Origin of the sequence: Paenibacillus sp. GbtcB18 (assembly GCF_019091125.1) — a bacterium.
In the GTDB taxonomy this organism is placed as follows: domain Bacteria; phylum Bacillota; class Bacilli; order Paenibacillales; family NBRC-103111; genus Paenibacillus_F; species Paenibacillus_F chitinolyticus.
Genome location: NZ_JAGXJX010000006.1, coordinates 115,344 through 173,014, shown reverse-complemented (window position 1 = coordinate 173,014; position 57,671 = coordinate 115,344). Strand labels below are relative to the sequence as shown.

The 57,671-nt window shown below is 54.6% G+C and carries 43 protein-coding genes, 1 pseudogene and 1 other annotated feature (2 of these 45 cut by a window edge); of the genes and pseudogenes, 14 read left to right on the top strand and 30 right to left on the bottom strand.

Annotation, left to right across the window (positions count from 1 at the left end; all coding sequences use genetic code 11):
- Positions 1-1,522: the 5' portion of a transcriptional regulator gene (locus KVT34_RS18555; protein ID WP_217560305.1), read on the bottom strand. 647 nt of this gene lie to the left of the window's left edge; only the first 1,522 of its 2,169 coding nucleotides appear in the window; its start codon is at positions 1,520-1,522; its stop codon lies beyond the left edge, outside the window.
- A 429-nt stretch (positions 1,523-1,951) separates the two neighbouring features.
- Here KVT34_RS18555 and KVT34_RS18550 point away from each other — a divergent pair, with 429 nt between their 5' ends.
- Positions 1,952-4,003: a VWA domain-containing protein gene (locus KVT34_RS18550; protein ID WP_217560304.1), complete on the top strand. Its 2,052-nt coding sequence runs from the start codon at positions 1,952-1,954 to the stop codon at positions 4,001-4,003.
- 92 nt (positions 4,004-4,095) lie between these two features.
- Here KVT34_RS18550 and KVT34_RS18545 read toward each other — a convergent pair whose 3' ends face one another.
- The 6 genes from KVT34_RS18545 to KVT34_RS18520 all read right to left on the bottom strand — a co-directional run bounded on the left by KVT34_RS18545 (position 4,096) and on the right by KVT34_RS18520 (position 11,908).
- Positions 4,096-5,085 (bottom strand): serine/threonine protein kinase, encoded by a 990-nt coding sequence (locus KVT34_RS18545; protein WP_217560303.1) that lies wholly within the window; start codon positions 5,083-5,085, stop codon positions 4,096-4,098.
- A gap of 216 nt (positions 5,086-5,301) precedes the next feature.
- The gene (locus KVT34_RS18540; RefSeq protein ID WP_217560302.1) at positions 5,302-6,480 is read right to left on the bottom strand and encodes a response regulator transcription factor; all 1,179 of its coding nucleotides are present in this window, start codon (positions 6,478-6,480) and stop codon (positions 5,302-5,304) included.
- Positions 6,477-8,660 carry a histidine kinase gene (locus tag KVT34_RS18535; RefSeq protein WP_217560300.1) on the bottom strand — a complete coding sequence of 728 codons (2,184 nt, stop codon included), beginning with the start codon at positions 8,658-8,660 and terminating at the stop codon, positions 6,477-6,479. Before KVT34_RS18535 ends, KVT34_RS18540 begins: the two co-directional genes overlap by 4 nt.
- A 54-nt stretch (positions 8,661-8,714) precedes the next feature.
- A complete protein-coding gene (locus KVT34_RS18530) occupies positions 8,715-9,539 on the bottom strand; it encodes a carbohydrate ABC transporter permease (RefSeq protein WP_217560299.1) in 825 nt (274 codons plus the stop codon).
- 14 nt (positions 9,540-9,553) lie between these two features.
- Positions 9,554-10,444 carry a carbohydrate ABC transporter permease gene (locus KVT34_RS18525; RefSeq protein WP_217560298.1) on the bottom strand — a complete coding sequence of 297 codons (891 nt, stop codon included), beginning with the start codon at positions 10,442-10,444 and terminating at the stop codon, positions 9,554-9,556.
- Between the two features lie 120 nt (positions 10,445-10,564).
- Complete coding sequence (locus KVT34_RS18520) at positions 10,565-11,908, bottom strand: sugar ABC transporter substrate-binding protein (protein ID WP_217560297.1); 1,344 nt, start codon at positions 11,906-11,908, stop codon at positions 10,565-10,567.
- Positions 11,909-12,148: 240 nt separating this feature from the next.
- On the opposite strand from KVT34_RS18520, the gene KVT34_RS18515 reads away from it, so the two are divergent.
- The 5 genes and pseudogenes from KVT34_RS18515 to KVT34_RS18495 all read left to right on the top strand — a co-directional run bounded on the left by KVT34_RS18515 (position 12,149) and on the right by KVT34_RS18495 (position 17,531).
- Entirely contained in the window at positions 12,149-13,309 is a 1,161-nt protein-coding gene (locus tag KVT34_RS18515) for a Gfo/Idh/MocA family protein (protein WP_217560296.1), read from the top strand.
- Between the two features lie 308 nt (positions 13,310-13,617).
- Positions 13,618-14,475: an AraC family transcriptional regulator gene (locus KVT34_RS18510; RefSeq protein ID WP_217560295.1), complete on the top strand. Its 858-nt coding sequence runs from the start codon at positions 13,618-13,620 to the stop codon at positions 14,473-14,475.
- A gap of 149 nt (positions 14,476-14,624) precedes the next feature.
- Positions 14,625-15,698 (top strand): Gfo/Idh/MocA family protein, encoded by a 1,074-nt coding sequence (locus KVT34_RS18505; protein ID WP_217560294.1) that lies wholly within the window; start codon positions 14,625-14,627, stop codon positions 15,696-15,698.
- Positions 15,696-15,860, bottom strand: a sequence feature (23S ribosomal RNA rRNA prediction is too short). (Overlaps the previous gene by 3 nt.)
- Before the next feature lie 209 nt (positions 15,861-16,069).
- Positions 16,070-16,932: pseudogene (locus KVT34_RS18500) on the top strand (sugar phosphate isomerase/epimerase family protein).
- A 329-nt stretch (positions 16,933-17,261) separates the two neighbouring features.
- Complete coding sequence (locus KVT34_RS18495; RefSeq protein WP_254634977.1) at positions 17,262-17,531, top strand: hypothetical protein; 270 nt, start codon at positions 17,262-17,264, stop codon at positions 17,529-17,531.
- A 14-nt stretch (positions 17,532-17,545) separates the two neighbouring features.
- Here KVT34_RS18495 and KVT34_RS18490 read toward each other — a convergent pair whose 3' ends face one another.
- Together KVT34_RS18490 and KVT34_RS18485 are read right to left on the bottom strand one after the other, a co-directional pair.
- Positions 17,546-18,811, bottom strand: coding sequence for a glucuronate isomerase (locus KVT34_RS18490; RefSeq protein WP_217560292.1), 1,266 nt, complete (start codon positions 18,809-18,811; stop codon positions 17,546-17,548).
- Between the two features lie 62 nt (positions 18,812-18,873).
- Positions 18,874-19,641: an SDR family oxidoreductase gene (locus KVT34_RS18485; RefSeq protein WP_042232116.1), complete on the bottom strand. Its 768-nt coding sequence runs from the start codon at positions 19,639-19,641 to the stop codon at positions 18,874-18,876.
- 295 nt (positions 19,642-19,936) lie between these two features.
- Here KVT34_RS18485 and KVT34_RS18480 point away from each other — a divergent pair, with 295 nt between their 5' ends.
- Entirely contained in the window at positions 19,937-20,791 is an 855-nt protein-coding gene (locus KVT34_RS18480) for an AraC family transcriptional regulator (RefSeq protein ID WP_217560291.1), read from the top strand.
- A 143-nt stretch (positions 20,792-20,934) separates the two neighbouring features.
- Here the strand turns inward: KVT34_RS18480 and KVT34_RS18475 are convergent, their stop codons facing one another.
- The 4 genes from KVT34_RS18475 to KVT34_RS18460 all read right to left on the bottom strand — a co-directional run bounded on the left by KVT34_RS18475 (position 20,935) and on the right by KVT34_RS18460 (position 24,549).
- Positions 20,935-22,035 carry a YitT family protein gene (locus tag KVT34_RS18475; RefSeq protein WP_217560290.1) on the bottom strand — a complete coding sequence of 367 codons (1,101 nt, stop codon included), beginning with the start codon at positions 22,033-22,035 and terminating at the stop codon, positions 20,935-20,937.
- An 82-nt stretch (positions 22,036-22,117) separates the two neighbouring features.
- Positions 22,118-23,359 (bottom strand): cation:proton antiporter, encoded by a 1,242-nt coding sequence (locus KVT34_RS18470; protein ID WP_217560289.1) that lies wholly within the window; start codon positions 23,357-23,359, stop codon positions 22,118-22,120.
- Between the two features lie 4 nt (positions 23,360-23,363).
- Entirely contained in the window at positions 23,364-23,858 is a 495-nt protein-coding gene (locus KVT34_RS18465) for a cation:proton antiporter regulatory subunit (RefSeq protein ID WP_009675736.1), read from the bottom strand.
- A 331-nt stretch (positions 23,859-24,189) separates the two neighbouring features.
- Complete coding sequence (locus KVT34_RS18460) at positions 24,190-24,549, bottom strand: hypothetical protein (RefSeq protein ID WP_217560288.1); 360 nt, start codon at positions 24,547-24,549, stop codon at positions 24,190-24,192.
- 222 nt (positions 24,550-24,771) lie between these two features.
- Between KVT34_RS18460 and KVT34_RS18455 the strand changes: the two genes are divergently transcribed.
- Positions 24,772-25,464 (top strand): M24 family metallopeptidase, encoded by a 693-nt coding sequence (locus KVT34_RS18455; protein WP_217560287.1) that lies wholly within the window; start codon positions 24,772-24,774, stop codon positions 25,462-25,464.
- A 33-nt stretch (positions 25,465-25,497) separates the two neighbouring features.
- Here the strand turns inward: KVT34_RS18455 and KVT34_RS18450 are convergent, their stop codons facing one another.
- Together KVT34_RS18450 and pdxR are read right to left on the bottom strand one after the other, a co-directional pair.
- Positions 25,498-26,259 (bottom strand): HAD-IIB family hydrolase, encoded by a 762-nt coding sequence (locus KVT34_RS18450; RefSeq protein ID WP_217560286.1) that lies wholly within the window; start codon positions 26,257-26,259, stop codon positions 25,498-25,500.
- Positions 26,260-26,578: 319 nt separating this feature from the next.
- Entirely contained in the window at positions 26,579-27,958 is a 1,380-nt protein-coding gene (gene pdxR / locus KVT34_RS18445; protein ID WP_217560284.1) for a MocR-like pyridoxine biosynthesis transcription factor PdxR, read from the bottom strand.
- A gap of 282 nt (positions 27,959-28,240) precedes the next feature.
- On the opposite strand from pdxR, the gene KVT34_RS18440 reads away from it, so the two are divergent.
- The gene (locus KVT34_RS18440) at positions 28,241-28,882 is read left to right on the top strand and encodes an iron-containing redox enzyme family protein (RefSeq protein WP_217560283.1); all 642 of its coding nucleotides are present in this window, start codon (positions 28,241-28,243) and stop codon (positions 28,880-28,882) included.
- Positions 28,883-28,901: 19 nt separating this feature from the next.
- A complete protein-coding gene (locus KVT34_RS18435) occupies positions 28,902-29,351 on the top strand; it encodes a hypothetical protein (RefSeq protein ID WP_217560282.1) in 450 nt (149 codons plus the stop codon).
- A gap of 163 nt (positions 29,352-29,514) precedes the next feature.
- Here KVT34_RS18435 and KVT34_RS18430 read toward each other — a convergent pair whose 3' ends face one another.
- The 3 genes from KVT34_RS18430 to KVT34_RS18420 form a co-directional block, all read right to left on the bottom strand.
- A complete protein-coding gene (locus KVT34_RS18430) occupies positions 29,515-31,569 on the bottom strand; it encodes a glycerophosphodiester phosphodiesterase family protein (RefSeq protein WP_309244106.1) in 2,055 nt (684 codons plus the stop codon).
- 230 nt (positions 31,570-31,799) lie between these two features.
- Positions 31,800-33,557, bottom strand: a complete 1,758-nt coding sequence (locus KVT34_RS18425) for a fibronectin type III domain-containing protein (protein ID WP_217560281.1) — start codon at positions 33,555-33,557, stop codon at positions 31,800-31,802.
- A 359-nt stretch (positions 33,558-33,916) separates the two neighbouring features.
- The gene (locus tag KVT34_RS18420) at positions 33,917-34,201 is read right to left on the bottom strand and encodes a GNAT family N-acetyltransferase (RefSeq protein ID WP_217560280.1); all 285 of its coding nucleotides are present in this window, start codon (positions 34,199-34,201) and stop codon (positions 33,917-33,919) included.
- Positions 34,202-34,309: 108 nt separating this feature from the next.
- Between KVT34_RS18420 and KVT34_RS18415 the strand changes: the two genes are divergently transcribed.
- On the top strand, positions 34,310-34,759 hold the full coding sequence (locus tag KVT34_RS18415) for a GNAT family N-acetyltransferase (protein ID WP_217560279.1): 450 nt from the start codon (positions 34,310-34,312) through the stop codon (positions 34,757-34,759).
- A gap of 64 nt (positions 34,760-34,823) precedes the next feature.
- On the opposite strand, the gene KVT34_RS18410 is transcribed toward KVT34_RS18415, so the two are convergent.
- Complete coding sequence (locus KVT34_RS18410; RefSeq protein WP_217560278.1) at positions 34,824-35,786, bottom strand: DUF4097 family beta strand repeat-containing protein; 963 nt, start codon at positions 35,784-35,786, stop codon at positions 34,824-34,826.
- A gap of 210 nt (positions 35,787-35,996) precedes the next feature.
- Between KVT34_RS18410 and KVT34_RS18405 the strand changes: the two genes are divergently transcribed.
- Positions 35,997-36,413: a YuzC family spore coat inner layer protein gene (locus KVT34_RS18405; protein WP_217560277.1), complete on the top strand. Its 417-nt coding sequence runs from the start codon at positions 35,997-35,999 to the stop codon at positions 36,411-36,413.
- 386 nt (positions 36,414-36,799) lie between these two features.
- On the opposite strand, the gene KVT34_RS18400 is transcribed toward KVT34_RS18405, so the two are convergent.
- Positions 36,800-37,663: an NAD-dependent epimerase/dehydratase family protein gene (locus KVT34_RS18400; RefSeq protein WP_217560275.1), complete on the bottom strand. Its 864-nt coding sequence runs from the start codon at positions 37,661-37,663 to the stop codon at positions 36,800-36,802.
- A gap of 158 nt (positions 37,664-37,821) precedes the next feature.
- Positions 37,822-39,441 carry a glycoside hydrolase family 13 protein gene (locus tag KVT34_RS18395; RefSeq protein WP_217560274.1) on the bottom strand — a complete coding sequence of 540 codons (1,620 nt, stop codon included), beginning with the start codon at positions 39,439-39,441 and terminating at the stop codon, positions 37,822-37,824.
- Positions 39,442-40,021: 580 nt separating this feature from the next.
- On the opposite strand from KVT34_RS18395, the gene KVT34_RS18390 reads away from it, so the two are divergent.
- Positions 40,022-41,599 carry a M4 family metallopeptidase gene (locus KVT34_RS18390; protein WP_217560273.1) on the top strand — a complete coding sequence of 526 codons (1,578 nt, stop codon included), beginning with the start codon at positions 40,022-40,024 and terminating at the stop codon, positions 41,597-41,599.
- 174 nt (positions 41,600-41,773) lie between these two features.
- Here KVT34_RS18390 and KVT34_RS18385 read toward each other — a convergent pair whose 3' ends face one another.
- The 6 genes from KVT34_RS18385 to KVT34_RS18360 all read right to left on the bottom strand — a co-directional run bounded on the left by KVT34_RS18385 (position 41,774) and on the right by KVT34_RS18360 (position 50,622).
- The gene (locus KVT34_RS18385; protein WP_254634976.1) at positions 41,774-42,145 is read right to left on the bottom strand and encodes a DUF898 family protein; all 372 of its coding nucleotides are present in this window, start codon (positions 42,143-42,145) and stop codon (positions 41,774-41,776) included.
- A 44-nt stretch (positions 42,146-42,189) separates the two neighbouring features.
- Positions 42,190-42,936 (bottom strand): copper amine oxidase N-terminal domain-containing protein, encoded by a 747-nt coding sequence (locus KVT34_RS18380; protein ID WP_217560272.1) that lies wholly within the window; start codon positions 42,934-42,936, stop codon positions 42,190-42,192.
- Between the two features lie 280 nt (positions 42,937-43,216).
- Positions 43,217-48,700, bottom strand: a complete 5,484-nt coding sequence (locus KVT34_RS18375) for a glycerophosphodiester phosphodiesterase family protein (RefSeq protein ID WP_217560271.1) — start codon at positions 48,698-48,700, stop codon at positions 43,217-43,219.
- 197 nt (positions 48,701-48,897) lie between these two features.
- Positions 48,898-49,110: a hypothetical protein gene (locus KVT34_RS18370; protein WP_217560270.1), complete on the bottom strand. Its 213-nt coding sequence runs from the start codon at positions 49,108-49,110 to the stop codon at positions 48,898-48,900.
- A gap of 70 nt (positions 49,111-49,180) precedes the next feature.
- Positions 49,181-49,669, bottom strand: coding sequence for a DinB family protein (locus tag KVT34_RS18365; protein WP_217560269.1), 489 nt, complete (start codon positions 49,667-49,669; stop codon positions 49,181-49,183).
- A gap of 62 nt (positions 49,670-49,731) precedes the next feature.
- A complete protein-coding gene (locus tag KVT34_RS18360; protein ID WP_254634975.1) occupies positions 49,732-50,622 on the bottom strand; it encodes a DUF6597 domain-containing transcriptional factor in 891 nt (296 codons plus the stop codon).
- 258 nt (positions 50,623-50,880) lie between these two features.
- Here KVT34_RS18360 and KVT34_RS18355 point away from each other — a divergent pair, with 258 nt between their 5' ends.
- On the top strand, positions 50,881-54,153 hold the full coding sequence (locus tag KVT34_RS18355; protein ID WP_217560268.1) for a S8 family serine peptidase: 3,273 nt from the start codon (positions 50,881-50,883) through the stop codon (positions 54,151-54,153).
- A gap of 249 nt (positions 54,154-54,402) precedes the next feature.
- On the opposite strand, the gene KVT34_RS18350 is transcribed toward KVT34_RS18355, so the two are convergent.
- From KVT34_RS18350 to KVT34_RS18340, 3 genes are all read right to left on the bottom strand, one after another.
- A complete protein-coding gene (locus KVT34_RS18350; RefSeq protein ID WP_042232170.1) occupies positions 54,403-54,981 on the bottom strand; it encodes a TetR/AcrR family transcriptional regulator in 579 nt (192 codons plus the stop codon).
- 183 nt (positions 54,982-55,164) lie between these two features.
- Positions 55,165-56,787, bottom strand: a complete 1,623-nt coding sequence (locus KVT34_RS18345) for a copper amine oxidase N-terminal domain-containing protein (RefSeq protein ID WP_217560267.1) — start codon at positions 56,785-56,787, stop codon at positions 55,165-55,167.
- Between the two features lie 167 nt (positions 56,788-56,954).
- Positions 56,955-57,671, bottom strand: the 3' portion of a protein-coding gene (locus tag KVT34_RS18340; RefSeq protein ID WP_217560266.1) for a LacI family DNA-binding transcriptional regulator. The gene runs 249 nt beyond the window's last position; the window shows 717 of its 966 coding nt (coding positions 250-966); the start codon falls outside the window, past its right edge; it ends in the stop codon at positions 56,955-56,957.

Genomic DNA, 57,671 nt, shown 5'->3' with positions numbered 1-57,671 from the left:
TCTCCTGGGACAGACGAGCTCCGTCTTCGGTATGCAGCATACGGCTGTCGATCACCACGCCCGATTTGTCTTTCGGGATAATGGTAAAGTTCGGCACGCACGGGACAGCAAACTCGCTGTACTCTTTGCGCACAAGCACACCGCATTTATCGATATATTTATCGATTCCCGCAGTCGCCATGCTGCTGAAAGTGGTGTCTTCGCCCGATTCGAAGCTGAAGAACAGCTGCACTTTATACTCCTTAAGGACTTGGAGCAGCATGGACAGCGATTCCATCGTGTTTCCGTCAGGCTTCATGACCTTCTCGTTGCCCTTGAAACGCTCCCGGCTGACTTTCACTTTGCCGGCCGTTTCGAGTTCAACGGAAGGTACGATGCCGAACCAGATCGTATCGCTGAAATCGTTCTTGGAGTTGACGGTATTGAGGTAGGTCTCCAGACGCGGAATATTGCTGCTCTTCACCGTCATGTCCAGCTTGCTGTTCGTCACGAGAAGAGTAGGCTGCATGCCTTTGTTCTTCGTGGCGTACTGTTCGAAAAACATTTTGACGCCCAGTATTTTCTCAACGAGAGGTTTTACCGTTTTGACGAAGTCGTCCTTGGCGTTTTTGTAAAATTCCAGATAGGTGTTGTAGTTCTGTACTTCCGTCTCCACATCCACGGTGCTCTGCACAGCGGGAAGCGGACAGAACGTGCGGACAACCAGATCTTTCACATATCCCGACGGCGTTTCCGTGATGGATTCGTAATCTTCCTCGAACACGGAAACGAGTTCGTTAGAGCTGTTATCGTCGAGCAGCATAAGTTCCGTGCTTCCGCTCTTCGGCGCCTCGATAATTTTGAGCTCGCCGTTATTGCCGATCGTCAGCATGCCGATCTGGAACGCCTCCGACTTGTTCTCTTCCTGCGCGCTGCCGAGCAGAAGCCGGGTTTTGATATCCTCGATAGCAAGCGGAAGCATCGCCATGACGTTGTTGTAATTCTTGCTCGCATCTTCGAACATCCCGTTGAGCTTGTCACCCAGATCGAATTTCTTCGGATCGCCTTCATCCAGCTTTTCGTACTGCCCGTATAAATAATGGATTTCTTTCCGGACCTGGCGGATATCGTCCATCACTTTTTTTGGAGAAATCATGTCGAGCAAATTCTCGAACTTAAAGTCCACATTCGGGATACCCTGGCTGCGTTTGGTGTCGATCAGGGTGAAGAGCATTTTAAGAAAATCATTGTTCTGGTCGATCCTGATTTCTGAGATGGCGTCATCCGCCAATCCTTCCGGCTTCTTCAGCGTGTACATCACTTTCTGATTAGCCGCATTGTAGAAGGAGTAGACCGTGGGAGAAAATTTGTCGAGAAACTCGTCGAAATTACGTACAAGCAAATGCCTGTTGATTTCCTTGATTTTGTCATCGCTCAAGCTGTCAATGGCTTTGACATCTCCTACGATAGTCACTAGGTCTAATTTCTCAGGATTGATCTCCTCAAAAAGCATCGTTCGGTTCGTCTGATTGATAATGTCCATAGCGGTCGGCGGAAAGTTTACCTGATCAAGCCCTTAGGCAAGGCTTGTTTAATAGCGAAACAGTAAACCTGCCGCCCCCTCCTTTCTGTGAGTTTGGAACTATTTTCTTCTAATTAAGTAGTTATAAAGAACTATTTATGTAAAAACCTAACTTCACAATCCGAGAATGGAAAAATATCCGGTTTGTGACTTTAGAAGTTATCATAATGATCTGTGTTTGAATTTGTCAATATTTATGAAAACAGGGATAGAACACCTTTTATATTAGTAAAAACGTAGGTTAAAAATAAAAATTTACTTTTTTTATCCACGATCTAACATTTTTCATTTTTAAATCCGATAAGTTATATTGTGCAATAAAAGAAAATTTACCAATTATTTGTATGTTGATAGTCATATAGTCCGATATCTTTACAAAAAGGTGATGTCATGTCTCTCGTCCGCAAGCTTATTCGCTCTAAAAACTGGCTCCAGGCCGCGTTACTCGTGTCTCTAGTTGCAGGTCTGTTGATTCATCCCCGGCCGATTTCCGCCGCCAAAGTGGAACCCCCCCGAGGGCTTGATGCCATGTTTGTGCTGGACACAAGCTTTTCCATGAATGAAACAGACAAAGACGGCATTGCCGCCGAAGTCGTCAAAATGTTCATGGATCTGGAGGGTACCGGCCAGTCGCGGGTCGGCTACGTAGCCTACAACGATAAAATTGTTTCTTCGCTTCCGCTTTCGGACCTGGGGTCGAGCGACCGCTCCAACGCCTGGAAATCAACACTGGACGGAATCAAACGCCGCGGGTACTCCGATATGGGGCTTGGTCTGCGCAAAGCGGCCGAGCTGATGGAAACCGGTTACGATCCCGCCCGTAAACCGTTCCTTATTCTGCTGTCCGACGGGGGGACCGACTTCGGCAAGCACGCCGGAAGAAACGCGGACATTTCGGGTCGGGACGTGGAAGACTCTATCGGCATCGCCAAAAAGCTAGGCATCCCGATTTATACCGTGGGATTGAACAGAGACGGATCCGCCCGTAAATCCGAACTGGAAAGCATATCCACCGAAACCGGAGGCACCTCCTTCATGGCGGGCAGCGCGGATGATTTGCCGGAGATTTTTAATCTCATCTTCGCCAAACAGCTGCAGTCGTCTCTTGTTTCCGTATCTGCGGTCTCGGCGACAGGCGAGCTTCAAGAAGTAACGGTACCCATCGCGAATTCGAGCATAAGCGAGGCAAACCTTATTCTTTTGTCTCCGAATCCGCTAACAGAGGCGCAAGTCTATTCCACCTCCAAAAACGTGCGGCTTTACAAGTCGGACAATTATACGCTTTTGAAAGTGATCGAGCCCCAGAAGGGCAATATGAGGGTCATTTTTCGGGGGAAACCGGGCGATCTTGTGAAGGTGAACCTCCTCGCCGGCTATAAACTCCAAGCAGGGGTTGAACTACCGGAGGAAGCGCAAAAGGGAGTCGCCTCCCCCTTCACGGCACGCCTGTATCATCCCGACGGCAAGCCTCTTGGGGATTCCGACCTATACGGTTCCATGAAAACGGAACTAGTCGTGACCAATCCGCAAAAGAAAACAGAGGAGCGTTTTCCGCTGAAGCAGGAAGGAAACGGCTTCGAGCTCGCGCATATTTTCCCGGCAACAGGCACTTATCCGTGGAAAATCGTGATGACCGCCCCTGATTTTTACCGGGAAACCACGCCGGCCGAGCTGAAAGTGCTCAATACCCCGCCTGAAGCAAAACCTGGAACGATCAAAATCAGCCGGGAGGACGGCGAACAGAAGATTGACCTCGGGGAATACTTCCATGACGTGAACGGGGATAAACTTACGTACACCGTTACCGCAGACGGCGGCCCGAATTCTGTGGAAGCGAAATTCCAAGACGGCTTCCTGCTCCTAAATCCGCTGAATACCGGAGACAGCGAACTGCGGGTTACGGCAACCGATGAAGAGGGCGCGAGCGCAACGGCAATCCTGGCTGTAACAGTCGTTTCGATATGGACGCTAATTACGAAAATTCTGCTCGGAGTTGCGGCTGCGGCAGCTCTAGGCGCGATTCTTTACTTCACTCTTCGTCCGAAGCCCAAATTCACGGGACGCCTGGAAGGTTATTTTCTCCATACCGCCAGCGGCAACGACATCCCGGTAAAATACTGGCCGCTGACATCTTTTGATACGCGGAGCATCAGTCTCCAAGATCTGTTCCGCAGCCTGAATGTGAACGAATCGCTGCCCGAGGCTGACCGTATCTTCTTCGAGGCACGTAAGGACGGCAGCCTCCTGTTCCGCCATAGCACACGCTGTGCGGTGCAGAAAGGCGCGTCACCACTAGGCAAGAAGCAGAAAGACAAGCTGGAATACGGGGATAAACTCTACATCACTTTCGAAGACGGTGTTACGGAGATCGAGCTTCGTTATAAAGCCGTGAAGGCCAGTTATCAGCCGCAAACACAAGAAGCGCAGACCGTCCGGACATAACCGGGCGGTTTGCGCTTCTTAATATTCGGGAGCATGCTCCGAATCGTAGTGATCGGCTTTCATTGAAGGAACCGGGCGGGCGTTAAGAAGGACTAGACATCTGACTTGACCAAATCCTTCTTCTTTCCGGAGGAAGCCTCATTTGTCGGGGAGGAATTTCTCCCAGGGCGGAAGTTTGCACGAAAGCCCTCTACCGCTTTCCACAAAAGCGACTCCGCTTTTATCGCGGTTCTCAAACGCTGCAAGCTCCCCCTTTGTCCGGCATCCATGGACAGGCAGTTCATAATGCGGCGGGACAGTAGAGGCGTCGCTCTGCCGCCCCGCTTACGTAAACCTTGTTCAACCGGGTCCTGGAACAATCTCCGGCTGGCCTCAACCGGCGCCTCTCCGCACAGGCAGTAATACAGGGTTGCCCCCGTACTGTACAGGTCGGAGAAAGGACCTTGACTGGATGCGGCCGAATAAAATTCCAAAGGAGAATACCCCGCCGACGTAAAAATAGGCTTGTCCTCACTCTCCGAGCGGACGGCCGATCCGAAATCAAGCAGCTTAGCCTGACCATCCGGGCCGACGATAATATTGGAAGGTTTGACGTCTCGGTGCAGCACGCCCTGCTCATGAATATACTCAAGAGCATCAAGGAGACCCGGCACCGTTCTTGCATAAAATCGGCTTTTCGAGCGTAAACGGTTTTTACGGATACAGCGTTCCAACGACACCCCGAGGCATCGTTCGAGAATAAGATAGGCCGTCCCGTTTTCCTCCACATGTCCGATTAGCTTCACGATGTTCGGGTGCCGCAAGTGCTCCAGAATCACCGCTTCATTCAAAAAGACGGACTTCAGTGTCTCGTATTTGCTCCTTAGAGAAGGGGTCCGGCACAGTACGGATTTCCCATCCACATCTCTCAAAGCCAAACTTTTAGGAAAAAATTCTTTTACGACGCACGCCGCGCCTGTTCCGGTTTCCCGTGCCGCATAGACAACGGACAGCTCACTGCAAGCAAGAACTCTACCGATCCGGTAAGCTCCATCGTGAATGAATGTTTTCGCTGCCAGCCCGTACTCAATTCTTACCGACATACTCCCCGCTTCCTCGCTCCTCTGCCAAGAAGGCAGCATTCTATCGATGCCATAAAGTCTCAAATAATATGCTCATATTAACATATGGCCCACCATTTGGTTAATACTAATCTTGTTAAAAAGAGGCGCGATAAAAAAAGGTTCCCTCTACAAGCAGGAAACCCGGCATATCGTGTAAAGCACGGACTTGCTTGCCAACCCACGGATGATTCCCGCTCATACCACCGTCACATTATGCTCCTGCCGGTATTCCGTAGGCGTCTGCATAAATTTCTTGCGGAACACCTGCGTAAAATGCCGCACATCCTGGTAGCCCACTCGCTCGGCGATTTCCGCCAGTTTCAGCAGCGGGTTGCACAAAAGCTGCTTGGCCTGATCCAGCCGCAGACCCGTTACATACTCCTTGTAGCCCTGGCCGGTCTTCTGCTTGAACAGTTGGCTGAAATAGACCGGGTTCAGGAACACAACGGAAGCCATTCTCTCCAGAGACAAGTCCTCGGAATAATGCGCCTTGATGTACTGAAGCGCAACCTCGATGGATTTGTCCCCGCTTACTTTGATCCTGTCGTACTCAACCGCAGCGGAAGCCTGCCTCAGCCGAGTGACGGTTTGCGGTACGCTTTTAAAGTCATGATGCAGTCCCGAATTCAAAATCTGGAAAGGCACCTTCAAATAGTGCTTGAGATGGCTTTTCAGCGCATCCAGCAGGGTTTCGATGCGGATACCTTCGCTGAGCGCCACGAGACCGAGCAGGCTCTGGCGGTCGTAGCTGACGACAAATCCCTGGCCATGCGTTTCGATCATCTCGGAGAGGACATTTTCCACGATAAAATGCTCCAGATGAACGCTCTTGTTTCCGGCATCCATCTGCACGAATACGAGGTAATAGTCCGGGAAATCCTCCACGAACGATTGAATATCGAGGTTGCCGGTATCCAAACCCGCCGCCAGCCGGAGAAAAACCGCTTCGCGCAAATATTTCAGGCTCGACTTCAGCTTCATGCTCTCTTTGCTTTGGAGGTTTTCGCGTCTGATCTCGCCGGTGAGGCTCTCGATCAACTCGATCAGCTTAGGCTTGCCGATCGGTTTCAGCAAATAGTCGCGGGCGCCAAGCCGGACCGCCTCCTGCGCGTAAGCGAACTCGGAGTGGGCGGAAATGACGACCCACTTGATGGCCGGATGCTTCCGCTTCGAAATCCGCATAAATTCGAGGCCGGTCATGCCCGGCATAATAATATCGGTAAGCACGATGTCTATGTGCTGTCCGCCGAGGATCTTAACCGCTTCCTCGGTAGAAGCCGCCAAAAAAACGCCGTATTCGGGGTAGGCGTTCTCGATCGTACGCTTCACCCCTTCCCGGATGACGCTCTCGTCGTCGGCAACCAGAATATTCATACGTTACTCTCCTCCTTCGGAAGCGGGACCCGCACGATGACGGTCGTCCCCTCGCCCGCTAAACTTTCAACGGTGACGCCGTATGCTTCGCCGTACATGTGCTGCACGCGCCGGTGCAGATTTTGCAGCCCGATGCCTCCCCGGGACGATGCCTCTTCCTCGCTGCCGGCTGCAACCTGCCGGGACGGAAACCACGGTTCGGTCCCAAGAGCCGGGATGCCGCCATATGCGTAGGCCTGCGCGGGCCCGGTGCCAGCACCGGAGAGCGTGCCGGAGGCTGAGACGTCACCGGTACCTGCGGATGCTCCGGAGGACGGGACAGCGACGGCGCCCGGGACGGCTGCGTCGGCACCCGGGGCTCCGGCACCGGAGGCGGATGCTCCGCCATCGCCGGGACCTCCGGCGGCTACGTTGGCCGCTGCGCCCCCGGCACCGGCGACTTCCCGGGCGCCCGGCTCGCCTGCCGCGACAGCCGCATCCGTTCGCGGTGCGCCGCCGCCTGCGCCCGGGACGTCCGGGCCATGCGCAGCATCCGGCGCGCCTCCCCCGCTCCGCCTGCCGCCCGCGGTGCATGCGCCGTACAGCGACTCGAGCAGCCGGCGCAGTTTCTCCTCTTCGATGCCCACACCGTTGTCCTCGATTCGGATCGCCAGCTCCCGGCTGTCCGCAACCGTCGAGATGGTGAGCATCCCCGGCCGGTTAAGCAGCGGTTCCAGACCGTGCTTCACGGCATTCTCGATGATGGGTTGAAGCGTCATCTTCGGAATGCGGATGTCCATGTACCGTTCATCCGTCTTCAGCTCCACTTCCAGACGCCCTTCGAGCCGGACGAGAATAATGGTCAGATAGTGGTGGATCTGCCCGAATTCCTCGCGCAGCGTAACCTCCGCCCCTTCTTCCCACTGGCTGCTGTAGCGGAACATATGGGAGAGCGAAAGGACGACTTCACCCAGCTTGTCGTTGCCTTTCTCGTCCATCATCCAATAAATCATATCCAGCGTATTATATAGGAAGTGGGGATTGACCTGGGACTGGAGCGCATGAAGCTCCGCGTTCTTTTCGCTGACCGATGAAATCTTCACCCGTTCGATAAGCTCCTCGATCCGGTTCACCATATGATTGAATGATCCGACCAGAATGTTGATTTCCCGGTAGGACGTTACGTTCACGATTCCTTTGAAGTTGCCCTGCTCCACCTGCTTCATCTGCCGAATAAGCCGGATGAGCGGCATCGAAATGCGTTTGGATACGATGGACGCGATAAAAGCCGAGACGAGAACGAGAATCGTTCCGATCAAAATAATATAACGCTGCATCTGCACAAGCTCGACCGTCAGGTCTTTGTAGGGCGTGAGACTGACCACCAGCCAGTCGGCAAAAGGCAGCTTGGAAGCTACCGCCAGCCGCCCGTTCTTCTGATCCACGGTCATTTCCTGGGAATCGTCCGGCAGCGGGATATCCTGGAGGGAAGGCAGCGCTTCGGCCGAGGCGGTGGAAGACACGAAACGCCCCTTGTCCGAGACGAGATACACCTCGCTGTGTTCGCTGAGCTTCAAATTGTTCAATGCCGACAAAATCGCCTGCGGATTCGCTTCGTATAGCACGATCCCGATCGGCTTATGCTCGTTGAGATCGTAAATCTGGCGGCCGAACGCAAACACGGTCCGTTTCTCGTTCTGGTCGATCAGGGAGTGCGGAAATACGCCCAGCCAGACCATTTTGCCCGAAGATTGACGGACGTCCCGGTACCAGTCGGCCCTGCGGTATTCGGGGTCTACCACGTTCATGTAGTTGCCGTAATTGTAGATCTTTCCTTTGTCCATGATGACGTGGATGCCGATCAAATCTTCCCGGGAGTAGAAAATCGCCCCGATCATGTTAGTGACGGAGCGAGTGTTAATATAGTCGAGCGCGGGCTCTTGCGGCGATTCCGTCAGCAGACGAACCAGATCGAAATTGTTGCCAATCGTTTTGGACAAGCTGTCGTAGCCTCTGAGCAGCAGGTCGAAAAGATCGACGGTCTGCGAAACGTTTTTCCGGGAAAGGTCGCTGATCTTCGTCTGAAACTGTTCCGTCGTGCGGCTGTAGAACAGCAGGGAGATGATGATCAGAATGCCGGACATGCAGAACAGGAACAGAAAAAACAACCGGTGGTGGATGGATTGGAAGCCGCGTCTCAAGGATTCGTCCCCTTTCGTTGTTTCGCCCGGTTCCCCATGCCGTCCGTGCGGCGCCTACCCTTTTACCGCCCCGGCAACCATGCCCTTCGTGATCTTTTCCGAAAGAATGAAATAAAGGAGAATGACGGGCACCGCCCCCATGACGAGGAAAGCCCCGATGTTGCCGTAGTTGACGGAATACTGGCTCACAAAGGTATACACGCCGAACGGAAGCGTCTTCATCTTCTCCGAGGAGATGAAAGTCGCCGCCAGGATGTATTCGTTCCAGATGTTGATGAACGTTAGAATGCACACCGTCATGACCGGCGGTACGGAAATCGGGAGAATAATGCTCCGGAAAATGCGGTACACGCTCGCTCCGTCCATATAAGCGGACTCTTCGATTTCGTGCGGAACCGATTTCATAAAACCGCTCAGAATAAAGACGGCAACCGGCGTCTGGAACGCGATGTAAGGCAGAATCAGGGACAAGTGCGTGTTGAGGATGTTCATGTTTTTAAAAATAATCATTAAAGGCAGCAGCGTAGCTTGCAGCGGAATCATCAGCCCGATCAGGAAAACGAGCATGACCGCGGGGGCCAGCTTCCAGCGGAACCGTGAAATGGCGTAGGCCGCCATGGAGCTCAGCAGAATGACGCAAACCATCGTCACGACGGTGACGAACACGCTGTTGAACAAATACTGCAGATAGTGCCCCGCTTCGTACGCTTCTTTGTAATTGCCCCACCTCGGCGACGCGGGCAGGGAGAAAAAGCTGCTGCCGAGAATCTCTTCGTTGGTCTTCAAGGAGTAAGTAAGCAGCCAGAGAAGAGGGTACATCTGAGTGACGATCAGAATCGCGAAAAGCGCATAGACGATTCCTTTTTTGACGGCTTTCACAGGTGGTCCTCCTCCTAGCTTACCTTATTTTCCAGACGTTTGAAAACTACGTTAATCAGCACCGTAAATGCCAGGCACAGGATGACCAGGAAGGTGGCAATCGCGCTGCCGTACCCGTATTTCTGGGACAGAAACGACATGTTGTACATATGCGTCGAAATGACATCCGTGGAGTGTGCGGGACCGCCGCCCGTCATGACCATCACGAGATCGAACGCCTGCAGAGAGCCGATAAAAGCGAGCACCAGCGAAATTTTCAGAATGGGAACGATCATCGGGAACGTGATGTAACGGTCGGCCGTAAAACCTTCCGCCCCGTCGATGCGGGCCGCCTCGTAAATCTCGGCCGGAATGTTCTGCACGCCGGTGAACTGGATCAGCAAGTGATAGCCGAAATACTGCCACAGCGACACGATGTACAGGCAGAACATGGCAATCTTAGGCTCGGTCAGCCAGCTATGCGTCCATTCGGTTAAGCCGAATGCGGTCAGCATCCCGTTGATCATCCCGCCCATCGAAGCCGGATTGTAGACGGTTTTCCAGAGCTGCCCGATAATGACGACCGACAAAATCACCGGCAGAAAGTAGATCGATACGAGGGAGTTGGCTTTCTTCACGTACCGGTTCAGCAAAATCGCCACCATCAGGCAAATCGGAATCTCGATCATGGAAAAGACCCCGTAAAGCAGCGTCCGGCGGACAGACGGCCAGAAGACCGGATCGTCGAAAAACATCGTTTTAAAATTGGCCAAGCCCACGAATTTGGAACCGGATATGCCGTTCCAGTCCAGCAGCCCCGTATAGAACGAGACCAGGATAGGGACGAACACCATGCAGACGTACAGCAGCAGGCTTGGAAGCACGAAGACGGCGATGGTGCGCGCAGGTACTTTTAACACATTCACTCTAGTACGCCTCCTGTAGACAAACGGCCGCTTGCTCTTTCTCTCTCCGCCGCGGCCCTTGCAAAAAAATGTCGATGAAAAAGGGGGCCGGTACGACCCCCTCCATCGCAGCGCCTCATTCTATTTGATGTTGGCCTCGAACGCGCTCTGATGCTCCTGCGCGACCTGTTTCGGATCGGCCTTCTGGATGAATAAATTCTGAATGCTGCCCAAGTGAACCTGAGCGGTCGCCGGGTTCATCGTGTTGTCGAACGCGAGGTCGCCGCCTTTGACGTTTTTAAACAGATCGAGGATGGAAATGGCCAGATCGGAGTAACCCGCGGCTTTAAAATCTCCCTCTACCTTCTGCCCGATGCCCACCGCGTTCTTCAATTCAAACTGGACTTTCGGCAGATTCAGCGTGAAGTAGTTCAGGAAGTCCTTCGTCTCCTGCAGATGCTTGCTATTGGCCGAGATGGCGAAGGCGCTGCCCGGTGCGATCATGTACTGGTTCACGTCGCCCTTGCCGCCTACCGTCGGGAATTGGAATACGCCGACCTTGCCGCCCACGGAAGAAGCGTCGATGGCGCCCGTTTCCCATGTGCCTATGATATGCATGGCCGCTTTGCCCGTTTTGAAAATGTTGCCGCCCGCATTATAGTCGACGGACGTCGCGCCTTCGTTAAACGCGCCGGCCTGCACCAGCTCCTGGAACTTCGAAACGGCCTCCGTGAACGCCGGATCGTTGAACGTCTTCTTCTTGTCGAGCACGTCCTGGAGGAAGCCCGGACCGCCGTTTGTGCGCAGCAGCATATTCATAAACAGGAACGAACCTGTCCATGAATCTTTTTCCCCGATGGCGATCGGCGTAATGCCTTTGGATTTCAGCAGCTTCACGTCTTCCAGCAGTTCCTCGAACGTTTTCGGCGTATCTTTGATGCCTGCCTGGGCGAACAAGTCCTTGTTATAGTAAACGACTTGAATGTTATTGCCGTCCGGCAGGGCGTACACGTTGTTGTTAAAGCTGTAGTAATCGAGCAGCCCGTCCTGAAAAGTCCCTTTCAGGCCGTTCTTATCCAGCATGTCGTTCAGCGGGGCGAGCAGCCCGGCATCGACGAAAGGCTTCATCTGGGCCGCCGGGTTCACGATCGTGATGTCCGGGATCTCTTTGGAAGCGGCCTGGGTTTTCAGCTTCATTTTCTGCTGGTCGGTGTTCATGGAATCAAGCTCGATATGAATATTGGGGTTTTCCTTCTCATACTGTTCCACGATTTTATGAAGCATTTTGTACGTAGGCGTCGTCGGATCGGGGTAAATGTTCTGGAACGTGATGGTGACTTTCTTGTCCCCTCCCTTGGATCCCGTATTCGTATCCTGTGTGTTCCCTGTACCCGCGGATTGGTCGGCTCTTCCGCAAGCCGCCAAGCCGACCGCCAAGACACCGGCCAGCGCTGCGGCGGAGATGCGAGCTGTTTTTCTGCCCATTTTTCCTGACCCCCATTAAGTTCGAAATGTAAGTTTATTATCATCGTTTAGAGCGCTTTCAACAATGCAAGAAATTAAGGTTTGTGGTTTACTTTTTCAAGATTGTGGAATTTTTCAACTGAACAACCAGAGTCAAATCCGCCGATCAACTGGCAAAGCGCAGTAAAACATCCCCCCGCGAAGCCGTGCTACACTGGTACAAAACGGCCTTGATCTATGCCGGAGAGGATGGTTTTACAGATGGAAGTTGTCCGCATCGGAATCATCGGGTTAGGTAATATGGGATCGGCGCACGCGAAATATTTGATTGAGAACAAAGTAAAAGGCGCGGTACTCGCAGCGGTGTGCGACGCGCGAACCGAGCGGCTGGAGTGGGCGGCCCGTGAATTCGGAAAAGGCGTGGTACGCTTCACCGGAATCGAAGAGATGTACGCCTCCGGCACAATCGACGGCGTGATCATCTGCACGCCGCATTACGGCCATCCGGCGGAAGCCGTGGCAGCGTTCCGGCACGGCCTGCACGTGCTGACGGAGAAGCCGGCCGGCGTCTACACGAAGCAGGTCCGCGAAATGAACGAAGCCGCCGCGGCGTCCAGCAAAGTGTTCGGCATCATGTACAACCAGCGCACGCAGCCGCTCTACAAGAAGCTTCGGGACCTAATCGGGCAGGGCGAGCTGGGGGAAATCCGCCGGATTAACTGGATCATCACCCATTGGTACCGGTCCCAGAGCTACTACGATTCCGGCGGATGGCGCGCCACATGGGCGGGCGAAGGCGGCGGGGTCCTCATCAACCAGTCGCCTCATCAGCTCGACCTGTGGCAGTGGGTGACCGGCATGATGCCCAAGCGGCTGCGCGCCTTCTGCGCTTTCGGCAAGCACCGGGACATCGAGGTCGAGAACGAAGTGACCGCCTACGCGGAGTACGAGAACGGAGCGACGGGCGTATTCATCACGTCCGCCTGCGAAACGCCGGGTACTAACCGGCTTGAAGTGGTGGGGGACCTGGGCCGGATGGTCATCGAGAACGACAAGCTGACCTTCTACCGGCTGCGGCAGTCGGAGACGGAGTTCAACCGTACCTATAAGGGAGGCTTCGGGGAGCCCGAGGTTTGGAAAATCGACATTCCCGTCGAAGGCCAACGCGGGCAGCACCACCTCATCACCCAGGATTGGGTGAACGGCATTCTTCACGGCACTCCCCTGATCGCTCCGGGCGAAGAGGGCCTGAAAGGGCTCACGCTCTCGAACGCCATGCTGCTGTCCGCATGGACGGACGAATGGGCGGAGCTGCCGCTGGACGAAGACCGGTTCTACGGGCTGCTCCGACAGAAAATAGAGGCTTCCGGGGCGGTGAAAACTACGGAGGAGAAGACGCTCGATACGACAGGTTCTTACTGACGGGAAGGGGCCGGTACTGCGCAGAGTGCATCCATGAAATGCCGCCATAAGGAGCCCGCCTTCGATTGCGGGATTTTTAGGGGATTGCCGCACGATGTGCAGTGCGACTGAGGGCACTGCCCCATGTCCTGTGATAGACTGCCGTCCAAAGGACGGGGCTTCATAGTCACACAGGGTGCCGCAGCGTACGACGTTCTGGACACGCATTGCCTGCAAATAGAAACGGGAAGCGCTTGCATGCTACACTAAAGTCAGAAAGGCCGCTTCCGGGCGGCCCTACATCCCGATAAAGCGTGGTGCTCTCCCGCATGTTCACGAACCAGCACGATCGCAAAGATTCGCTCGGCCTGAGCTACCGCAACGAGGGAAAGGTCGATTCCGTTTTTCATTCCCATGCGTATTACGAAATTTATTACTTCCACAGCGGAAGCTGCAACTATCTGATTGGCGGCAACATCTATATGCTTCAGCCCGGGGATCTCATCCTCATGAACGGCATGACGCTCCACTGCCCCAAGGTCGACACCGCCGTCCCTTATATCCGGACGACCGTGCATTTTGAACCGGCGGCCCTCAAACCGTATCTGGAGCTTCCTCACGCGGTCAATGTTCTCCAGCCTTTTCAGGAATTGAAAAACTGCCGCCTCACTCTTCGCGGCCCCGACAAAGAGGAAGCGGAGCGCATCCTGCATGAAATGAGCATCCACCGCAAGACGGACGGCTTGATCGCTTACAACCGTCTCCACCTCGCATTTCTGGACCTGCTGTATTTCGTTCGCGAGCAGTGCCGGCGGACGCTGCGCGCGGGGCGCGAATTTTCTTCCGAGAAAGAAAAACACGTCCAGCGTATCGTCAGCTTTCTCGAAGAGCGCTTTGCGGACGATCTGCACTTGGAGCATCTTCAGGAACACCTGAACTTCAGTAAATTTTATTTATCTAAAATTTTCAAGGAAATCACGGGGCTGACTATTTTTCAGTTCGTGTACCGCCGCAGAATCAACGAGGCCAAGACGCTGTTCCTGCACAATCCCGGCCACTCCGTGACTGATGTGTGCCTGCAGGTTGGCTTCAAGCATCTCGCCCACTTTAGCCGCTTGTTCAAGCAGCAGGTTGGCCTTACGCCGGAAAAATATAAGAAAACGGTCCGCGAGCAGCTTTCTTCTTAAGTTCTTAACGGCCAGCCTCCGGATTGGCATCATTGAGAAAGGTTCACACAGGCCGGGGGATTCACACCACCCGTTCGGCAAATAAAACCGCGAACCGGACTCGGGCCTACGCCAGCATCGGCTCATAGCCATGAAAGGAAGGATTTCTTTTGCATAAAAAAGACGGCATGAACTACGCCCCCGAAGGAAAACCGGCGCCGGTCGTCGCGCGGGGCGACTTTATTTTCGCCGCTGCGGGATTGGAGCACGGCCATATTTACGGCATGTGCAACGGACTGCGGGAAGCCGGGGGCGAGCCGAAATGGGTCTACGACCCCGATCCCCTGAAAGTAAAAGCTTTCCTGGCCGCCTATCCCGGCGTACGCCCCGCCGCGTCGCTGGAGGAGATTTTACAGGACGAAGAAGTAAAGCTGGTAGCTGCCGCGGCCATTCCGTGCGACCGCGGTCCCCTCGGCGAGAAAGTGATGCGCAGCGGCAAGGACTACTTCACCGACAAAACACCGTTTACCGCGCCGGACCAGCTTCAATCGGCCAAGAGGACGGCAGCCGAAACCGGCCGCAAGTACGCGGTCTATTTCAGCGAGCGCCTGCACGTCGAGAGCGCCGTCTTCGCGGGCCAGCTCGTCCGCGACGGAGCGATCGGGCGCGTCGTGCAGGTGCTTGGTCTCGGCCCGCACCGGCTTAACGCCGCTTCTCGGCCCGGCTGGTTCTTCGAGCGGGCCAAGTACGGCGGCATCTTGTGCGATATCGGCAGCCACCAGATCGAACAGTTCCTGTTCTTTGCCGGCTGCCGGGATGCACAGGTGCTGCACAGCAAGGTCGCCAACTACAACAACCGGCAGTATCCGGAGCTGGAGGATTTCGGCGACGCGACCCTGCTCGGAGACAACGGGGCGACCCAGTATTTCCGCGTCGATTGGTTGACGCCGGACGGCCTGTCCGTCTGGGGGGACGGACGCACCGTTCTCCTCGGCACGGACGGCTATATCGAGCTGAGGAAATACGTCGATATTGCCCGCAGCACGCAGGGCGACAACCTGTACCTCGTGAACGGCGAGGGCGAGCGTCGGCTTGAGCTGAGCGGCAAAGTCGGCTACCCGTTTTTCGGGGAGCTGATCCTCGACTGTCTGAACCGTACGGAGCATGCGATGACCCAGGAGCATATTTTCAAAGCGGCCGAGCTCTGCCTGCTTGCCCAGCAGAAAGCGGTCAGGGCCGAGTAGCGGCGGAAATCCCGTCTTTTACGGACGCTAAATTTCAGGCGCAAAGTCGCTCGACCCGTCAGCTACTATGCACTCTTAAATGATGGCTGCCTCTAAGCCAACCTGGTTGTCTGTGCAGTTCTACATCCTTTCCCACTTCAAGCGATTGAGCACCATAGCTGATGATCCGGACTGCATGACAACGGATTTAGCGGCTCGCTGTCTGATTCCCGGGTTAATGTCTTGGACATTCAGAGTTTAACTGGACTAGGTAACCCTCAGCCCCAAGCCCCGTGACCACAGTCATGCGATATCCCATCGAGCGCTTTGAACTGCCCGCAGTATAGCGATTTATACTTAACCAACTTTTCCGACCGGAGGTGCCCAATCGAATGAAACTGTCCGTGTTTACCGTCGCTACACCCGAGCTGTCCCCGGAGCAGCTTGCCGCCGCTGCCAAAGAAGCCGGAATCTCCGGCATCGAATGGCGATACAAAGAGATTCCGCCCGAAATGGCCGGTGAAGCGCCGTCCTTCTGGCGCAACAATCTCTGCTCCATTTCGCCGGAGTGGGACGATGCCGAGCTGAGCCGCTTCCAAGACGCCGCCGAGCGTCACGGATTGCGTTCCCTCAGCGTGACACCTTACCTCGACGCCGGTGATCTGGAAGGCGCGGAGCGCGTGCTGGACGCCGCCCGGCGGCTCGGCGCTTCCTTCATCCGGCTCGGCGTACACCGCTATGACCGGACGCGGAACTTCCGCGAGCTGTTCGGACTGCAGCGGGCCTATCTGCGCGAGGCGGAAGCCCTATGCCGCCAGTACGGCGTGAAAGGCCTCGTCGAGACGCACCACGTCACGATTGCGCCGAGCGCCTCCGCCGCGCCTACCGCCTTGTGGAAGGGCTGCAGTCCGAGCATATCGGCGTGCTGTACGACCCGGGCAACATGGTCTACGAAGGCTTCGAGAATTACCGGATGGGGATGGAAATTCTCGGCCCTTATCTCGCCCACGTGCACGTCAAGAACGGGGGCTGGGCGCCGGGTGCCGATGAGAACGGCATGACCCGCTGGGTTTCCGCCGCCCGCCCCATGAACCGGGGAATGGCCGACTGGCGGCAGGTCGTCGCGGATCTCCGGGCGGTCGGCTACACGGGCTGGCTGGGCGTCGAAGATTTCAGCGGCGAGCTGCCGGGTCCTGAGATGCTGAAGAAGTTCAGCGCTTTTATGAACGAGCTGATGCAGCCTTCCGAAGCATAGAGGCACCGTTCGCACGTTAAGAAACCAGCCGGATTTTCCGGCTGGTTTTGCTTTTTCGGGAGGGGCGGAGGCGACTTTGCGCAACATCCATTTAACATTCCAATATTATCCATATATAATGAAACGTATATTGCTCTCCCATTTTTGGTATACGCTCAAACTTTCTTATAATAAATGCTCTAAAACTATAGAGAAAGGAGAGGTTCGTCATAAAGAAAATCATTGTATTCGTACTCCTGATTTTATCCGCAACAGGATGTCAAAACCGCCCCGAAGCCGAACCGGCCCCAAAACCATTAGCGGATTTTTACCAAGCCGATTGGGACAAAATGGATCGGATCGATATCCGCAACGGCGCCACCGGGGAACTAAGAACATTTAAGGAAAAAGAAATCCTCCGAAAATGGATCGACGAAACCAGCCGCATAAAGATAACCCCCGATCCTAACCAGGAAAAGAGAACGGGCTTTAGATATTCAGCAAATTTATATGAAGGCGATCAGTTGAAGTTCGGCTTTACGGATAGCCACATCGGGAACGTATATATACTTCCTTCAGAACAGCTTCATAATCAGCTTAAAAGCTTGTTCGAATCATAAACTTTACTCCCCGCCTACCTCGCTTCTCTGCCCAAAAACCGCCAGAAATTGCGATGATACAGATCGTCGAAGTCGCGCTGTATCTCTTCCTCCGTCACGTACCAGCCGCTGCCGTGCAGCTTTTCGTACTTGTCCGCAAGTACCCGGCCGATGATGGAGCGGGAATGCTCCCACTTGTAAATAAGCTGCTCCAGAACGCGGCAGTCCGAGTGCTGCGGGATGACGGAGGTTCCGAGCAGCTCCACCCGGAAGCGGGTCATCTCCTCCACCATCGATTCCACGTGGAGGAACCACCAGCAGCCGAAAATCATCAGGTTGCGGAATTTGCGCGCAAGCACCGCAAGCTCATGCTGATTTTCGCGGGCCAGCATCGTGACCAGGAATTTCTGGTCCGGATACCGCCGGCAGAGGGCCTCCACCGCGGTCACGTCCGAGTGCATGCTCATGTCGCCCGCCAGACGGAGGCCCGGATTGACCGAACGCCGCACCCCGATCATGAGCGCAAAAGGAATGCCGTGCTCGAGGCATACCGGGACCATCGCTTCGTCGATCATCCGGCTGCGGTGATCGTCCGACGGATACACGAAATCCCCCGGCATGGAGACGGCCAGATAGAGCGCATCCATCCGCCGGATCCATTCCGACAGGAAACGGCAGACTTCCCCGCGCGTCTCCTCCGTCCATGCCTCCTCCACGCGGTATCCGAGCTGCTTCAGCTCGCGCACTGCCTGCGGCCAGTTGTTCAGCAGCGCATCCACACGCAGAGCCGCGGAGAAACGAGGGTCCGTATTGCCTCCGCGATCCAGCCACACCGCCCGCTCGGCCGCATCGAACGGGTCGTTCGTCATGACAATGTGCTCCACCTTGGCGAGCTTCATGACCGTGTCGAGCTGTCCGCGCAAATCCCGGCCTGCCAGGTGGCGGCGGTATTCTTCCAGATTACGGCTGGAAACATCCAGTCCAAGCCGGTCCAAAATCGTGATCAGTCCGCTTGCGGCCTCGCTCACCGGAGAATGATCGACGAACAGCTTTTTCCAGATGGCATCCGCCTGTTCCCTTTTCGTCATCGCCCAGAAAGCCTCATAAGAGTCCTCCGACCACCGGAAGGACTCCGAAATCAGGTAGTGATACGTCAGCAGCTCATCGATTCCCCAAAGCAGAGAATCTTCAAAGTCCGCGGAATACAGGTGGGTATGCATATCGGTGACCGGGGTGGAGGCAGCCAGCCTCCCGACGATTTTTCTAAGCTCCGCCGCGTTTTGGATCGTTTGTGCTTTCACGGTTCCACATCCTTTGATAGAGGTAAATTTTGCAAAAAAGTCCCGATAAGAAGCGCTGTGCTCTAAATCGTCATGGCCCCGAATCCCCCGTCGACCCGCAGGATAGAGCCGGTTACAAAACCCGACGCCGCGGAAGAGGCCAAGTACACGGCGGCACCCTGAAGCTCACGCGCTTCACCGAATCGGTTCATCGGCGTATGGCTCATAATGGAGGAAATCCGCTCCTCCGAAAGAATTTTGCGGTTCTGTTCCGCCGGGAAAAATCCCGGTACGATCGCGTTCACGCGCACTCCGGCCGGAGCGAACTCCCTCGCCAAATATTGGGTCACGCTGTTCACGCCGGCCTTTGAGGCGGAATAGGTGAACACCTTCGACAACGGCGGATCGGCCGATACGCTCGAAATGTTGATGATGCTCCCGCCGAGCCCGCTTTCCACCATGTATTTGCCGAAGACCTGGCAGGCCAGCATGACGCTTTTCAGATTGACGCTCATGATGCTGTCCCACTCCTCTTCCGTGATCTGGAAAAAAGGAGTGGCGCTGTTTTTGCCCGGGCAGTTGAGCAGAATATCGGCTCTGCCCGTCCAGTCCAGCACTTCGTCCAGGACACGCCGCAAATCTCCCGACGACGTCGCATCCGCCTGGAAGCAGCGGGCCTCCCCACCCCCTTGCTCGATGCGGTCACGGACCGCCGCGGAGGTAACCGGATTGCGGCCCACAACGGCCACCTGCGCTCCGTGTCCCGCCAGTCCGGCCGCCATCTCCCCGCCCAGTGTGCTGTTGCCGCCGATAACGACTGCCGTTTTGCCCGTCAAATCGAATAAATTCATATGAGGTTGACTCCTTTTCGCTGCTGCGGCTTCCGGGGAATAGTCCTACTAAATATAACAAGGACACAATCTATGTTCCCCCAGGATAAGCCGATTTTTTTTAAAACATAGACGATTGCGCTTTATATCTCTGCCCTTACCGTACCATGACCACTTGTAAAACGCTTTCTTCTCGTTATGCACCTGGCTTTGTTCATTTATATGTAGTTGGTGTGATCTTTAAGCGGGTGTGTTAAACTGTTCGTAACTTCTCCTATCGCTTACTCTCAAAATCGAAAATCCGGAGGACAGCCGTATGAGCCTGATGGACACCTTTACGAGGCCGATAGAAGCCCTGTATAACACATCCCGCATCCCCGCCGGTTTTCACTCCCATCTTTATTATGAACTTTATTATTTTCACAGCGGACAATGCAGCTACCTGGTCGGGGACCGGATTTATAACCTTTCCCCGGGCGACCTTCTTCTGATGAACGGCATGACTTTGCATTATCCCAAAATCAACCCGGCTTTCGAGTACTGCCGCACGATTGTTCATTTCGATCCGGCCTATGCCGAGGGGCTGTTCCTTGCACCCTTTCACACTCCGGTGCTGAACCCGTTCAAAAGAACGGATAACCGGCTGATTTCTCTGGAGCCTGGCGAACGGGCGATTTTGGAACCCATGCTGGAAGAATTGTGCTCCCTATCCGGAGAAAGCAATTCTTTATGTCGCGACAGGTTTCTCGCTTCTTTTATGCGGGTTCTGCTTCAAGTGTATGAAATCGCGGACAAACCCCGTAACCGGAGCCACGAGCCCGCCGGACCCCGACAGCAGCATGTGCAGCAGCTCATTTCTTATGTGGAGGCGCATTACACCGAGGATTTGCGCCTGGATGACATCGCCGCAGCCGTCCACTTGAACAAGCACTATCTCGTTAAAATGTTTAAGGAAACGACCGGTATCACCTTGTTTCATTACTTGTACCGGCGCCGCATCAACCAGGCGAAAGTTCTTTTCACCCTGGAACCCCAAAAAAGCATCACCGAAACCGCCTATGAAGTCGGCTTCAAGCATTTGTCTCACTTCAGCCAGACGTTTAAAAAGTTTACCGGCCTGACGGCCGACGAATACCGCAAACAGGTGCTGAACACTTACTCGAAAGAGTGAGGTATTGGTTGGGGGCCGCTGCGTAAAACGCTAAGAAGGCACCGCAGTTTATTACTGCGGTGCCTTTTATGCCGACGGGCAAACCTCCCGGCGGTGCTTTGCTTTTAGTCTTGCTCTTGCCCTAGCTCCCGCTCACCAATCCGCTATTCCGCCAAGCTTCCGTCCCTTCTTCGGCCCCGCGAATCCGTCACGATACCGGCAGCCGGGTCGATCGCTTTCACAATGGCTTTCAGGCGGGCTTCTTCCATAAAATGAATGGTATAAGAAAGGCTGCAGTCTCTGCTGCGGCTGAAGCTTTCGCTCCTCGCTTCATCCGGCGCTCCATCGTCCGGCCCGGGGCCGTTCCCTGCCGCCCCTCCCCCCGCAGACTCACGAGGCTCGATAGGCCGGAAATTCGCGATGACCCGCCTGGAGCGTCTGCTGAAGAAACGCTCGGCGGCCCGCTCCAGCCCGTAAACGTGACGCTCTTCCGGTATCGCTCTTTTTGCAGCCGCCTCGCGTTTTTCCGCCTCTTCAGTTTCACAGTCAGAGGCCTTCCGTCCCAGCCTGGCCTCCATCTCTTTCTCGATTTCGGCGCAGTGCCCGCTTACAATCGTAATCCGGCGGTGTACCGAGAACCCCCGCAGACTGAAATGGACCGTTTCATACGCGAGCAGGTAAGCGAGAATGGAATACATCGCCTGATCCCAGCCGTAAATAAAACCGGCCCCCGCCAAAATAAAACAGTTCAGCAGCATGAAATCTTGATCTTTGAAGCCGAATTTCACCAGTTTCTCGGTGTGATCCCGCGTTTCCAGCGTATCCAGAGTCCCCCCGTAGCGGATGACCAGACCGATCCCCAGCCCCAGCGCGCTTCCTCCGCAGAAGGCGGCCGTCATCGGATTTTCGATCAGAGCCGGTACCGGATGAAGAATGAGGGCGCTGAGCGAAAATACGAGCAGGCCGAGAACCGTGAGCACCGCGAAATTTCGCCGGACCTTCCGGTACGAAAGCAGAATAAGCGGCAGGTTCAGAACGAACAGAAACAGGCCGAGCTTCATTTCCGTAAAGTGAGCGGCCAAAGCGGACAAACCCGTCATCCCTCCGACCAGCATCCGGTTCGGGATCAGGAACAGCTCCAGCCCTACTGCGGCCAGCACGCTCCCGCAAATCACCATCAAGAGCTTGAAACACCACTGTGCCAAGGACCAACCGCCCGGTACTTCTCCGGCCGGACTCATACGGACATTTTGCAAAAGCTTCATCGGAATTCCTCCTCATCGCTTAGATTACGTCCTTACAGGACCGTACAATCAGCCAGCGTCCGAGTGCGAATATCCCGCGGCGTTACCCGCTTCCTTCCTTTTGCAGAACGGTTTTGCCCTCCTTTTTGCCGGACGCGTCTTTGAAAGGAATCACTTTATTCATCCACTTGTAAATGGTTTTGCTTTCCTTGGTAAGCAGCGGCCCGAGAATCGCCATAATGAGTACGTACAGAGCCGCGAACGGCTGTAAAACCGCAAGCAGTCCGCCCGCTTTGCCGAGATTGGCCATAATGATGGAAAATTCGCCGCGCGACACAATGGTCAGGCCGATGTTGGCCGAAGCCTTCGAAGGCAGACCGGCGCTTCGCCCCGCAAGCAGTCCGGCGGCCAAGTTCCCGATCAAGGTAATCGCGACGGCTCCCAGCGACATCCAGACGGCTCCGCCGAGCGCCAGGGGATCGATGGTCAGCCCGAAGCTGAAAAAGAAAATGGCGCCGAAAAAGTCCCGGAACGGCATGATCAGATGCTCGATCCGCTTGGCGTGTTCCGTCTCCGCCAGGACAAGCCCGACGAGAAGGGCCCCGATCGCTTCCGCGACATGAATCGTTTCGGAGAAGCCCGCTACGAGGAACAGCGCCGCGAAAATCACGAGCGCGAACAGCTCGTTGGAGCGGATGTTCAGCAGCCGGTTCAGGAGTGGGACGGCTTTTCTGCCCGCGATGAGCAGCACCAGCATAAATCCGAGCGCGATGAGCGCGGAGAGCAGCACGCCTCCCAGCGTTGTGGAACCGCTTAGGACGAGTCCTGACAGGATAGAAATGTAGACGGCGAGGAAGACGTCTTCGAACATGATAATACCGAGGATCATTTCGGTTTCTGGATTGGCCGTTCTTTTCAGATCGACCAAAACTTTGGCCACGATGGCACTGGAGGAAATCGTCGTAATTCCGGCAATCACCAGAATTTCGGCTAGAGGAAAACCGAGCGCCCAAGCGAATATGACGCCCAGCGTAAAATTAATGAGGATATAAATCGTACCGCCCACGGCGATGGAACGCCCCGACTTGATAAGCCGGCCTACCGAGAACTCCAGTCCCAGATAGAACAGAAGGAACAGGACCCCGATCCGGCCCATAAACTCGATCAGCGGCGCGCTTTCAATGAACCGGAAATCAAAATGCCAGATCTCCAGCGCGTGCGGACCTACGGCCATCCCGATCAGAATATAGAAAGGAATGACCGAGAAGCGGAGTTTGGCCGACAACAACCCGGCCGCCGCAATAAGCGCGATGGCCAGACCTACCTCGAATACCATGTGATTCATCTATTCAACCACTTCCATTCTTTAAAATGTGCCGGAACAATTTTTGCTGCTGTCTTTCCCCGACCACGATCAGAGTCGAGTCGGCGGATAGGACATAATCCGGTCCCGGATTGATCTGCTTGCCGTGATTTTTGTCGACCACCGCAATGATAGTCGCTCCCGAATTTTGCCGGACGTCCAGCTCGCCGATTGATTGGCCGATGCACGCATACTCCGGGTCCATCTTGTACCATTCGATGATCAAATCGTCCAGAGCCACTTCGATCGACTCCAACGCCTTCGGTTTATACGTCAATCCGCCTACGATTGCGGCAAGCTGACGGGCTTCATCGTCGTCAAGGGTAACCATGGACAAGCTCTCGTCCGGATCGTCATAGTGAAAATGGTACATTTCGCGTCTGCCGTCGTCATGAAGGATAACGACGATCTTATCTCCGCCGCGGGTATTCATCAGAAACTTCTTTCCTATCCCCGGCAAATCGGATTCTCTTACGTACATAGTGGAATAGCCTCCTATAAATGAGTGTAATTATGGACCGTCCGGTCCTGTTTCAGACTGCCCATGCGCTTAGCGCCGTAAGGAGTCTAAGAATTCGGACAGACGGGGGCCTTGCCGCCCGGCTTATTTTTTTTGCCGAGGCTCATCAACGTTTCCTGTATCATCCATTTTATTTTTATACATATTTATGCATAATTTATGCATTCGGGAAGAATTCGGACAGACTCAAAGAAACCGTCTCAAAGCGGCCGAAAAAAATGATACGGGCAAATAACTTTGTTCAAAATTCGGATGAACGGAACTTACGATTGGCCGGATAACGGCAGAGGATTTAAACCACGTAATTGGACGTGAATTTGATCGGAAGAAGGAATTGTTTGCGCCTTAACAGGCAGATGAAGGGTTTGTACCGGAGCCCTGGAATGGGGGCTTTAAAGAGGGTAAACAGGCACAGCACGAATAAGACCACGAGGGTGTTGGCCGCCTTCACCATTTTGGCAAAATGATGGGTAACGGCTTTGCGGATCACATACTTGGATTTGTGTTCGCCAAGCGGAGGGACAGACTCGTACGTAGAGGAGGACTGGCTGGCCGCGGCTTCCTGAGTCAGAGGCACGGGCGCGGAGAAGCTCAGCAGAAAAGAAAGCGCAAGAAACAGGCACCAGCGAATGATCGCGTTCCGTTGCTTCATCGTCTCCCCCCTTTTGTAATCTGTTACAACTATGATAACACATTTTGCGCCTTCACGAAACAGTTTTGGACTTATTTTATGCATTTTTTTGTTTGATTATGCAAAATGCCGGCAGCCTGTCCCTACGACCCTGCCGGATCTGTAACTTCCCAGCTTGTCCATCAACCCGTACAATAGGGGAGGTGATAATTGGAAGCCCGTTAGAGAGAGGAGTACAACATCATGGCAGCATCCAGACAGGAACGTCATACAAATTTACGCGAGGCGGAAAAGAAAGCCCTTGCGCTTTTCGAATTGGCCGAAGCGAAAGGAATTCTGCGCAGCGGCGTTACGGAGAAAGAATTGAACCGTGAAATTTATGAGTTCGCCTTCGAGCTTTACGGGATTAAAAAATATTGGCACAAGCGGATCGTGCGTGCGGGAAGCAATACGCTTCATCCGTACCGGGAAAATCCGCCCGACAGAATGGTGGAGCCGGGGGACATTCTCTTTATCGACTTCGGACCGATCTTCGAAGATTGGGAAGCCGATTTCGGACGCACCTACGTGTTTGGAGACGATCCCCTCAAAAATAAACTGCGGCGGGACGTTGAACTCGCCTGGCATGACGGCAAGGCTTTCTTCGATTCCCGTCCGGACATAACGGGCAGCGAGCTTTACGATTTTATGAAAGCTTTGGCCCGCGATTACGGCTGGGAGTATGGCGGCCCTCACGCCGGTCATCTTATCGGGGAATTCCCCCACGAGATCGTACAAGGCGAAGAGGTCGAGAATTATATCCATCCCGACAACCACATTAAGATGCGGGATAACGATAAAAACGGCCTGCTCCGCGACTGGATCTTAGAGATCCATTTTGTGGACCGCGAGCGCGAGATCGGCGGATTTTTCGAGCAGCTGCTGACGGTGGACTAATCATCCGCCAAAAAAAAGGAGCCTGCACGGCACTCAAACGAGTACCGTGCCGAGCTCCTTTAATTTTTGCAGGATATTCTCCTCCGTCCGGTCGTCGACGGCGATCCTCTCCTTGGCGAGTTCAGCCAGCGCATCATGGTCCCCGATCAGCACCGAATGCTTCGCTTTCCGGAAAAGCGGCAGATCGTTGTTGTCGTTGCCGAAACAAATGAACTCATCCAGCTGAAGCCCGCAGCCGCTTAAGGCCGCCATCTTGTTGACGCCTTGGCTGGTCACATCCAGAATACCCTCGGAGGAATGATGATGGATCGTAACGTCCAAGGCTCTCAGCTTCGCGGACAGCTCCTCAAACCGGCTGCAGGAGAGCACGACGATTTTGACAAATGATTGAATGTCGTCCAGCTCCACGCGTCTCGCCAGCCCACGGGGATCCACATTAGCCAGGAACGGGTGTCCGGGACTCAGACGGTAAGCATAGTTCCATGTATCGTCGATAAGATATTCGGCCTCATAATCGTTCAGCAGGTTAACGATTTGCCCCGCTAACGGCCCGGGAATCGGCTGGTACGCCAGCGGCTGCTTGCGGTAAAACGTCATCGCGCCGTTCGCCCCGATCAGCAGATGTCCGCCGAATCTATCGTCTAGGACGGGTAGCATATCCCGGCAGGGCCGTGCCGATGCGAAGCCCACAAAGTGCCCGGCTTCCTCCAGCTCCAGCAAAACATCCAGAATGCGTTTCGAAATCGGCTGTCCTTTGAAGCAAATCGTTCCATCCAGATCAAAAATAAAGTTCATGTTCACGCCCACCTTACTCGGTTGATGTACCTAATCGTAACGGGTACGGCCCGTCCGTTAAAGGGACAGAACGCGCAAAGTGAGCAGGACACCCCGCAGGCGTGCGGCAGGCTTGCAGGCAAGCTGCGGCAAGTGTGCGGCCGATGTACGCCCGAATCCCCTACCGCCCTCTCAGGCCCGCGAATCGTAAGGGGCGGTACCGGCACAGCCGCGCCCCCGCAATACGGCGCGGGCCGGGCGTACAGAGCACGGCCCCACCTTCCCGCTCGGAGCCTGCGCAGCGGGAACAAGCGGCCCGCCGCCCCCGCAATGCGGCGGCTCAGAACCACGCTTCCGCCAGCGCCTTCACGCCGGCGGCAATTTCCTCCCGGCCCAGCGCCCCGTATCCGAGCAGCACGGTCGGATGCTCGTCCCTGGGCCGCAGCCAGTACCGGGCGGTGCCATACACCCGCACGCCCTTTTCCAGGGCCGCTTCGATCAGCTCGTCCTCCGACCGGTCCGTCCGTACGGTCAGGAAAGCGTGAAGCCCCGTGTCTTTGCCCTCGGCTTGCGCTTTTCCCGGCATATACCGTTCGAGGGCCTCCGAGAAAAAGTGCCGCTTCTCCTCGTAAAGCCTCCGCATCTGCTGCAGATGCTTGTACCAGTATCCGTCGGATAAGTACCGGGCGAATGTAAGCTGGTCCAATGTGGAAACCGGTTGGTCGTACTCCGGGACTTTCAAGTGAAACTCGGAAAGAAGCCCGGCGGGCAGCACCATGTAGCTGAGATTGAACACCGGCAGCAGCGCCTTGGAGATCCGGCCAATATAAACCGTCTTGTCCGGGACCATGCTCTGAATCGCCGGAAGAATCCCTTCCTCGTATTTAAACTCCCATTCGTAATCGTCCTCGATGAGATATTCGCGGGAGCGGGCCCAATCCGCCAGCTCCGTTCTTTTATCGGCAGGCATCGTCATCCGGTTCCTGAACTGCTGGGAGGGGCTTACATACATCACGTTCGCGGCGCTTTCCGTAAGTTCCCGAAGAGAGACACCGCTGCCGGCCAATGGAATCGGGTGGACGCGAAACCCCAGATTCAAAAACGTATTCCGGGCCCCGTCGTAACCGGGATTCTCGACACCGATCCTGTGCTTCTTCACGTCGAGAAGCTGGCTTAACAGCATCACGAGCTGCTGGGGGGCCGCTCCCACGACGATCTGGTCCGGGGTAGACAAAACACCCCTGGATTCATACAAAAGCCTGGACAGCTCCTTACGGAGCGGATATTCCCCCTGGCTCGTTCCCTCGACGGCATAACGGCTCTGGTACTGCGCGACCAGGAGATTGCGCACCTTGTTCCAATGCCGGAAGGGGAACGTCCCCAGCTCAATATTGCCGTAGCGGAAATCCGTCGTGACCGTCCGTTCGGGGGTATTTGCTTCTTCCGACCGGATAACCTCGCGCGAGGAGGCATCCGGCTCGTACGTCACGCAGAAGCCCCTCTGGGGGATATTCCGCAGATATCCTTCCGATATCAGCAGCTGATAGGCGTTTTCCACGCTATTTTTACTGACGCCGAAAGACCGGGCACTGCTGCGGAGCGAAGGAAGATATTCTCCGCTGCGCAGCCTTCCTTCCCGGATCCCGTTTTTGAAATAGGTATATAACTGGTGAAAAATCGGCTTTTTGCTGGCCGAAAAATCCAGTGTAAATTCACGCATGACGCGACGCACCTCCTAAGCCCGGATGCTTCCTCCGGCCGACCCGAGACACTGGGCATACGGCATCCTTATCGCTGCCGAGTGCCGCGCCTCCTAATTTTTATCGTACAGATCCTGCTTTTCCGGTCCACAACTTCATTCTTATCTTCCCAAACCTGTCTTGAAACTTCAAGAGAAGATAATTTAACAGAAGAGAATAAAATTTTACAGAATTTTGTCGTTATTTGTCTTAATAATTTACATTATTTTGTCGATATATATGTAGAAAGGGGAGATACCTGAATGACAAGCGTTACAACAACCAAAGAAGAAGTTATCGAAAGAATCAGCGGGATCATTTCATCGGAGCTTGAGCGTGTTAAAACTGAAAATCCGTTCTTTCTGAACTTCCCGGCGGAAAAAAATCCGCAGTATTTCGTCTGGTGCAACAACCTCTATCATTTGTCCAAACATTTTGGCGAACTGCTGAAGCTTAGATGGGAACGGTTCCCCGATGTGGACCACGATGTTTTCTCCACTCACTATGACGAAGAGAAAGACCATGCCGAAATGCTCCGCAAATGGATGATCGGCATCGGCTTGGACGATCCCGAAAACCATACGGCCAATTACGAGACGGAACACTTTATCTCCCTCCAATACCGCGCAGTTGCGGCCATGGACGAAAATATGTCGCTGCTGATCATCAACAGCACGAGCGAAGGCTTTGCTCACGCCGTCTATCTTCACGCCTACAAAATTCTCCAGGAAACCGGCTTCACGGATCTCGAGTACTGGGCGATTCACTGCGAGGCGGACGAGGAACACAGCCAAGTGTATCATCTCATCCAGAACATGACCGAGAAACAACTGAAGGAAGCCGAGCATCTCGTTAAGTATACCTGCAACACGTTGGACGTCATGCTCGCATCCTGGTTTAAATAATTCGCGAAGGGGTATCCAAATGAGCGTTGTACTAAAAGATAAATTCAGCTCCAACATGGATAAAGCCAACCTGGTTTTTGCCTGGCAGGTCGTCGATAACCTGACGGTCGAGGAAGCCCAAGAGGCTGCTCGCATCATTACCGAAACTGTGGCAAATAGCGCCAAAGCGGGCAAAGTCAAGCTGCTTGTCGACAACCGCTTTATGGAGCGCGACGGACGTCCGATCGTGTTTACACCGGAAGTCAACAGCATCTGGGAAGAAGCGCAAAGAACCGTATTCCCTCACGTTTCCCACATTGCCGTGCTGTGCAGCGGTTCGATCATGAAGATGCAGATGGACCGCATCTCCAGAAATTCGAACATTTCCGATATTCAGAAAAGCTACTGGAACAAAGAAGATCAAGTTATGCTGAAAGAAGCTTTCGATTTCCTCGGCATAAGCTCCAACGATCTCGTCAAAAACAAGTAACAGCCGAACGACCCGAGTCCCGCGTTTCCTCCCGAGGAAATCGGGGCTTTTTCGCGTTCCCTTTTCCAATAAAAAAAGCGCACAGATCCCGCAGGATCGTACGCTTTTCGCATCGCGTCGCATAATTTCCCGAAGCCGCCGGGTGCGAAAAAATAAGTTTCGGTCAGCCCGGTTCTTTAACATCCCGGACTTCCAGCGTGATGGGCTGCGTGTACAAGTCGTACTTGCTGCCGCCGTCGATGACCGCCGTATATCTCAGAAGAGCGTGGGCTTTGCCCGGTCTTTTCGCCGTGATCCGGCTTCCGTAAGCCTCCACACTGATTTCGCCGTCAAGCAGAATCACATCGGCCGCCTTCTCAACCCGGTCGCCTTTGAACGTTTCCATCAGGACGGACAAGTCCTTGCTTTCATAGTTGCCGACGACGATATGGTCCTGCACCGGTTTAACGGAGGCCGCCCAATCCGAAGCCCAGAACGCGTAGTCCGTCGTAATGCCGAATGCGCCGTAACAGAAAAATTTAGCAAAATTGCTCTTGTCGTTAAACGTCCAGGGAGAAATCAGAACTCCCCGGTGCTTGGCCGCTTCCATAAAGTTCGGTCCCAGCCCTTTGTAAGTGGTATTGAACGTGGTATTTCTCATCTGCATCAGCCGCAGCGTGTTGGTCAGCGACCCGTCGATATTCGCCTCATTGGCGGTTTCCCCGGTCAGCAGCCCCATCGGCATTTCGGGCATCAGCTCGGAGAGACGTTTCAACTGGTCGGGATTGAAAGACATCATGTTGATTAAATCTTCGGCGCCTTTATCTTTAACCACCTTAACAAAAGCATCCATCGCCGCCGGGTTCTTCGATTTCATCTCGGCCATAATCATTTTGCCCTGACTACGGGCGAGGTCGATCTGCTCTTCGAACGTCGGTATCTGAACGTACGGGAATCCGGCCGGATGCGGTTTGTTGGCGTTCAGCTTTTTGAGCTGGGCCAGGGTAAAGTCCTCGACCTTGCCTTTGCCGTTCGTCGTGCTTTCGAGCAAAGGATCGTGAATGATCACAAGCCGGCCGTCTTTGGTAAGGTACATATCGTTCTCGATAAAATCCGCTCCCGCCTCCAGGCCGAGACGGTTGGAAACGATCGTGTTCTCGGGAGCCTTCGACGGCATTCCCCGGTGCCCGATGATGTACGGCTTGCGGATCAGCGTATTCCCGTGGGAATACACTTTCAGGGCTTTGAAGGCCGCCTTGGGCGAATCGGTCACAATCCCGTTAACCCCCGCCGTAATCAGCGTGTGCAGACCCAGCTCCGGACCGGCCTTCGTCCCCGCCTCCTTCGTCCAGACGACGATTAGCCTCTGCTGAAGGTACGCGACGGAGGAACGGGAGGCCGAGGCCCCGGGCAGAATGGCGATCTTGGCCAGACTGGCCGTCGTTTTGCGGCGGATGTTCAGCAGATCGTCCGCCGACAGATTCCCGGCCGAGCTGAAATCCACGATGCCGCGTAAGGCCGGATACAGCGTTCTGGCCCGCTTGACGAGCTCGCCCCGGTCGGACACGACGAAAGCGTCCTCGATGCCGCTCTTCTTAAGCAGCCCGGCCACGCTGTCCGCCGTCTCTTCGTCCCGGACGTAGAAAGCCGGGATCATCCGGCGGCCCAGCCTGTCCAGAACGGCCTCTAGCGTACCCAGCTCCGTTTTGCCGGAAGGGTCCGTAATCCGGAGTCCGCTGCTCACATGGAGGATGACGGTGGCGGGCTTTGCCGGACCGGACAGCTCCTCCAGCTGCTCCTTGCTGCGCAGCTCCGTCACGATAGTCGGCGCGATGGCGATGCCCGTCTCCGGCTCCGTGACCTGCACAAGCTTGCTCCCGGGTACCGGGGGCTGCTTCACCGGTTGTGCGGCGACACCCGCGCCTGCCCCGACGGGTGGAGGCGTCCCGCCCCTTCCGGCGGAAACTGCCGCTGTTGCGGCTCCGGTTTGTTTCGTTTTATCTGATAAGATGCTCGGGTGATCCGGGGTTCCGCCTGCAATCGTCGTGCCGCTTCCAAGCGCCTGACTTCCTGCATCGGCCATGTGAGCCTGCGGCATCCCCGCACGAAACGGAACTGCCATGCCCACCAAAGCCAACGTAACTCCCACATAGAAAATGTTCCAACGACGTGTCGACTGTTTGCGCTCTTTCCCTGTGGAAGGTTTCAGGTACTTGAAAAATTTTGCCGGTTGCTGCACGGCTCTCCCCCTTACGTGTGGTGAAATGTTCCCCACCCCGATAATCCCGTGTGTATTTGAAGATTATGGTGGATACACTTCATTGTATCAAGTTCTCATTAGTGAGTAACGAATTCTTTATAAAGAATGTTTCAATTTTCCTTAAACTTTTCTTACAAAAATAAAAGACTTCCCGACGTGGATCGTCGGGAAGTCTTTGGAGCAAATCCTAGCTTGCCTGAAGACGGACATTAAGGCAGTTGGTTAAGGAAAGGTTTGACCGTTTCCGCGAAGCTGTAGCCGTTCATGCCGTCCCAGTTGATGGACCAGGTCATGGCACCGCGGATGTCCGGATATTTCGCTACCGGCTTGTAGCTTCCGCAGCTGTTGCCGGTTGCCAGGCAGTTCAGCGCGTTGTTCACAACCGATGCGGATACATAACCGCCGCCCGCAGCCGAAGAGGTTGCCGGAACGCCGATACCGAGCTGGCTAGGCGATACCCACTGGATCGCGAGATCCGTAAGAGCCGTCAGGAAGTCGACGGTTCCTTGGGAGTAACACTTGCCGTCACGGCCGAGCATACAGCCGGAATTGTAGAACTGGGTGTTGATGACTGTCGTAATGTCTTTCACGTTGTTGTAGAACTGGATGTAGCTCGTTTGGTTGTTCTGCATGTCGATCGTTTGCGGAGCCATGGTCAGGACGAAGCCGGAGCCGACTTTCGCCTGAATCTGGCGGACCGCCGTGGTCAGGTTCGGAACGTTGAAGCCGTGCTCCAAATCCACGTCGAGGCCGTCAAATCCATATTCCGTAATAAGGCCGGACATGGTGCTGACAAAGTTGGATACGTTCGGCGAAGCGCTGCTGAGGTCGATGTTGCCTTTCTCGCCCCCGATGGACAGGATGACTTTCTTGCCCTGCGCCTTTTTCGCTTTGATATCGTTAATCAGATCCGCATTGCTATAACCGCCGAGAGCTTTGGACAGATCCGGGTCAATGCCGAAGGTAACGCCGCCCGGCTTGGTCCGGTCCATCTCCGCGAAGGATACGGCAATGATGTCGTACTCGGCCGGCACTTCGCTCAGCTTGAGGTTCTTCGCACCGTTAACGAAGTTCTGCCAGTAACCGGTCACGATGTGCTTCGGCAGTTGACCGCCTCCGCTGCCGGTCGGCTGGGTTCTGGCCGTAACGGCCGCACTGGCCGGAGATACGTTGCCTGCCGCGTCTTTCGCCTTCACCGTGAACGTGTAGGAAGTGTCGGCCGACAAGCCCGTTACGGTAGCGGTCAAGCCCGTTACCGACTGCGCCAGGACGCCGTTGCTGTACACATCGTATTGGGTAACGCCGACGTTATCCGTTGCCGCGCTCCAGGACAGGGAGACGCTCGACGTAGTCGATCCCGTCGCAGTCAAGTTGCCCGGTGCAGTCGGCGCCTGTGTGTCGGAGCCTCCGCTCGTAGGCAGTGTAGTCACGCTGAGCGCGCTGCTTGCCGCCGACACGTTGCCTGCGGCGTCTTTCGCTTTCACTGTGTACGAATAAGCCGTATTCGGGGTCAATCCCGTGTTTGTGTAAGTCAGCGTACTGCCGGAAACGCTTCCAACAAGCGTAGCGTCCCTGTAAATATCGTAGCCCGTAACACCTACATTATCGGTAGACGGGTTCCAGGCAACCGTGATACTGGTGGAAGTCGTCGTTCCGGAAACCTTCAGGCCTGTCGGCGCTGTAGGTGCCTGGTTGTCGACTGTTCCTCCTCCTTGTACTTCTTTCCACAGGGCGGGAACGTTAGGCGGCTCCCAGCCGTTTAACGACGTATGCGGCTGTACGACCTGATAAGTTTTGCCGCTGTATGTGACCGTATCGCCAACCGCATAGGAAGTCGATGCCGCCCATGCTCCACGATCGGCCGCCGAAGCCATTGCGGGAATTAAAGAGGCGAACAAAGTCGCGGTCAGCAGAAAACCGGCGGTTTTCTTCACAACCGATTTTGGACCGGTTAAAATTTTTTTCATAAATAAGATCCCTCCTGAATTGGTTGATCTGCGTTCCGGGGAACGCGGAATGGAATGCATGCTGCATCCGAAGCGCGTAGCGTATTCCCACCTCCTCACGGATTTAAAAAAACGGTTGGCGAAAGAAATGTAAGCCCTTTCCTACTTCCATTTAAACACGGGTACATAACCAAAAGTAGGGATAAATCTATTGAATATAGGGGGAATATTACAGAATCAGACATATAAAAAAGCGCCATTCCGTCTGGAATGAACGCTCGTCGTCAAATTGCCGGGAAACGGGGCCCTACCGCCCCGATCCGAATTCCGTCCGCCGGTTCAAGATCCCCGCCGGGTACACATGCCTTCGCCGCTGAAGTCTATTCTTCTTCACGCCGCCAAATATCGTGATACTCCTTGTGCCGCTTGAAAAGGGCATGCGCGTACGAACAGGCCGGAACGACCGTCTTCTTCTCTTCCCTCGCCTGATCGACGACCGCCCGGACCAGCTCTTCGCCCACTTTCTGACCTCGCAGAGCTTCGGATACGAAAGTATGATCGATCACCAGCGACTCGCTGCCCAGCGGCTGATACGTAATTTCGGCGACTGCTTCCCCGTTTTCCATCACCGCATAGCCGTTGCCTCGTTTGATCGTTTCTCTCATGATATTGGCCTCCTCCTGTTCTGTTCTTTTTATTATTAACCATTTTTTGGCCTTTCTATTTTCCGAGAATCTTGGCAAACTCAAATGAGAACGGGAGGCGGTGGAAAAATGAAAGAAAAACAGGTCAGGGAAATCCGATTGCCCGATTATCCGGCCATTTATTTGTTAAACCAAGACTTCAATCCGAGCCTGCATTCGTTTTCTGAACAAAAAGTAAAAAAAAAGATTGAAATCATCATCCAAAAGACAAACGACATCATTTTGGTCTGTGAACAAGATGAGGAAGTTATCGGATATATCCACGGAAGCCCCTATGAACTGCTTTTTTCCGATTCATTAGTCAATATCTTGGGATTTGTAGTGAAGAAAACGTTCCGAAATCAGGGCGCAGGCAGTATGTTGATCGAGAGTCTTGAAGCCTGGGGAAAAACCAACGGATTTTATGGAATCAAATTATTATCCCATCCGAGCCGGACAGCGGCTCACAGATTCTATGAAAACCGCGGCTATGCGTTTACAAAGGACCAAAAGAATTTTATAAAAACGTTCGACTGCTAGCAAAAAAGCCTTAACCCATTTCCGGGTCAAGGCTTTTTCATACGTGGATGGTTCATGCTCTAAATTATTTGGTCAGCTTAAAATTGCCCGAGCCGGTTCTTACTTTGAGCTTCACTTCGCCGCTGCCGAATTTACCTTTCAGCCGATCTTTCTCATCGTTCTTCTCTTCATAGGAGAAGTTTTCCAAGTCGATGCTTCCGTTGCCGCTGCCGCCCTCGAAGTCGACGGCCAGCGATTTGGGCTCCTCGGTCAGTTCTATCTTCACGTTGCCACTGCCGGATTTGAAATCCGCGTCCCGCAGCAGCTCGCCCGCTTCCACGCGGATGTCGCCGGAATGCGTCTCCCCTTGCAGAGAGCCCTTGCCCTCTTTAAGCTCGACATTTCCGCTGTGCCCTTCGAATTTCAGGTCGTTCGCCGCATACTGTTCGGCTCTGATATCGCCGGAGTCCGCTTTTAGCGTAATAGCGTCCCCTTGAACGTCGGACACGTTAATACTGCCGCTTCCCGCATTCGCAACCAGCTTGGCGAATTTAATCTCACGGAGAGAGGTGTCGCCGCTTCCCGCTTTGGTTTGGACGGAATCTCCTTTCAGAGAATCCAGGTCGATATTGCCGCTCCCGGATTGTACCCGGATGGACTTCCAGTTTTTCTCGGGCAATTCCACAACCAGCTCTACATCGATAATCGTCACGCCTACTCCGATTTCGTTAGGTTCCTCAATTCCGACCGATAACGTATCGCCTTGGGCATCGACCTTGAGCCGAAATTTCTCCGCCTGCTTTTTGCTGACACTGCCGTCCAGGCGTACGTTCACTTGCTCCCCTTCGCCTTTGACGATTCTGGTATCGGCGCTTCCTGTCAGTACGGTAATATTTTGTAAGGAAGCCGCTTCCGCCGTTTTTTCCAGATGTATGGCCTGCGTTTTAAAAGAAAGTCCGTTCCAGGAGAACACGCCCACCGGATTAAAATAATACAGCAGCGCCAGCACCCCCGCGCCAATCAGCAGAAAACCCATATTTCTTCTCATGTAATCACTCCACTCCAATCAACCGACATTGTTCTTGAATCCAGCCGAGCCTTACCTCGCTTTCCAAGTATATCACCAGATATTGACTGTCCGCATTGGACCTGCGAAGGTAATTCTTCCCCGTCTGAAGTCCAGGGGACCGGCCGGACACCAACCCTCCTGATTTTTCATAAAGTGTACAAAAGAACGCCCGAAAAGGAGTCTGTAAGCATGTACAGCCCCCCTTATCCCGTCCCGTATCCTTTCTGTCCCCCCGAGTTCGTATCGGCCGTTCACGGTCTGCCTGCCGGACCGGGCCCGTATCCCCGGTTTCCGGAAAATCCCGGATCCGGATATCCGCCCGTCGAACCGAAGCAGCTGATCTCGTCAGCCGCTTCTTTCCGCAAACTCCTCGCCGACGGCAATGTGGTCCTCGCCCGGCTGTCCGACGAGCCGTTCGCCCGCCGGCTGATGACAGCGGCACAGGCCGGCCGCAAGCAGGAGGTCGACCGGCTCATGAAGGACATCGCCATTTCCTCTGTCCTGTCTGCCCGCTACACCCCGAGCGGACTTATCGTGACCGTGACTCCCGGCGTTCAAGACCCCGCATGCTGCGTCCTTACGATGTCCCTGAAGTGGGGACAGTAAGGTTCCAACAGCATAAAGACAAAGCAGGCCGGAGGGTTCCCGTGGGGCTTGCGGGCTTGCGGGCTTGGATGCCACTCTTGCATCCTCGTCCGGAGGCACCCGCGGCTTTGGCCAGGCGGCTCACGGTCGGTCCGGGCAGCGTTCAGTCCGGCTCGGTGCCCGGGCCTGGCAGCTCTCGGCCGGACCGACGCCGGACCCGGCGGCTTGCGGCCCGGGTAATGCCGCGCCTGGCGCGGTCTCCCGCATCCGGCCCGGACGGCCGAAACGCGGCGCCACGCACTGCGCGCCCCGGGGCCGGACGCGGTGCGGAAGCGGACCGCACCGCCCGCGCAAACCAAAAGGACCGGAGGCACATACACCTCCGGTCCTTCCATCAACTGGCGCGCTTAGTTCCCTTGCGCCAGACTGGCTTTAAACCCTTCGCGCCAGCTCGGGTACACGGGCTCCCAGCCGTATTCGCGCCGGGCCTTGGCGTTGGACGCCCCGCGTTCGCCCCGGCCTTGGCCCGGCTGGAACTCCGGCTCGGGGGCTCCGAGCGCCGTAGCGTAAGCGGGCAGCCAGAGCGTGCCCGGGGCCGGCTCGTCGTCCACGATGTTGACCGCCCCCGAGGGCCACTTCAGCGCAGCAACCGCGGCCAGTGCGGCATCCTCCACGTGAAGCAAGGAGCTGACGCCTTCGGTCGCCTTCACTTCGCCGCTGCGAATCTTGCCGGCGATGGCCCCCTCCCGGGCATACCAGGTTCCGGGGCCGTACAGCAGCCCGTAACGCAGAATGACGGATTCCGGCATCTCCGCCGCCGCACGTTCCAGTGCGGCTACGCCGTCCACCGTCGTCTTCCTCGGCTCCGGCGCCTCCAGATCAAGAGGCACTTCTTCCCCGGCAGGCCCTTCCCCCGGCTCATACATCCACGAAATGCTCTGGGCAATCATTTTCCGGACACCCGCCTCCCGTGCGGCGTCCACCAGATTGCGCGTGCCCTGCTTCCTGATCCGGGCGTTCTCTTCCAGATTATAACCGCTAAGCGCCGTAAGCTGATGAATCACGACCTCGGGCCGCACCCTCCGAAGCTGCGCAATCAGTCCTTCCCGGTCGAAGGCATCCGCCTCCACCGGTACTCCCCCTTGCGCCAGCACCGCTTCCTTCCCGGCTTCGCTGCGAACCATCGCGTATACGGCATGCCCTTCCTTTACCAGCAGCGGCAGCAAGAATCGTCCTATCGCTCCGGTAGCGCCTGCCACAAAAACATTCATCTCCAACCCTCCTGTACAAGTTCCCCTAAACGGGATTCTTTTCCCCTATTAAACAAAGGAAGGCGCGTTTTCGTGACAGGTCAAACCTTTTAAAGCCATCAATCATTGAGGGGGTGAAAAATCAGCCCCACGTCCGCTATCGTGATTTTAGCCCTCCGTTAGCCCTTTACCCGGTAAATCCGGGCCTCGTACGGCTTCATTTCGCAAGAAGAACCGTCCGGACCGTTCACCTTGTAATTCGCAAGAATCAGCTCTTTTTCCGCCGAAGCTATGGAGCCGGGCAGCGTGCAAACCGTACTCCGGTCCGAAATATTCAGCAGGATCAGCCATTTCTCGCCGTCCAACTCGCGCAGGAATGCGTAAATCCGGTCATCCTCTTCCAGAAGAGGCTCGTAAGTCCCGTAGATCATCACCGGATTTTCCTTGCGGAGGCGAATCAGCTTCTGATACGTGTAAAAAACGGAATCCGGATCGGCGAGCGCCTGCTCCACATTGATTTCCCGGAAATTCGGGTTCACCTTGATCCACGGGGTGCCCTCCGTAAAACCGCCGTTGGCCGAGCTGTCCCATTGCACGGGAGTTCTCGAATTGTCTCTCGCCAGGTGCAGCAGGCTCCGGAAAACTTCCTGCGGATCACGGCCTTTTTCCACTTCTTCCTTGTACTTGTTCTTTAACGCGATATCGTTGTAATCCTCGATCGAATCGAACCGCACTCCGGTCATGCCGATCTCTTCCCCTTGGTAGACGTAAGGCATTCCGGGAAGGGTGTGGAGCAGCACGGCAAAACATTTGGCCGATTGTACGCGGTACTCCTTGTCGTTGCCGAACCGGGTGACAAGCCGGGTATGATCATGGTTGTTCAGGAACTGGGAGTTCCAGCCCCGGCCCCACATGCCGTCATACCACCTTTTCTGAATCGCCTTGAACTTGTCCATCTCCCAGTGAGCCATATAATCGCAAACCTCGAAATGGAACAGGGTGTTGAGCTCGCCGCGTTCTTCGCCTACATAGAGCAGGCCGTCCTCCGGCGTCACAAACGGAATTTCCCCGACCGTAAAAACGTCGTAATGCTTCAGGACCCGCTCGTGCATTTCCTGCAAATACTCGTGTATCCCCGGATTATTTCCCAGATAGGAAATATTCTCCGGATGCTCCGCATCGGGAAAACCCGCCTGCTTCGCAAGCAGATTAATGACGTCCATCCGGAAGCCGTCGATGCCTTTGTCGAGCCAGAAGCGCATCATCTCGTAAATTTCCTCGCGCACCCGAGGATTTTCCCAGTTTAAGTCCGGCTGCTCCGTTGCGAAGGAGTGAAAATAATACTCGCCCGTCCGTTCGTCGTATTCCCAAGCGGAAGGTGTGAAATAGGATCTCCAGTTGTTCGCTTCCCGGCGCCAGATGTAATAATCCCTTTTGGGGTTATCCCTGGACGAGCGGGCTTCCGTGAACCATGGGTGCCGATCAGACGTGTGGTTGACCACCAGGTCCATAATCAGTTTCATGCCCCGGGCATGAACTTCACCGAGCAGTCTCTCGAACGTCTCCATTGTGCCGGCCTTGGCCATTACGGTCCGGTAATCCGATATATCGTACCCGTTATCGACATCCGGCGATCCGTAGATGGGATTGAGCCAGATTACGTCCGCTCCGAGCTCTTTTATATAATCCAGTTTCCGGATAACGCCTTCCAAATCCCCGTACCCGTCTCCGTCCGTATCGTAAAAACTTCTCCAGTACACTTGATAGACAACCGCTTCTTTCCACCATGTTTTTTGCATGCGCTCGCACTCCTCGCTGAATAAAGATCGGTTTCCAAATCTATAATTCGGCGCCGGGACACCCCGCCCCTTCAAAAGCCGCCGGATGCCTTACTCAATAAAGCGCCAGCCAAGTCTTTTCGGATTCGCCATAAAAAAATATATTTATTATGTAAAGCGTGACGGATGTGTGAACGGCACTGTCAATATTGTACCCACGGTCAATAACCTGCGGTCAATTCCAGCTGCCCCCTTTCGTCCCCCTCTCTCGGTATTTCGTCGCTGAAACAGGGTTTTCCGCCGCTCAAAATTGCTAATTTTAGTTAAATTTTATAAAAAATGTTTGACAAGGACACCGGCCCATTCTATACTACAAATACAAAAACAAGTTTTCCTACCCGTTTACTTGCATATTGATTTTATCGTCGCTTCATAGTCCCGCCGTTCCAGACGGCAGCTTTTCCGACCCACTTGGAAAGGGGTGATGCCACTCGGTTTGTAAGGCTGTTTGCAAGGTCGCAGCTAAGATTAACCGGCTAACGCGTTTTGCCCAGGCGCCGCACAGCGGCCATCAACCATTTCCTAGGAGGGATTTTTTATTATGAAAAAGAAGCTGACTTCGCTCGTACTCGGAGGAACATTCCTGATTGCATCCGCTCTGCCTGCAAGTGCAGCAACCGCCGAGGTTGCAACGCCGAAATCCGTAACCCCTAAATTTATCGGGGAGACGTGGAAAGCGCCGGCAGGACTTTCAAACGATGAGAAAGTGTGGGGCTTCCTCGATCACAAGAAAGAAGCGCTAAGCCTTAGCGGCAGCTTGAAAGACAATCTGAAGATTGTCACCAAGCAGACCGACGCTGCGAGCGGAACGAATCACTATCGCCTGAAGCAATACGTCAAAGGAATCCCGGTCTACGGAGCGGAGCAGACGGTCCATCTGGATAAGAACGGGAACGTGACTTCTTACCTCGGAAGCCTGCTGGCGGATTCGGAGCAAGAAGTGGCTAACGGAGTTACGGCCAAAATCAGCGCTTCCGATGCGATCAAAACCGCTATTGCGGACACCGAGAAAGCCGTCGGCAAACTCGGCCAGCAGCAGAAGCCCGCACAAGCGGAGCTGACGATCTATCCGCTGGAAGGCAAGAACGTGCTCACCTATGCGACAGAGGTGAACGTATTGGAGCCATCGCCGATCCGTACCCGTTATTTTATCGATGCGGTTGACGGTTCTATCGTGAAGAAGTACGACCTGCTCGACCATGCGGTCGGTACGGGCAAAGGCGTGCTGGGTGATACGAAACAGTTCGTTACGACACAGAGCGGCTCGACTTTCCAGCTGAAGGACACCACGCGCGGCAACGGCATTGAAACATACAGCGCCAACAACGGTTCCTCTCTGCCTGGCGTACTTAAAACAAGCACCAACAATACCAACTGGACGGACGGGGCGGCCGTAGACGCTCACGCTTACGCGGAGAAAGTCTACGACTTCTACAAAACCAAGTTCGGACGCAACAGCCTGGACGGCAACGGAAAGCTGATCAAATCAACCGTCCACTACGGACAAAATTATAACAACGCCTTCTGGAACGGCGTACAGATCGTTTACGGAGACGGCGACGGCGTCAACTTCCTGCCATTCTCCGGCGATCCGGATATCATCGGCCACGAGCTGACGCATGCCGTAACCGAATACACGGCCGGCCTGGAGTATTACGGCGAGTCCGGGGCCCTGAACGAATCGATTTCCGATATTTTCGGCAATACGATCCAAGGGACCAACTGGCTGCTCGGAGACGATATTTACACGCCGGGCAAACCGGGCGACGCGATCCGCTCCCTGTCCAATCCGGAGCAGTTCAACCAGCCTAACCACTACAGCAAACGGTACACGGGCACTTCCGATAACGGAGGCGTTCACACGAACAGCGGCATCAACAACAAAGCGTTCTACCTGCTCGCGCAAGGCGGCACTCATTATAATGTTTCCGTAACGGGCATCGGCCGTGACAAAGCTATCAACATTTACTACCATGCCCTGACGTACTACCTGTCTCCATATTCCAACTTCTCCAACATCCGCAAGGCTGCCGTACAATCCGCGGTAGACCTGTACGGGGCCGGCTCTGCCGAAGCCGTATCCGTGGGCAAAGCCTACGACGCAGTCGGCGTAAATTAAGCGGGCGGCTTAGCCTTAAAGTCTAGTCCGTCGGGGGCATCACCGCGAAGTTTGCGGCTGCCGCACCGCCGGCAATAAAGAAACCGCAGTCCTCCTTAGGAGACGACTGCGGTTTCTTTTTTTACGGATGCTGCCGTACGGCAGACAGGTAACGCCGGGCGTATCTGCTCTTTTTTACCGGAAATACGTGTGCTTGGTTTTCCACTGTTCCAGCTTGATGCCCGCCCAGAAGAAATAAATGCCGAATGTGACAATGCCGAGCAGAAACCACTTGATCCACGATCCGAAAAGTCCGACCGCCGTTCCTTCAAAGCGAAGACGGTGTCCTTCAATAACGGTATGCTCAATCTTCCAGCGATAAATGATGACGAGGCTCCATGGGTAACAAATCCCTGCCGTTAGAGCCGTGATGATGGCCCCGAGCAGATACAGGCCTATCAATTCCAGCAGGCCTCCGTCAAAATAAGATGCTCCGCCCTGCGGCTTCCGGTTGGACTCGAAATGCAAATCCTTCGGAAGCGTTACGTTGATCGTCGTATTGGCCATATCTTTTGCGATCTTCCCTTCTTATTTTCAGTTAAAAAAGCCGTTTATTTGCCGGACTTCCACTTATCAACTTCAGCCTTGGGCACTTCACCTGCAGGAACTTCTCCGATATAAGCGGTAGACGTGGGTCCGTAGTAGTTGACCGGAAGCTCCAGAATGTCGCAGGCGGCTCTCATCGGAACATACGTCGTCCCGTCGTAAAGAAACGTACTATCGGCGATGCGCTCCCCATGCACCTTCACCTGCACACGATCCAGATAAACGTCGATGGTTCCGCCGCCTCGCACGAGCGTTCCGGCTGCCGCATCCCCATTCGCGCCCTCTTCCGATAGCTGCTTCTCCCATTCGTCGATAACCTCATCCGGGACTTCACCGGCGGGCAGTTGGCCGATATAGGCCGTCTGGGTAGCCCCGTAATAATTCACGCTTAATTCGAGCAGGTTAGCCAGATCCCTTATAGGCAGGTATGTAGTCCCCTCATATAAAATATTAGGCGCCACGAACTCTTTGCCGCTCACCTTGATGTTCATCCGGTTAAACTGGACATCGAGTCTTGCCTGCACGGCATTATCCCCCGTCTCTTGCCCTCCGCTTTCTTGTCCGGAACAAACCGGCGTGTCCGGAAAGTCTTCACAGAAGTTTTGACACAGCTCATCACCGGGATCTTCTTCGCAAATCCCGATATAAGCGCTGTGGGGCAGAAGATAATCTCTCGCCATTGCCGCCCCCGTGAAACTAACCACGGCCATCATCAAAAGAAGCGCCGCCAAAAAAGATGTTTTTTTCAACACGTTTTAAATCCCCCTTCTCCGTTTCACAAAATATTCCCCCGCAAACATTACAGTGGTTATAACAGGATCTTTCTCCTGTATTTATCGGTTTTTCCATCCATGTTTGTGAGTCTTTAGACCTAATTTGTTTACTTTTTGAAGTAAACACTTAGCTGAATGCCTCCAAAGAGCACTTGGAGCGTATAGGACGAAGCCCTGTTATGGTGAGAAAAAGCCCGTGAACACCAAAAACCTGCGCAGAAATTCCGCGCAGGTTTGGGATCGGGCGCTTTCGCTTGCTTTAGTTGATGAAGCCGGCGGTGACAAGGAACCGCCCCAGCATCACCGCGGACTGAGCGCGGGTCGCTTCGCTTGTCGGCGCCAGCGTGCCGTCCGTCACGCCGTTCATGAGACCGGCCTGAACGGCTGCGGCTACTTCCGCCTGCGCCCAGACGATCTTGCCCGAATCGGTATACCGGGCAAGAATCTCTTCCTGCTGCGGCTTCGTGATCGCCGCAGCGGATGCCGCGCCCGCATAAGGCAGGGCGCGGACGAGCATGGCCGCCTGCTCCTCGCGGGTGATCGGGCGCTGCGGACGGAACGAGCCGTCCTCATAGCCGCCGATCAGACCCGCAGCCGCCGCAGCGGCCACATCCCCGGCGAACCAGTCGGCGGAGCCGACGTCGCCGAAGCCTGCCGGCCCGGCCGCTTTCGGCAGGCCGAGCGCCCGGACAAGCAGCGCCGCGAACTCGGCGCGCGTAACGCTGCGCTCGGCGTCGAACCGTCCGCCGCCGCTGCCTTCCACGACGAGCTTCGCCGCGAGCAGCTCGACATCGGCCTGCGCCCAGTGGCCGGCCATGTCGGCGAAGACCGGCGCGCCGCTTACGACCGCGTAGAAGCCGCTGCCGCTGCGCTTAAACGTCACGGCCGTCTTGGCCGTGCCTGCCGGTGCGAAGAGGGATGGCGCGAATGAGATTGTCTTCTCATTCGGGTAAGCGCGCACGCCTGTCGCTCTCTTCGCGTCGAAAGTCCCGTCCAGGGTCAGCTCCAGCTGTCCCTGTGACTCCAGCGCCGCAGAGCCGCCGGACTGGGCCTTTGCGGCGATTTCGAGCTGCACCGGCGTTCCGGCCGCCTGCAAGCCCGCCGCTTTTACGGCCGCTCCGATCGCGGCCGCATCGCTGCCCACCGCATAGCGGAGAGTGTAGCGCACGGTCATGCCGCGGCTTTCGCCTCCCAGCTTGCGGGCCGCTTCGTCCAGCTTCAAATCCGCGAGCTGTACGGTGTACTTGCCTATCGGACCCGCGATGACGAGTGTCCGGCTGCCCTGAGGGGCGTCCATGAGTGCGGACGCCGGGATTTCGACCGTATCGCCTGTGTAGGCGATTTCTACGGTCGAGTGGGTTTTGAGCGCTTCCCGCAGAGCGGAAGCGTCTACGGCACCTTCGGACGCCGTCACCTTGCCGGCAGATCCGCCGTTGTTGCCGTTGTTATTTCCGTTATTGCCGCTATTGCCGTTGTTACCATTATTTCCACCGTTGTTTCCTCCGTTGTTGCCATTGTTGCCATTGTTGCCGTTGTTTCCTTCGCTTCCATTGTCGCCGCCTCCATCGTTTCCGCCGCTGCCGCCTTTTACTTCCAGGGTAACCGGCTGGGTGTAGAGGTCATATTTGTTATTGGCATCCATAGAAGCCGTGTAACGCAGGAGAACATGAGCTTTGCCCGCTTTTTTGCCTGTGATTTTGCTGCCGCTTACCTCCACGACATCCTGACCGTCCAGCAGAACGATATCCGGTGCGGCGTTCGTTTTCGTCCCTCTGTAGGACTCCACTTCCAAGGACAACGCCACGTTTTCGCCCCGAGACAGGGTGTACGCACTCTTCCCCGGCTTAACGGAAGCGGCCCAATCCGCGGCCCAGGACGCATAGTCGGTCGTAATGCCGAAGGCGCCGAGCCCGAAAAACTTCATAAAATCGTTCTTGTTGTTAAATGTCCACGGAGAGATGATAACCCCCCGGTGTTTGGCGGCTTCCATAAAGTTTTTGCCGAGTCCGCCGTAGCTTGTGTTGAAGGTTGCGTTCAAAGGCTGAAGCACCTTGAGCGTTTCCCTTAGCGATTTGTTAACGTTGGCTTCGTTCGCATAGCCGCTTGTAAGCAGACCCGAAGGCATCTCGGGCATCAGCTCGGCCAGCCTCTTCAACTGATTCGTATCGAAGGACATCGCGTCGACGATGTCTTGGGCTTTCTTTTCCTTGAGGATTCTGACAAAAGCATCGACCGCCGCGGGCGTACTGGTTTTGATTTCAGCCATTACCATGCGCCCTTTGGATCTGGCCAGGTCGATCTGTTCATCCAATGTCGGTATTTTCACATCGGGGTACCCGGTCGGGAACGGCTTGTTCGCGTTGAGCTTTTTGAGCTCGGCAAGGGTAAAGTCTTCGACTCTCCCTTTACCGTTCGTCGTATTTTCCAATACCGAATCGTGAACGATGACCAGATGGCCGTCTTTCGTCAAGTACATATCGTTTTCGATATAATCGGCTCCGTACTCGAGGGAAAGCGCATTGCTTTCGATGGTATTCTCCGGAGCCTCGGAAGGAATACCCCGGTGGCCGATAATATACGGTTTACGGATCAGAGTCGTTCCGTTGGAATACAGCTTCAGTGCCTGGATAGCCGCTTCCGGCGCATCCGTCACGATGCCGTTCGCTCCGCCCGTAATCAGATTATGCAGGGACACGGTTTTGTCCGCTTGAACGGACTGGTCCTGCGCCCACACCACTAAAGCCCGCTGCTGAAGATAAGCCATACTCTCGCGTGTAGCCGCTTTTTGGGAAAGCAGCGCAATTTTGGCGAGATTAACGGTCGTTTTGCGGCGTATTTCCATCAAATCTTCGTTCGTATCCGCTTTGGCTTGGCGGAAATCCAGAATGCCTCGGATGATCGGATAGGCCAAACGCGCTTTTTTGACCAGCTCGCCTTTGTCGGACACGATGAACGCGTCTTCGATTCCTCTCGTTTTCAGCGCTTCGACAAGTTTGTCGGTGCTCAGCTCATCCCGGACATAGAAAGCCGGAATCACTTTGTTGTTCAACGCTCCCAAGATTTCATCCAAGCCGGCGATTTCTGCGCCTCCTGGAGCGGTGATTTTCAGATTGCCGTTCACGTACATCATGGCCGTCGCCGGAAGGGATGTTCCCTGCAGCTTAACCAGGTCGGCGGAGGATTTCAGCTCTGTGACTACGGTAGGGGCCAGGGAAATCTTCGTTTCCGGCTCCACGACTTGCACGAAACGCTCGGAAGGCAGCGGAGGAAGGGCATCCTGCTGCAGGGTGACGCGGATGTTGTCCACCTTCATGCGGCTTCCGTTCGCCTGGAAACCGATGCGGCCCTTCTTGTAAGCGCCGGCGTTATCGGTATCGACGAGAAGCTTGTCGCCGATCCATTCCTGTACCCGATCGCCGTAAGCTTTTACGGTATAATGGTACATTTTCGCAGGGTCGATCGCTTCGGTGTAAGAAGCGCGGTCCATAACATTCCATTCGTTGGCGGGTGTCCGTTCCGCGAATTCAACTCCGTTGACGGCTGCCGCATTTTGCCGCACGGCCATCTGGCAATAAGGGACGTTGTCGTTTTGGATACGGAACATGATCGAATGCCATCTGGCTGCATCGTTAGCGGACAAATGCGTCATATCCGCTTCGATTTTGTAATTCCCGAACAGTCCCAGATACTCGGGTAGCAGTACGCGGGAAGGATTGTCGGGGGCGGCGGAGGCGTTCAGTACGAATGCGCCCGACTTGACGGCCGCCGCGGATGCGGTCGTTCCTTCTTTTCGGGTCCAGTCTTTCGGAAGGGCGCCTTCGGCCACTTGATCGAAGTTTTCCTCATAGAGGGTGTATTCCTTCTCCCCCGGATTTTTGGCTATGACCATCAGGATGAGCGACGCGTTATCCTTCTGGACCGTAACCGGGTAAACGCCTTTTTTGTTCACCTGCAAGGTGCCGTTTGCGGCTGCAACCTCCGGACCGGCAGGCTTCCATTGAAGCTCGCCGCCTTTCAGCGTCCCTTTGGAGAAATCGCTGAATTCCGCCTGGAAGCTCAGTGTATTGAGATCCAGCTTCACGCCGGTATCCGTCAGCATATACCCTTCCGCATGCTGCAGTTTAACCGCTTGAGCGCCCGTTGCCGAAGGAGTGACGGTGATTTCACGCGCCGCTTCCGCGTTGGCGTAAACGGCTTTTACGGTCACTTTGCCCGCTTTTACCGGATAGAGCTCGTTATTCACGATTTTCACGATCGTCTCATCGGAAGAATACAAACGAATCGCTCCCGGGGCAGGTGTTTCCGTTACCCCGTCCGAGTAATAAACGCTGCCCGTAACGGTCGCGGGACCCGTCAAAGCCTCCAGCGTGCCCGGCATTGTCACATCCAGCCGTTCGGCCGTTACCCGCGTCACTTTCAGGTTATCGAACGAAACTTTGCTCTGATCGGCCTGAAAGCCGACTTTTCCTTTTTCAAGCAGATTGGATGAAAAGTTCTGATCCATGAGAAGCGTAAAATCCGCCTCGTCCTTGGCTTTGATATATTCTTTGACATTGTTTCCGACTGCGCGCACCTTCAACGTATAGTCCTTATTGAACTCCAGCGGTTTCCACATGCCGCTTACCGGCGTAGGCGAAGCCCAGTTGTTATTGGGCATCCGGTAAGCCAGCTCGAAAGTCCCGTTGCGGCGGACCGCCATCTGGTTGTACGGATTTTTCCCGTCGGCCGCACCCCTGAACATGAGGGCCGCCCACCTCGCATCGTTTAGCACCTCTTCAAACCGCATGTCCGCCTCGACGATATAATCGTCCCACTGGACAGGCGCGGAGATGCGGGCCTGCTTGCCGGAGGCTTTGCCGTCGAAAGCCATGCGGCCGTTGCCGTATGTATCCTGAACGACGGTAAAGGGATCGCTTCCCGCGTTCGTATCGGAAATCCAGCCTGCCGGAGTATGTCCTGCCGGATAGCCGTCGAAGTTATCCTGCAGAAGCACAGGGTCCAGCTGAGCCGAAACCGGGTTCTCGTCTTTCAGGTTGAGAATTCCGTAGCCTGCCGTGTCGTTCCAGAACGATTTGGAGTTATACGCGCTCCAGTAGCTTGTCCGCTGCTTGCTCGTGTCCGCCTCGTAACGGTCCGTTACACCGATCTCAAAGCCGAGCTGCTTCTGCAAGCCCGCGTCAAAACGGAGCATCTCCCACGGGATCGCGGTTTCCAGCGTCCATCCGCCCTGGTCGGTGCCGACTGCCCTCAAAATTTTCTTCTCGTCTTTGCCGCTGTGGTTGCCCAGCGCCGCCCCGAAATGAAATTCCGGCGTAGAGCCGGGTTTGTACACGAATCCCGCCTGCATATCGTCGGCTGCAAAAGGTGCCGACTGATGAAGGGTCGGATCGAAGAAGAAATTGATATTGTCCTGCTCGAACCAGTACCCCGTCCCGCTTGAGAACAGCGTGTCGTCCTCGGCTTTCACGCCGATGTACAAGTACTTGTTATCCCACAACATTCCGAACCGGGCGTTTTTGAACGTGCCTTCGCCTGTCCGGACATTCATCGTTTCGCTGACATTCCAGAGCGACTCATCGAGCTTGCCGTCGATTACGGGCGGAGTCAGCGTCTTGCGGACATCCAGTGCCTTCCTCCCCGGGTCGGCAGCGTATGCCGCCGCGTCGAACAGGCCAAGCGGAGCCGTACCGCACAGTAAAGCGGCGGTTAGAAACAGGCTCAAAAACCGGGAGAATCTTCTCATTTCTGATCCATTCCTTTCGAATGAGATATCCGGATCGGTTCCGGACGGCCATGGGCGAGAACAACAAAAAAACCCTCTATCCATCAAACCGGAAAATGCCGAAGCAAGACATTTTTCGTTTGTGCATAAAGGGTTTTCTCCTGGACTCTTACCCTTGGATATTCAGTTGTTCCTGCATGACTCTTACTTTACCAGTACTATGTCAACGCTGCGTTAAGTATGCTTGAAGATTTTGTAAGCGTGGGGTGGAGGCCGCCGCCGGAACGGCTCTGCTCGGCCGCCGCATCTCCTGCACGGTCTACTTCCGGTACAAACAGCTCTCGGTGAGAAGACGCCTGAACCGCCCCCGCTCCTAATCCCCGTACCTGCTCAAAAGAAAGAACCCGCCGTTCAACCGGCGGGTTCCGCATGACGATCCTTCCGCCGGATTAACGGCGGTTGGCAGCAGGAAGGAGTGCGGCTCCTTCCTGCTTTTTTATGTTAAGCGTACAGCATAAAGAAGTTCAATTCATGACCGTTCTGCTTCAAATAATTGTACAGCTGCGAACGATGGTGGAAAAGATGCGTCACGATTTCGATCAGCCATTTGATTTGAGGCATGCTGTGCTCCAGATAGAAAGCTTTCGTCTCTTTGTTCAAAAGCTCGTCTTCGCTCAGTGAAACCATATAAGCTTTCAGCGTGTCGAAGTGTGTCCGTAGCCGCGTCGCCAGTTGCTCCGGGTCCGTAATATCCTGCCCGCCGTTTTCGACAAGTTCAACCTCCGGCTGCGATTTTTCCTGCAAAATTGCCAGGTCCGAGGCGGGCAAGGCGGCGATATGGTGGACGAGCTGCAGAAGCGTCCGCATATTTTCCCCAGGGGTGAACTCCCACTCCTCCGGTCTGATCCGCCGGATCAGCGCCTCGCTTGTCCGGACCGACAGCTCCAGCTCGTCCAGAAGATGATCCCTGATTTGCAAAACTCCGCTCATACGTAATCCCATCCTTTCTTGTTCCATCCGAGATATCTATCAGTATAACCAAACATGGCCGCCTACAGATAGGATAAATCGGACATGCCCCGGTATTCGGCCGCCGCCTTAATCGGCGATGCCCCGTAAAATCTCTTGAACTCACGGATCATATGAGCCTGATCGAAAAATCCGCGCGCCGCGGCCGCAGCCGCCCAATCGGTGACGGAACCGGCCCGAATGTCCCTGAGAAGCGTTTGAAACCGCACCACTTCGGCGAACTTTTTCGGACTGAGGCCCACCCATTGATTGAACGAACGGTGAAGCTGTCTCGTGCTGACGGTTTCGGACCGCGCCAATTCGCTTACCGTCTCCCCGCCGCCTGAAATAAAAACGCGGTACAGTACGTTCTTCATCCGATTGTCCCCGTCCGTCCCCTTGTCGCTCAACTGCCGCATCAGACATGCTTCAACCGCTCCGATTCGTTCCCCGAAAGAACGGGCCTCCCGAACCCGCTCCTCTGTTTCTCTCCCGATAACCGGGCCGATTTGCCGGGCGGCAACCGCCTGATCGTGAAATTCGGACAAGGCCGTCCGCAGGAACGGATACGCACCGCCGGGCATAAAGCGGATTCCGAACTTTCTCAACAGCGACCCCTCCGTGTAGGAAATGGAAAAAGCTTGCTGGAAAGTGCCGCAGTACCTTACGTCCATTTCACCCGTTTTCAAATTCTCCGTAAAGATGATATCCGTACAGCCGTCGGGAAGAACCCGGTCCACCGCATCCGGCCGAAGAAGCAGCTGCGCACTCCCGGATCCGCGCGGTTCGGACTGCCAGTAACAGCATACGTACGGCTTAAGAGCGGGGGACGGCCCTTTTTCTTCATATATATAGGTAGAAACTCTTCCGTTCGCCTGAACGGGCCGGAATAGGTCGTGCAGTCTGGCGTCCATCGTCCCGAAAATCCCTCCCATCCCTTATATCCTCTATCTTCCACTATAATCCCGCAAGAAAAGCCGAGCAAGGCTCATTTCGAAGGCAAATTCCAACCCATTTTTCATGAAAAAAAATATTTTCTGTAAAAAGGCTGAAATTATCCATTTTTTATGGAATACATTCCCTTTAGAAACTGTCTTACATATTGTACAGGCCTAATCTCGAAAAAGGGGGGAGGTTCCGGATCGTTCACTAGCTCGTTTATTGTTCAAATATGAATGAAAAGAGGGAACTAGTTGAAAAATCGCCATCTCATCCAAAAACTATCCGTGATGTCGCTCGCGTTTGCATTCGTTGCAGGCACGGCGCTGCCTCATGCCAGCGCAGCCCAGTCCGGCAAAAGCATCCAACCGCGCACCCAGCTCAATGGTTCTCTGAATCCCGGTACAAACTCGCTCCCGGGCCAGGTCAAAGGGTATATTTCCCCGAAACTGAATACGGCCTCCACGAATTCCGTCCGTGTTATTGTCCAGCTGCAAAATCAGCCGGTCGCCGTAGGCAAATACGCCGCTAAGCTGGGCATGTCCGCTCTGGCAGCCGAATCTACCGAATCGGCCATTACGCAGGAGCAGACCGCTCTGGTCAGCGCCGCCAAAAGCAGCGGAATTAACCTACAGGTCAATTACCAGTATAATACAGTCCTAAACGGGCTGGAAGTAACCGTTCCCGCCAATAAAATTCCCGCGCTGGCAAAACTGGCCGGCGTCAAATCGATTCACCCCAGCGCCAATTATTTCCCGATTCCCGTAGACGAACCGAAAGGGCTGGATGTCAGCAGCCCCAATTATGACATCACTCCGCTGAAACAGATCGGCGCGGATGTCGCCTGGGCCAAAGGCCTCACAGGCAAAGGCCTCAAAGTCGGCGTTATCGATACCGGAGTCGACTATCTTCACCCCGACTTGAAGGATGCCTACAAAGGCGGCTACGATTCCTTCGAGAAGGATAACGACCCTTACGAAGAGCCTCCGCTTACTCCGGAGGAAGACCCTTACGGCACCGGATTTGAAGGGACGTCGCACGGCACCCACGTATCCGGAACGATCGTAGGAAGAGCATCGAACCCAAGCTCGGACATCGTTCAAAAAGGCGTCGCTTACGAAGCCGATTTGTATGTATATAAAGTGCTCGGCCGGAATCCCGAAACGGGTAGAGCCTCCGGCTCCTCGGCGCAGGTTATCGACGGCATCGAGCATGCGGTTAAAGACGGCATGAACGTCATTAACCTGTCGCTCGGCTCCGACTCCGAGAAAGACCCGAACTCTCCCGACGTTGTCGCCATCAACAACGCCGTTCTCGGCGGTGTAACGGCCGTTATCGCGAACGGCAATGCGGCGGATAAAGGGCCTTACTACTACTCGCTGGGCTCGCCCGCCACTTCGCAGCTCGCTATCTCCGTGGGCGCCGTCACCAGCCCGAAAACGCAGTACACGGCATCCGTATCGGAAGCGGTCTATACGCCGCTTGTTTCCCCGGGCGCCGCTGCAGTGCCGCCGGTGACGCCTGCCGCCGCCGGATACAATCTCAATGTGATGGCCTGGGAAACCGGCCAGGAAAACTTCGCCTCCATTCTGGGCACCAGCCCTAGGGACGTCGTGTACGTCAACCTGGGTCAGCCTCAGGATTATGAAGGCAAAGACGTTACCGGCAAAGTCGTGCTGATTTCCCGCGGGAATCTCGCCTTCGTGGACAAAATCGCCAACGCCAAGCAAAGAGGCGCGAAAGCGGCGATTATTTTCAACGGCAACACCGAACGCGGAGACGCGACTAAAGCCGATCTTTCCGAATCGGTCATCGGCCGTGACGGCTTTGTCGGTTCCGCCGCTTACCTGGGCGACGGCTTCGAGTACATTCCGACCTTCGACATGAAAGGCACGGAAGGCCGCGCTCTCGCCAGAAAAGCGCTGGCCGCTCAAGGACAGACGCTGAAGCTCGCTTTCGGGGCCAACTATCCGAAGAGCGAAATCCCGGGCGATACGATGGCGACGTTCAGCTCCCGCGGTCCGAACGTGGACGGCGACCTGAGCATCAAGCCGGATATCAGCGCTCCGGGTGTGAGCATTCTGTCCACATGGCCTGCCTACGGCAAGCAAAAGCCGAATGCGAGCTACAATACCGCCTACAGCCGCATCAGCGGTACCAGCATGGCCACTCCGCACGTAGCCGGCCTTGCGCTGCTGCTGAAACAGCAGCATCCGGACTGGTCGCCGCTGGATATCCGCGCTGCGCTGGCTAACACGTCGGACAAAATCAGCGACCTGGACGGCAAGCTGTACGACGTCTACTCGCAGGGCGCAGGCCGTGTGAACGTGGGCACTGCCGTGAAGACGCAGGCGCTGCTCCAATCCGTGGAGCCGATCACGATTCTCGATAAGTACTGGCAGCCGCAAGCCGTGACGAACTACAATCCGTCCGTCAGCTTCGGCCTTCTGGCACCGGGAACGAACGCCCAGAAGGAGCTTCAACTGAAGAACGTATCGAAGCAAAGCGTGACCTACTCGGCCAAAGTCGTGCTGCATCCGAACGTAACGTCGGACCCTAACGCTCCGACCCAAACTCCGGATGTCGCGAACCTGACCGCCCAACTGCTCGGCCTGCAAAACGGTAAACTGACCGTTGCGGCCGGCGCTTCCAAAGGTTTTTATTTGTCCGTAACACCGAAGAACAATGCGGTTAAAGGCGTTTATGAAGGCGAAGTGCTTCTGGAAAGAAGCGGCCAGCCTTCGCTGCACCTGCCTTTCGCCGTACATGTCGGCCAAGATAAGCCGGAAAACGGATTCGGTCTGCAGGAACTGGAGCAAACGGAAAATGCCATTTATCCCGATAATCACGACGGCTCCCCGACCACAACCGACCTGTCCTTCCGCCTGACGGCCAAGGACGTGAACGCGATTTCCCTCTGGGCCGTGGGACTCGATGACAAAGAAATCGGCATCCTCGACGAAATCACCCGGACCGACTCTAACGGCCGTCTCAAACTGATCGAGCCCGGCGTTTACTCGTTCGAAGGCATCGACGGTTCTTATGTGGACGGAGAGCTGGATGCGAACGGTAACCTGAAGGTGAAACAGCTTGCGGAAGGCACCTACAAGCTCTCCGTAATCGCTCAGAAGATCGACGAGTTCGGCAACAACGTGGACGGTATCTCCTACACGGCATACAGCTCCCTGCGTATCGCCAATCTGGAGAACGACCGCGTCGCCAAAGCGAAAGACGATTTTACGGCTAAAATCGTCAATACGCGCAAAATCAACCAGCCGGTTCTGCAGCTCCCTAAAACGGACGGAATCGTGTACAAGGTCACGAACAGCTCCAATAAAGCTTACATCGACAACAGCGGTGTTCTGAAGTTCGTCCCGAACAGCGGGATCGTCAACGTCGAACTGACCGTCACCATTTCATCCGTCAAGAACCCGGCCGCCAAAACCACGGTCAAAGTTCCTGTCGTGCTGAGCAAATCGTCCATTCCGCAGCGCCAGACAGCCGATGAGAGCGCGCTTGCCGAATAAGGCGGATCGGCTCTTCAACGGAGTAAGCTGCGCCCAGTAATGTCAGCGGCGTCAGCAAAAAAGCCATCTTCCGGCGGCCTTAGGGCAGCCGGAAAGATGGCTTTTTTTATAGTCCGGCATGTCCGCCGGCTGACAGCTTCAGCAACATCAGCTTTAGCGGCAGTCGTCTTTTATCGACCTAGCCGTCAAATTTAGTTATGAAAAAGGGGCCTGCCGGAACTCCGCGGTTCCTTTATACGACACCCCGGTTCATTTAGTCAGAGGATTCCCTCCGCCGTTCCACCAGAGGCCGAAAAGCATGTCCGCCCATTCCTCGGTCGGCACATTCAGCCAATTCGGCGTGTCGATCGCATGAAAAAAAACCGCCGTGATCACCGGAAGAGGAATATCCGCCCTCAGCGCGCCCGCTTCCTGGGCTTTCTGGAACAGAGCGGTCAGCTTTTTTTTCAAGTCCGCATGGCCTTCATTCAAAAATTCAAGGTCGCGCCTCGCTTTGTCCGAGGCCGTTTCGTCGATTTTGGGGGCCGCCAGCATCAGCGTATGGAAGTTCGACAGCTCCAGAAAAATAAGCAGCACTTTTTTTATGGCCGCTACCGGTTCGAGCTGCTCGATCCCTTCGCAAGCCTCGATCGTCTGCTCCATCGTTCTGCGCATGCAGGCCGCGACGATCTCTTCCTTGTTGGCGTAATATTCGTAGATTGTGCTTCTTGCGCCCGACAGCATTTCGGACAAGGCTTTCAGATGAAAGCCGTCATAGCCGCGCTCCATCAATAAGCGCTCGGTCGCGTCCAGCAGCTCCGATTTAGTAAACGCCCGTTGTCTCGCCATAACCCTCTTCCCCTTCCTCCCCCCTATCTTATCACCGCGCGGATAGACAGACAAACCCTAATGGAGAAGCCTCTTGAGACGGACATCCGGGAAGCTGCCGCTGCCCGTCCTTATTCCGTAAAAAAGGCCCTTGCCGCCTACAAAGCGGCTAAGGACCGGGTAACAGAGTTTAATACATTCAAGTTATTTGTTCGTCTTATAGATATTTATTCGTTTAAGAAGACGGTCATAGGGATCGTAAAGGATCAGATTTCCAATATTATCAATCGTGAAGTCAGAGTAAGTGATTAATTGGAGAGGCCCTGTCAATTTCTCCCCCTCATGAGTAACGTTATTCTGAGGGAACTTCACATAACCTTCCACTCCGGGTACCATTCTTTCATATGTTCCGCTTTTGGGCTCATATAAACCTTGATTATAAATCAATTCATCCATTTTAAAATAGCTTTCAACTTTACCGTCGGTATCTATCCGGTAAAAGCCTTTCTTATCTGCGGCGTAAAAATACCCGTCACGGGCAACCGCACTATTAATTGACTCTAAATTTACCTGGGCCACTTCTACCAGATAACCATCTTCCCGCACACGGCTTATTTTTTTATTAGCCCGGTCTAATAAATAGATCGATCCGTCTTTGACTACCGATGTTAGCCGTTGCTTTGTTCCTTCTTTTAAAAAACCCGTGGTTTTCCGTTCTTTGTTTATTTGAGTGTAAACCCTCTCCATAAACGTGTTGCTGTAAAAGAAAGTTTGTCCATCCAGGGTTGTTAAGAAATCGTTCATACCTTCTTCATCAGTTTGTTCTAGATGATAGGTAATCACTTTGATTTCCGGCAAGATTTCATAAAAAACCGTAATGTTCTCTTGTCCACGAGTACCGGCATTGGCAAGCATATAAAGTTTATCGTTGATTTCATCATAAAAAAGTTTTCCGGGTTTAATATCCCGATAGCTTACTTTATGGACTTGATCACTTTTATCCGTATACTCAAGGTTAAACTTTTCATTTATAGCAACCGCCTCTTGTAATCTTCTGTTGTCTCCTTGTTTCTGGTTATACACGGATATTCGGTAGCCGCTGTCGCCCGGACGGCTTGAATTAAAATCAATCATGTATACATTCTCAGTTTTATCCGCCACAAAGCTTGAAACAGATTCTTGCTGAAAATTGCTACCTGTTCCGTTTTCGTTTCGCACAAAAATAACCGTTTTCCCAGGCATAAGGGCTAAATTATCTACAGACGGCTGTGGCAGCTTTTCCTTTATGGGAGCTTCCGGCCTATCAATCGGCGGAATTGGCGGTTTCCTACCCTCATCCTTCCCTGTAATGCTGATTATTTTAGTCTCATTATCATAAATAACCGTTCGGTTTAAACTTTCAGCAATAAAACGAAGCGGCACAAGGGTCGTATCATTAACGATTACTGGCGACTGCTCCAATTCCGTTACAATCCCATTAATAGTTGCTGTAGGTTGACCCACATGTAATAGGATCACTTTCTCAGACGTAGTCAAAATAGCCTTTCTCGAATCGTTTTCCCACTTTACTTCTGCTCCGAATGACTCTCCGACAAAACGGAGCGGCAGCATGGTCGTATCATTAACTAAAACAGGTGCCGCCGGCAGTTCCGTAATAGATCCATCCATTAAAGCTTTTTTGCTGTTTAATGTAAATTCCAGCTTAAAAGGAACATTTTCGGATTTAACTTCTGGAAACGCAGCACTTGAAGCAAATCCTGAACCAGCTAATGAGACCACACTGAAGATGACCGTTAAAAAAGCTATACACATACACTTTCTACTCATGTAAACTCTCCTTGGAATGAATATTACTCCAAGTATAGTATGTTTTCCGAAAGTTGTATCTAATTTATCCCATTAAATTTCACAAAATAAGAACTTATATTGTATTCTCCTGCTGCAAGCCCCCATTTGTGTGCAAATACAAACAAAGCGTAATAATCTTCTCCCCCCTACGCATTCCCCACCGACTCGCCCTTCACCAGCGTGACGTAGATCCGTTCATGCTCGACCTTCTCGCCGGCGATCAACTTCAGAAGCTGTTCCGCCGCCAATGCGCCCCACTTGTGCTTGGAATAGTCGATCGTGGCCAGCCGCGGGCTGACGTACGCCGACAGCTCGATATTATCGAAGCCGATAATATGGATATGCTCGCCGATACGGTACTCCGATTCCGCCACGGTATTATAGACGCCAACCGCCATCTCGTCGTTGAGACAAAGAACGGCAGCCGGCTCCTTATAGGCCTCCAGGATGCGCCGTGCGGCTTTCTCCCCGGACTCTTTATCGAAGCTGCCCGGCAGCTCGGTACAATCCACATCCTTGTAGCGCCCTACGGTTTGCCGGACGGCATGTAAGCGCTTGGCGGAATCGTAAGAATCTTGCGGTCCCGCTACTACGTATAGCTTGCGGTGCCCTTTTTCCAGGACGTAATCGGCAGCCAAATTGGCCCCCGCCTTGTTGTCCAGAAGCACCTGATTGATGTTCGGGTGAATCAGCTCGCGGTCGAGCACGACGATTTTATGGCCCCTGTCCGCATGCTGCAGCAGTTCTTCGTCGGTAAAAGCGGCATCCAGGATAATGGCCCCGTCGATCATCCGTTCCGGCAGAAAGCGGTGGGATTGGGACCCGCTGCAGACGATAAGCTCGTAATCGTGCCCGTTTAAATA

Coding starts and splice junctions, on each gene's coding strand:
- KVT34_RS18375 (WP_217560271.1), bottom strand. CDS start 48,700: ATGAGAAGATTCTCCCGGTTTTTGAGCCTGTTTCTAACCGCCGCTTTA.
- KVT34_RS18420 (WP_217560280.1), bottom strand. CDS start 34,201: ATGAGAGAAACGATCAAACGAGGCAACGGCTATGCGGTGATGGAAAAC.
- KVT34_RS18425 (WP_217560281.1), bottom strand. CDS start 33,557: ATGAAAAAAATTTTAACCGGTCCAAAATCGGTTGTGAAGAAAACCGCC.
- KVT34_RS18465 (WP_009675736.1), bottom strand. CDS start 23,858: ATGTACGTAAGAGAATCCGATTTGCCGGGGATAGGAAAGAAGTTTCTG.
- KVT34_RS18415 (WP_217560279.1), top strand. CDS start 34,310: ATGAAAGAAAAACAGGTCAGGGAAATCCGATTGCCCGATTATCCGGCC.
- KVT34_RS18405 (WP_217560277.1), top strand. CDS start 35,997: ATGTACAGCCCCCCTTATCCCGTCCCGTATCCTTTCTGTCCCCCCGAG.
- KVT34_RS18455 (WP_217560287.1), top strand. CDS start 24,772: ATGGCAGCATCCAGACAGGAACGTCATACAAATTTACGCGAGGCGGAA.
- pdxR (WP_217560284.1), bottom strand. CDS start 27,958: ATGCGTGAATTTACACTGGATTTTTCGGCCAGCAAAAAGCCGATTTTT.
- KVT34_RS18400 (WP_217560275.1), bottom strand. CDS start 37,663: ATGAATGTTTTTGTGGCAGGCGCTACCGGAGCGATAGGACGATTCTTG.
- KVT34_RS18450 (WP_217560286.1), bottom strand. CDS start 26,259: ATGAACTTTATTTTTGATCTGGATGGAACGATTTGCTTCAAAGGACAG.
- KVT34_RS18480 (WP_217560291.1), top strand. CDS start 19,937: ATGAGCCTGATGGACACCTTTACGAGGCCGATAGAAGCCCTGTATAAC.
- KVT34_RS18390 (WP_217560273.1), top strand. CDS start 40,022: ATGAAAAAGAAGCTGACTTCGCTCGTACTCGGAGGAACATTCCTGATT.
- KVT34_RS18485 (WP_042232116.1), bottom strand. CDS start 19,641: ATGAATTTATTCGATTTGACGGGCAAAACGGCAGTCGTTATCGGCGGC.
- KVT34_RS18440 (WP_217560283.1), top strand. CDS start 28,241: ATGACAAGCGTTACAACAACCAAAGAAGAAGTTATCGAAAGAATCAGC.
- KVT34_RS18395 (WP_217560274.1), bottom strand. CDS start 39,441: ATGCAAAAAACATGGTGGAAAGAAGCGGTTGTCTATCAAGTGTACTGG.
- KVT34_RS18350 (WP_042232170.1), bottom strand. CDS start 54,981: ATGGCGAGACAACGGGCGTTTACTAAATCGGAGCTGCTGGACGCGACC.
- KVT34_RS18345 (WP_217560267.1), bottom strand. CDS start 56,787: ATGAGTAGAAAGTGTATGTGTATAGCTTTTTTAACGGTCATCTTCAGT.
- KVT34_RS18475 (WP_217560290.1), bottom strand. CDS start 22,035: ATGAAGCTTTTGCAAAATGTCCGTATGAGTCCGGCCGGAGAAGTACCG.
- KVT34_RS18360 (WP_254634975.1), bottom strand. CDS start 50,622: ATGGGAGGGATTTTCGGGACGATGGACGCCAGACTGCACGACCTATTC.
- KVT34_RS18550 (WP_217560304.1), top strand. CDS start 1,952: ATGTCTCTCGTCCGCAAGCTTATTCGCTCTAAAAACTGGCTCCAGGCC.
- KVT34_RS18515 (WP_217560296.1), top strand. CDS start 12,149: ATGGAAGTTGTCCGCATCGGAATCATCGGGTTAGGTAATATGGGATCG.
- KVT34_RS18435 (WP_217560282.1), top strand. CDS start 28,902: ATGAGCGTTGTACTAAAAGATAAATTCAGCTCCAACATGGATAAAGCC.
- KVT34_RS18370 (WP_217560270.1), bottom strand. CDS start 49,110: ATGCGGAACCCGCCGGTTGAACGGCGGGTTCTTTCTTTTGAGCAGGTA.
- KVT34_RS18495 (WP_254634977.1), top strand. CDS start 17,262: ATGGATCGGATCGATATCCGCAACGGCGCCACCGGGGAACTAAGAACA.
- KVT34_RS18510 (WP_217560295.1), top strand. CDS start 13,618: ATGTTCACGAACCAGCACGATCGCAAAGATTCGCTCGGCCTGAGCTAC.
- KVT34_RS18385 (WP_254634976.1), bottom strand. CDS start 42,145: ATGGCCAATACGACGATCAACGTAACGCTTCCGAAGGATTTGCATTTC.
- KVT34_RS18365 (WP_217560269.1), bottom strand. CDS start 49,669: ATGAGCGGAGTTTTGCAAATCAGGGATCATCTTCTGGACGAGCTGGAG.
- KVT34_RS18520 (WP_217560297.1), bottom strand. CDS start 11,908: ATGGGCAGAAAAACAGCTCGCATCTCCGCCGCAGCGCTGGCCGGTGTC.
- KVT34_RS18470 (WP_217560289.1), bottom strand. CDS start 23,359: ATGAATCACATGGTATTCGAGGTAGGTCTGGCCATCGCGCTTATTGCG.
- KVT34_RS18545 (WP_217560303.1), bottom strand. CDS start 5,085: ATGTCGGTAAGAATTGAGTACGGGCTGGCAGCGAAAACATTCATTCAC.
- KVT34_RS18410 (WP_217560278.1), bottom strand. CDS start 35,786: ATGAGAAGAAATATGGGTTTTCTGCTGATTGGCGCGGGGGTGCTGGCG.
- KVT34_RS18460 (WP_217560288.1), bottom strand. CDS start 24,549: ATGAAGCAACGGAACGCGATCATTCGCTGGTGCCTGTTTCTTGCGCTT.
- KVT34_RS18540 (WP_217560302.1), bottom strand. CDS start 6,480: ATGAATATTCTGGTTGCCGACGACGAGAGCGTCATCCGGGAAGGGGTG.